At 68.2% G+C, this 56,281-nt stretch carries 53 protein-coding genes and 8 pseudogenes (2 of these 61 only partly in view); 23 read left to right on the top strand and 38 right to left on the bottom strand.

Going from position 1 to position 56,281, the window contains the following annotated elements; all coding sequences use genetic code 11:
- Positions 1–649 carry the 3' portion of an IS5 family transposase gene (locus tag OG758_RS48370; RefSeq protein ID WP_326716287.1) on the top strand. 128 nt of this gene lie to the left of the window's left edge, so 649 of the gene's 777 nt are visible here — the last part of the coding sequence; its start codon lies off the left edge, out of view; its stop codon occupies positions 647–649.
- 212 nt (positions 650–861) lie between these two features.
- Here the strand turns inward: OG758_RS48370 and OG758_RS48365 are convergent, their stop codons facing one another.
- Positions 862–1,665, bottom strand: coding sequence for an SDR family NAD(P)-dependent oxidoreductase (locus OG758_RS48365; protein ID WP_326715728.1), 804 nt, complete (start codon positions 1,663–1,665; stop codon positions 862–864).
- Between the two features lie 125 nt (positions 1,666–1,790).
- Here OG758_RS48365 and OG758_RS48360 point away from each other — a divergent pair, with 125 nt between their 5' ends.
- Positions 1,791–2,699: a LysR family transcriptional regulator gene (locus OG758_RS48360; protein ID WP_326715727.1), complete on the top strand. Its 909-nt coding sequence runs from the start codon at positions 1,791–1,793 to the stop codon at positions 2,697–2,699.
- A gap of 293 nt (positions 2,700–2,992) precedes the next feature.
- Here OG758_RS48360 and OG758_RS48355 read toward each other — a convergent pair.
- The 3 genes and pseudogenes from OG758_RS48355 to OG758_RS48345 form a co-directional block, all read right to left on the bottom strand.
- Positions 2,993–3,286: pseudogene (locus OG758_RS48355) on the bottom strand (hypothetical protein); the annotation flags it as partial.
- A 63-nt stretch (positions 3,287–3,349) separates the two neighbouring features.
- On the bottom strand, positions 3,350–3,718 hold the full coding sequence (locus OG758_RS48350; protein WP_326716286.1) for an NUDIX domain-containing protein: 369 nt from the start codon (positions 3,716–3,718) through the stop codon (positions 3,350–3,352).
- 91 nt (positions 3,719–3,809) lie between these two features.
- Positions 3,810–3,878 (bottom strand): annotated as a pseudogene (locus OG758_RS48345) (HU family DNA-binding protein); the annotation flags it as partial.
- 87 nt (positions 3,879–3,965) lie between these two features.
- Between OG758_RS48345 and OG758_RS48340 the strand changes: the two are divergent.
- Positions 3,966–4,382: a phosphotransferase gene (locus tag OG758_RS48340; protein WP_442810404.1), complete on the top strand. Its 417-nt coding sequence runs from the start codon at positions 3,966–3,968 to the stop codon at positions 4,380–4,382.
- Between the two features lie 290 nt (positions 4,383–4,672).
- A complete protein-coding gene (locus OG758_RS48335; protein ID WP_326715726.1) occupies positions 4,673–5,260 on the top strand; it encodes a hypothetical protein in 588 nt (195 codons plus the stop codon).
- 307 nt (positions 5,261–5,567) lie between these two features.
- Here the strand turns inward: OG758_RS48335 and OG758_RS48330 are convergent, their stop codons facing one another.
- The 5 genes and pseudogenes from OG758_RS48330 to OG758_RS48310 form a co-directional block, all read right to left on the bottom strand.
- Entirely contained in the window at positions 5,568–5,924 is a 357-nt protein-coding gene (locus OG758_RS48330) for a hypothetical protein (RefSeq protein WP_326715725.1), read from the bottom strand.
- 742 nt (positions 5,925–6,666) lie between these two features.
- Positions 6,667–7,023: a carboxymuconolactone decarboxylase gene (locus OG758_RS48325; protein WP_326715724.1), complete on the bottom strand. Its 357-nt coding sequence runs from the start codon at positions 7,021–7,023 to the stop codon at positions 6,667–6,669.
- Between the two features lie 151 nt (positions 7,024–7,174).
- Positions 7,175–7,528: a hypothetical protein gene (locus OG758_RS48320; RefSeq protein ID WP_326715723.1), complete on the bottom strand. Its 354-nt coding sequence runs from the start codon at positions 7,526–7,528 to the stop codon at positions 7,175–7,177.
- A gap of 585 nt (positions 7,529–8,113) precedes the next feature.
- Positions 8,114–8,209, bottom strand: a pseudogene (locus tag OG758_RS48315) (polyphosphate kinase 2 family protein); the annotation flags it as partial.
- Positions 8,210–8,423: 214 nt separating this feature from the next.
- The gene (locus OG758_RS48310; protein WP_326715722.1) at positions 8,424–8,750 is read right to left on the bottom strand and encodes a three-helix bundle dimerization domain-containing protein; all 327 of its coding nucleotides are present in this window, start codon (positions 8,748–8,750) and stop codon (positions 8,424–8,426) included.
- A gap of 38 nt (positions 8,751–8,788) precedes the next feature.
- Here OG758_RS48310 and OG758_RS48305 point away from each other — a divergent pair, with 38 nt between their 5' ends.
- Both OG758_RS48305 and OG758_RS48300 read left to right on the top strand, forming a co-directional pair.
- Positions 8,789–9,361 (top strand): hypothetical protein, encoded by a 573-nt coding sequence (locus OG758_RS48305; protein WP_442810403.1) that lies wholly within the window; start codon positions 8,789–8,791, stop codon positions 9,359–9,361.
- A 64-nt stretch (positions 9,362–9,425) separates the two neighbouring features.
- A pseudogene (locus OG758_RS48300) lies at positions 9,426–12,145 on the top strand (cation-translocating P-type ATPase).
- Positions 12,146–12,371: 226 nt separating this feature from the next.
- Here the strand turns inward: OG758_RS48300 and OG758_RS48295 are convergent.
- From OG758_RS48295 to OG758_RS48285, 3 genes are all read right to left on the bottom strand, one after another.
- Entirely contained in the window at positions 12,372–12,575 is a 204-nt protein-coding gene (locus OG758_RS48295; RefSeq protein ID WP_326715721.1) for a hypothetical protein, read from the bottom strand.
- Between the two features lie 322 nt (positions 12,576–12,897).
- A complete protein-coding gene (locus tag OG758_RS48290; protein ID WP_326715720.1) occupies positions 12,898–13,257 on the bottom strand; it encodes a hypothetical protein in 360 nt (119 codons plus the stop codon).
- A 34-nt stretch (positions 13,258–13,291) separates the two neighbouring features.
- The gene (locus OG758_RS48285; protein ID WP_326715719.1) at positions 13,292–13,654 is read right to left on the bottom strand and encodes a hypothetical protein; all 363 of its coding nucleotides are present in this window, start codon (positions 13,652–13,654) and stop codon (positions 13,292–13,294) included.
- On the opposite strand from OG758_RS48285, the gene OG758_RS48280 reads away from it, so the two are divergent.
- Positions 13,653–13,775, top strand: a complete 123-nt coding sequence (locus tag OG758_RS48280; RefSeq protein WP_326715718.1) for a hypothetical protein — start codon at positions 13,653–13,655, stop codon at positions 13,773–13,775. The genes OG758_RS48285 and OG758_RS48280 overlap by 2 nt on opposite strands.
- A gap of 20 nt (positions 13,776–13,795) precedes the next feature.
- Here OG758_RS48280 and OG758_RS48275 read toward each other — a convergent pair.
- Positions 13,796–14,362, bottom strand: a pseudogene (locus OG758_RS48275) (IS630 family transposase); the annotation flags it as partial.
- 611 nt (positions 14,363–14,973) lie between these two features.
- On the opposite strand from OG758_RS48275, the gene ltrA reads away from it, so the two are divergent.
- Positions 14,974–16,410 (top strand): group II intron reverse transcriptase/maturase, encoded by a 1,437-nt coding sequence (gene ltrA, locus OG758_RS48270; protein ID WP_326715717.1) that lies wholly within the window; start codon positions 14,974–14,976, stop codon positions 16,408–16,410.
- A gap of 93 nt (positions 16,411–16,503) precedes the next feature.
- On the opposite strand, the gene OG758_RS48265 is transcribed toward ltrA, so the two are convergent.
- Both OG758_RS48265 and OG758_RS48260 read right to left on the bottom strand, forming a co-directional pair.
- A complete protein-coding gene (locus OG758_RS48265) occupies positions 16,504–17,304 on the bottom strand; it encodes an IS630 family transposase (protein ID WP_326715716.1) in 801 nt (266 codons plus the stop codon).
- A 95-nt stretch (positions 17,305–17,399) separates the two neighbouring features.
- Positions 17,400–18,551 (bottom strand): MFS transporter, encoded by a 1,152-nt coding sequence (locus OG758_RS48260; RefSeq protein ID WP_326715715.1) that lies wholly within the window; start codon positions 18,549–18,551, stop codon positions 17,400–17,402.
- A gap of 62 nt (positions 18,552–18,613) precedes the next feature.
- Between OG758_RS48260 and OG758_RS48255 the strand changes: the two genes are divergently transcribed.
- A complete protein-coding gene (locus OG758_RS48255; protein WP_326715714.1) occupies positions 18,614–19,615 on the top strand; it encodes an ArsR family transcriptional regulator in 1,002 nt (333 codons plus the stop codon).
- Here OG758_RS48255 and OG758_RS48250 read toward each other — a convergent pair.
- The 6 genes from OG758_RS48250 to OG758_RS48225 all read right to left on the bottom strand — a co-directional run bounded on the left by OG758_RS48250 (position 19,574) and on the right by OG758_RS48225 (position 23,425).
- Positions 19,574–20,245 carry a hypothetical protein gene (locus tag OG758_RS48250; protein ID WP_326715713.1) on the bottom strand — a complete coding sequence of 224 codons (672 nt, stop codon included), beginning with the start codon at positions 20,243–20,245 and terminating at the stop codon, positions 19,574–19,576. The genes OG758_RS48255 and OG758_RS48250 overlap by 42 nt on opposite strands.
- A gap of 145 nt (positions 20,246–20,390) precedes the next feature.
- Positions 20,391–20,762, bottom strand: a complete 372-nt coding sequence (locus OG758_RS48245) for a toxin Doc (protein ID WP_398378810.1) — start codon at positions 20,760–20,762, stop codon at positions 20,391–20,393.
- Positions 20,763–20,764: 2 nt separating this feature from the next.
- A complete protein-coding gene (locus OG758_RS48240; protein ID WP_326715712.1) occupies positions 20,765–21,016 on the bottom strand; it encodes a YlcI/YnfO family protein in 252 nt (83 codons plus the stop codon).
- A 126-nt stretch (positions 21,017–21,142) separates the two neighbouring features.
- Positions 21,143–21,274: a hypothetical protein gene (locus OG758_RS48235; protein WP_326715711.1), complete on the bottom strand. Its 132-nt coding sequence runs from the start codon at positions 21,272–21,274 to the stop codon at positions 21,143–21,145.
- A 471-nt stretch (positions 21,275–21,745) separates the two neighbouring features.
- Entirely contained in the window at positions 21,746–22,195 is a 450-nt protein-coding gene (locus OG758_RS48230) for a hypothetical protein (protein ID WP_326715710.1), read from the bottom strand.
- A 792-nt stretch (positions 22,196–22,987) separates the two neighbouring features.
- On the bottom strand, positions 22,988–23,425 hold the full coding sequence (locus tag OG758_RS48225; RefSeq protein ID WP_326715709.1) for a hypothetical protein: 438 nt from the start codon (positions 23,423–23,425) through the stop codon (positions 22,988–22,990).
- A 376-nt stretch (positions 23,426–23,801) separates the two neighbouring features.
- On the opposite strand from OG758_RS48225, the gene OG758_RS48220 reads away from it, so the two are divergent.
- The 3 genes from OG758_RS48220 (at position 23,802) to OG758_RS48210 (ending at position 26,382) form a co-directional block, all read left to right on the top strand.
- Positions 23,802–24,488 (top strand): hypothetical protein, encoded by a 687-nt coding sequence (locus tag OG758_RS48220; RefSeq protein ID WP_326715708.1) that lies wholly within the window; start codon positions 23,802–23,804, stop codon positions 24,486–24,488.
- A gap of 44 nt (positions 24,489–24,532) precedes the next feature.
- A protein-coding gene (locus OG758_RS48215) for an IS5 family transposase (RefSeq protein ID WP_326715707.1) occupies positions 24,533–25,406 on the top strand; the annotation gives its coding sequence in 2 pieces (ribosomal slippage) (positions 24,533–24,921 and positions 24,920–25,406; 876 coding nt in all).
- Positions 25,407–25,488: 82 nt separating this feature from the next.
- The gene (locus OG758_RS48210; protein ID WP_326715706.1) at positions 25,489–26,382 is read left to right on the top strand and encodes an IS982 family transposase; all 894 of its coding nucleotides are present in this window, start codon (positions 25,489–25,491) and stop codon (positions 26,380–26,382) included.
- 20 nt (positions 26,383–26,402) lie between these two features.
- Here OG758_RS48210 and OG758_RS48205 read toward each other — a convergent pair whose 3' ends face one another.
- The 4 genes from OG758_RS48205 to OG758_RS48190 are packed head-to-tail and all read right to left on the bottom strand — an operon-like array spanning position 26,403 to position 30,086.
- A complete protein-coding gene (locus tag OG758_RS48205) occupies positions 26,403–26,864 on the bottom strand; it encodes an Imm32 family immunity protein (protein WP_326715705.1) in 462 nt (153 codons plus the stop codon).
- A gap of 13 nt (positions 26,865–26,877) precedes the next feature.
- Entirely contained in the window at positions 26,878–27,435 is a 558-nt protein-coding gene (gene tpg / locus OG758_RS48200) for a telomere-protecting terminal protein Tpg (RefSeq protein WP_326715704.1), read from the bottom strand.
- A 15-nt stretch (positions 27,436–27,450) separates the two neighbouring features.
- Entirely contained in the window at positions 27,451–29,685 is a 2,235-nt protein-coding gene (gene tap / locus OG758_RS48195) for a telomere-associated protein Tap (protein ID WP_326715703.1), read from the bottom strand.
- Between the two features lie 17 nt (positions 29,686–29,702).
- On the bottom strand, positions 29,703–30,086 hold the full coding sequence (locus tag OG758_RS48190) for a hypothetical protein (protein WP_326715702.1): 384 nt from the start codon (positions 30,084–30,086) through the stop codon (positions 29,703–29,705).
- Positions 30,087–30,389: 303 nt separating this feature from the next.
- Here OG758_RS48190 and OG758_RS48185 point away from each other — a divergent pair, with 303 nt between their 5' ends.
- Positions 30,390–30,968: a protein kinase domain-containing protein gene (locus tag OG758_RS48185; RefSeq protein WP_326716284.1), complete on the top strand. Its 579-nt coding sequence runs from the start codon at positions 30,390–30,392 to the stop codon at positions 30,966–30,968.
- Here OG758_RS48185 and OG758_RS48180 read toward each other — a convergent pair.
- Positions 30,952–31,826, bottom strand: a protein-coding gene (locus OG758_RS48180) for an IS5 family transposase (RefSeq protein ID WP_326715701.1) whose coding sequence is annotated in 2 segments (ribosomal slippage) — positions 30,952–31,436 and positions 31,436–31,826 — 876 coding nt in all. Because the reading frame shifts where the segments join, the coding sequence is not laid out codon by codon here. The genes OG758_RS48185 and OG758_RS48180 overlap by 17 nt on opposite strands.
- A gap of 319 nt (positions 31,827–32,145) precedes the next feature.
- A complete protein-coding gene (locus OG758_RS48175) occupies positions 32,146–32,694 on the bottom strand; it encodes a hypothetical protein (protein ID WP_326715700.1) in 549 nt (182 codons plus the stop codon).
- A gap of 116 nt (positions 32,695–32,810) precedes the next feature.
- Between OG758_RS48175 and OG758_RS48170 the strand changes: the two are divergent.
- The 6 genes and pseudogenes from OG758_RS48170 to OG758_RS48145 form a co-directional block, all read left to right on the top strand.
- Positions 32,811–32,912 (top strand): annotated as a pseudogene (locus OG758_RS48170) (IS21-like element helper ATPase IstB); the annotation flags it as partial.
- 323 nt (positions 32,913–33,235) lie between these two features.
- On the top strand, positions 33,236–34,033 hold the full coding sequence (locus tag OG758_RS48165) for a hypothetical protein (RefSeq protein WP_326715699.1): 798 nt from the start codon (positions 33,236–33,238) through the stop codon (positions 34,031–34,033).
- Between the two features lie 548 nt (positions 34,034–34,581).
- Positions 34,582–35,508: pseudogene (locus OG758_RS48160) on the top strand (ABC transporter ATP-binding protein); the annotation flags it as partial.
- Between the two features lie 242 nt (positions 35,509–35,750).
- Entirely contained in the window at positions 35,751–37,136 is a 1,386-nt protein-coding gene (locus OG758_RS48155; RefSeq protein WP_326715698.1) for an ABC transporter permease, read from the top strand.
- A gap of 6 nt (positions 37,137–37,142) precedes the next feature.
- Entirely contained in the window at positions 37,143–39,893 is a 2,751-nt protein-coding gene (locus tag OG758_RS48150) for a phosphoesterase (RefSeq protein WP_326715697.1), read from the top strand.
- Positions 39,894–40,644: 751 nt separating this feature from the next.
- Positions 40,645–41,034 carry a VOC family protein gene (locus OG758_RS48145; RefSeq protein WP_326715696.1) on the top strand — a complete coding sequence of 130 codons (390 nt, stop codon included), beginning with the start codon at positions 40,645–40,647 and terminating at the stop codon, positions 41,032–41,034.
- Positions 41,035–41,080: 46 nt separating this feature from the next.
- On the opposite strand, the gene OG758_RS48140 is transcribed toward OG758_RS48145, so the two are convergent.
- Entirely contained in the window at positions 41,081–41,368 is a 288-nt protein-coding gene (locus OG758_RS48140) for a hypothetical protein (RefSeq protein ID WP_326715695.1), read from the bottom strand.
- 591 nt (positions 41,369–41,959) lie between these two features.
- Here OG758_RS48140 and OG758_RS48135 point away from each other — a divergent pair.
- Positions 41,960–43,516 carry an oxidoreductase gene (locus OG758_RS48135; protein ID WP_326715694.1) on the top strand — a complete coding sequence of 519 codons (1,557 nt, stop codon included), beginning with the start codon at positions 41,960–41,962 and terminating at the stop codon, positions 43,514–43,516.
- Here the strand turns inward: OG758_RS48135 and OG758_RS48130 are convergent.
- From OG758_RS48130 to OG758_RS48120, 3 genes and pseudogenes are all read right to left on the bottom strand, one after another.
- Positions 43,513–43,872: pseudogene (locus OG758_RS48130) on the bottom strand (transposase); the annotation flags it as partial. The gene OG758_RS48135 and the pseudogene OG758_RS48130 sit on opposite strands and share 4 nt — an antisense overlap.
- A 1,700-nt stretch (positions 43,873–45,572) precedes the next feature.
- Positions 45,573–45,782: a hypothetical protein gene (locus OG758_RS48125; protein ID WP_326716283.1), complete on the bottom strand. Its 210-nt coding sequence runs from the start codon at positions 45,780–45,782 to the stop codon at positions 45,573–45,575.
- Positions 45,704–47,155, bottom strand: a complete 1,452-nt coding sequence (locus OG758_RS48120) for an ISL3 family transposase (RefSeq protein WP_326715692.1) — start codon at positions 47,153–47,155, stop codon at positions 45,704–45,706. Before OG758_RS48120 ends, OG758_RS48125 begins: the two co-directional genes overlap by 79 nt.
- Positions 47,156–47,496: 341 nt before the next feature.
- Here OG758_RS48120 and OG758_RS48115 point away from each other — a divergent pair, with 341 nt between their 5' ends.
- Positions 47,497–48,114: a hypothetical protein gene (locus OG758_RS48115; protein WP_326715691.1), complete on the top strand. Its 618-nt coding sequence runs from the start codon at positions 47,497–47,499 to the stop codon at positions 48,112–48,114.
- A gap of 540 nt (positions 48,115–48,654) precedes the next feature.
- Here the strand turns inward: OG758_RS48115 and OG758_RS48110 are convergent.
- Entirely contained in the window at positions 48,655–48,993 is a 339-nt protein-coding gene (locus OG758_RS48110) for a hypothetical protein (protein WP_326715690.1), read from the bottom strand.
- A gap of 544 nt (positions 48,994–49,537) precedes the next feature.
- Between OG758_RS48110 and OG758_RS48105 the strand changes: the two genes are divergently transcribed.
- Positions 49,538–50,503: an SDR family NAD(P)-dependent oxidoreductase gene (locus tag OG758_RS48105; protein WP_326715689.1), complete on the top strand. Its 966-nt coding sequence runs from the start codon at positions 49,538–49,540 to the stop codon at positions 50,501–50,503.
- A gap of 124 nt (positions 50,504–50,627) precedes the next feature.
- Here the strand turns inward: OG758_RS48105 and OG758_RS48100 are convergent, their stop codons facing one another.
- The 5 genes from OG758_RS48100 to OG758_RS48080 all read right to left on the bottom strand — a co-directional run bounded on the left by OG758_RS48100 (position 50,628) and on the right by OG758_RS48080 (position 54,399).
- A complete protein-coding gene (locus OG758_RS48100) occupies positions 50,628–50,870 on the bottom strand; it encodes a hypothetical protein (RefSeq protein WP_326715688.1) in 243 nt (80 codons plus the stop codon).
- A 231-nt stretch (positions 50,871–51,101) separates the two neighbouring features.
- Positions 51,102–51,239: a hypothetical protein gene (locus OG758_RS48095; protein ID WP_326715687.1), complete on the bottom strand. Its 138-nt coding sequence runs from the start codon at positions 51,237–51,239 to the stop codon at positions 51,102–51,104.
- An 850-nt stretch (positions 51,240–52,089) separates the two neighbouring features.
- Positions 52,090–52,614, bottom strand: a complete 525-nt coding sequence (locus OG758_RS48090; protein WP_326715686.1) for a hypothetical protein — start codon at positions 52,612–52,614, stop codon at positions 52,090–52,092.
- A gap of 347 nt (positions 52,615–52,961) precedes the next feature.
- Complete coding sequence (locus tag OG758_RS49325; RefSeq protein ID WP_442810402.1) at positions 52,962–53,135, bottom strand: hypothetical protein; 174 nt, start codon at positions 53,133–53,135, stop codon at positions 52,962–52,964.
- A gap of 811 nt (positions 53,136–53,946) precedes the next feature.
- A complete protein-coding gene (locus OG758_RS48080) occupies positions 53,947–54,399 on the bottom strand; it encodes an FAD-dependent oxidoreductase (protein WP_326715685.1) in 453 nt (150 codons plus the stop codon).
- A 71-nt stretch (positions 54,400–54,470) separates the two neighbouring features.
- Here OG758_RS48080 and OG758_RS48075 point away from each other — a divergent pair, with 71 nt between their 5' ends.
- Complete coding sequence (locus OG758_RS48075) at positions 54,471–55,031, top strand: hypothetical protein (RefSeq protein WP_326715684.1); 561 nt, start codon at positions 54,471–54,473, stop codon at positions 55,029–55,031.
- A 128-nt stretch (positions 55,032–55,159) separates the two neighbouring features.
- Here OG758_RS48075 and OG758_RS48070 read toward each other — a convergent pair whose 3' ends face one another.
- On the bottom strand, positions 55,160–56,281 hold the 3' portion of the coding sequence (locus tag OG758_RS48070; protein ID WP_326715683.1) for an MFS transporter. 126 nt of this gene lie beyond the right edge of the window; 1,122 of the gene's 1,248 nt are visible here — the last part of the coding sequence; the start codon falls outside the window, past its right edge; the stop codon is at positions 55,160–55,162.

Below are 56,281 nucleotides of genomic sequence, written 5' to 3'. Positions count from 1 at the left end.
CAACGGCATCAAGTGGCGGGCGATGCCGGCCGACTTCCCGTCGTGGGACCGGGTATACGCGTTCTTCCGCCGCTGGCGCGACCATGGCCTGGTCACGGAGTTCCACGACCGGCTACGTGCGCAGGCCCGCGAGAAGGCGGGCCGCGACGCGGAGCCGACGGCCGGGGTGATCGACTCGCAGTCGGTGAAGGCGGACGCTGTTGTCGGTGCGGACAGTCGCGGGTTCGACGGCGGCAAGCTGGTCAACGGGCGCAAGCGGCACGTCGTGGTCGACACTCTCGGCCTGCTGCTCGGGGTGATGGTCACCGCCGCGGATGTCGGCGACCGCGCCGCCGCCCGGGTGCTGCTTGGACGGGTGGCCGACGCGCATCACCGCCTCGCCCTGGTCTGGGCCGACGGCGGCTACACCGGCAGCCTCGTCGAGCACTGCCTGGCCGCGTTCGCGCTCGTCCTGGCCATCGTCAAACGCAGCGACGACCTTCGCGGCTTCGTGGTGCTGCCCCGGCGGTGGATCGTCGAGCGCCTCTTCGCCCACCTGATGCGCACCCGCCGCCTGGCACGCGACTACGAACGCCGCACCACCAGCGCCGAGGCGATGATCTACTGGTCGATGACCCTGCTCATGACCCGCCGCCTTGCCCGCTCATGACCGAAGCCAGCGTGAACCGGCCCGGCGCGGGCTCGGCCAGCCAGCCACGCGCGACCAGTCGTTTCGCCTTCGACGGCAATGCCTCCACCCGCGAGCCAGGCCAGCCCCTCATGCCAGCACCTGCGACTTCGGCTTCGCCGCATCCCGGGGAGCCGACTGGGCGTCCACATCCCGCGGACCCGGGGTGACCTCCATGCCGGCGGTGTTGCCCCTCAACCGAAGGCGGCCAGGGAGACCGGCTGCCACTGGCGCCAGGTGTGCAGACGCTCCTCGTAGAGACCGGCGACGTCGGTGAGGGACTTGCCGAGGAAGATCCGCAGCGGGGGCTGGTCCGCGTCGACGATCCGAAGGATCGCGTCGCGGGTGGCGCGCGGGTCGCCGACCTCGAAATCCTGTGCAGTGGCCGCGTGGACTTCGGTGTAGTCCGGATGCCGCTTACTGTGCCGTGCCCCGCGGGCCAGCCAGTCGGTCGCGTAGGGGCCGGGCTCGATGTTGGTGATGTGGATGCCGAAGGCTGCCACTTCTTGCGCCAGGGACTCCGACAACCCCTCGAGAGCCCATTTGGAGGCGTGGTACGCACCGATGCCGGGGAAGGCACGTACGCCGCCCTCGCTGGTCACCTGCAGGATCCTTCCGGATCGTTGGGCCCGCATGAGGGGCAGGACGGCCTGCGTGACCCATACCGCGCCGAAGAAGTTGGTCTCCATCTGAGCCCGGAGTTCGTCCTCGTCAATCTCCTCGACCATGCCGAAATGCCCGTAGCCGGCATTGTTGACTGCGATGTCCAGCGAACCGAAATGCGAGTGGGCGCGCTGTACGGCCGCATGCACCGCGGCACGGTCGGTGACGTCGAGCCGGACCGGCAATACCGCATCCCCGTATCGCTCGACCAAAGGGGTTAGCTGGCCGACGTCCCGAGCCGTCGCCACGACGTGATCGCCGCGTTCGAGCGCGGCGTCCGCCCACTCGCGGCCGAACCCCCTCGAACTGCCCGTGATGAACCACGTCTTCGCCATGGTTGGTGCTCCCTATGGGTGGATCGCTTGCTGTTGCTACTCCATCGTGTTGCCGACCGAGACATTCCACCAGCGAGGGTCTTGCATAGGAGACATGCGGTCCCGGAATGTGTCAGGATGACGGCATGGCCGACTTCACCCTCACCGGCCTGCGCGTCATTCAGGCCGTAGTCGACACCGGATCGTTTACCGCCGCGGCCGACGCGCTCGGATACACGCAGTCAGCGGTGTCCCGTCAGGTGGCGGCGATGGAAGCCGCCGCGGGCGCACCGCTGTTCGTCCGGGGCGCCCGCGGGGTTGCTCCCTCCCCCGCGGGCATGATGCTCGCCCGCCGAGCTGCGACAGCCCTCAACGAGATCGATGCCGTCAGCACAGACCTCGCCGGGCTGCAGGACCACCTCACCGGACGAGTCGTCATCGCCGCGTTCCCCTCGGCCGCCGCCGTGCTCGTCCCCAGAGCATTGGCCCGCCTCCGAAACGACCACCCGGGTCTGATCGTCGAGTTCAGCGAGGCATCCTCGCCCACGCAGCTTCGCCAACTCCGCGCTCACCGCATCGACGTCGCAGTGATCGGTGTGGGGCCGGACCTGCCCGCCTACGATTTCGAGGGACTGCCCCGCGACCTGCTTCTGGACGGCAGCCTCCTGCTCGCCGTGCCCGCGAACCACCGGTTCGCCGGCCGCGGAACCATCCCGGTGACCGAGCTGCGGGACGAAGCCTGGATCGTCGGCAAGGGCCTCCGCGATGACCCCCAGTTCGGCGCCTGGCCAACCCTCGACCACCCGCAGATCGCCTACGCCGCCCGCGAATGGCCCACTCGCCTGGGTCTTGTCGCCGCCGGTCTCGGCATTGCCGTACTGCCCGAACTCGCCGCCGCGGCGGTCCCCAGCGGCGTCCGCACCGTCCACGTCGACGACCCCGCCTGGCTCGGCCGAGCCACTGTCGCCGTCACGGTCCGCAACCGCTCTCCCGAGGTGACGGCCACCGTGAAGGCGCTCCGCCACGAGGCCGCACAGCTTCGTGCGGTGCCATAACGCCGCACCCGGCAAGGAAATCCACTCTGCGACATGACCGCACCGTCAACTGACACGCTCGACGCATAGCCCAGCCGGCCAGCAGAATCATGGCCTCGATCACTGCGCTGGCCGACGCGCCGCAGGGCCGGCTGCGCCGCGTTGAGAACGGGCGCCAGCCGGACTGGGCACCGTACCCAGCCGCGCACACCTGCGGTTCGCCGTGACAGCAGGGCGCAGGAGTCGGCTCAGGCACGCCGCCTGGCACGCGACTATGAGCGGCGCACCACCGGTCTGCTGGTCGATGACGCTGTTCATGACGCGCCGCCTGGCCCGGGCACACCCTGCGCGAGCGTGAACCGGCCCGGCGCGGGCTCGGCCAGCCAGCCACGCGCGACCAGTCGTTTCGCCTTCGACCGCAGTGCCTCCACCCGCGCCGGCACCACGTCCATGCCGAACCCTGCGGCCATCTCCTGGCAGGTCAGCGGCCCTTGATGGAGCCGGAGGCGGTCCGGGAGGGTCTGCAGGATGCGCTGGTAGTCCACCGACAGCACCGACCAGTCCTGCCCCTCACGCCACACCGGCACCTGCGACTTCGGCTTCACCGCACTCCGGGGCGCCGACGGCGCGTCCGGGTCCTGCGGATCCCCGGCTGGTCAACCACGCCATGACTAGAGTGGCTGACGCGCTCGCGGACGATCTGGAGCGATACAGCTCTGCCGCGCAAAGGGTTCGCCCTTTCGGTAGTGCGAGATCCTGTATGCGTTGTACGGGACCGTGTTCGCTGGAAGCTGGTCGGCGCCGTGCCACGAGATGCCCGCACACTTGTGGGGCTCCGCGTTGAACGGTTCTCCCTCCCAGCCAGTTGTGGCGAAGAACCAGCCCACGCGGCTGTGCCCCTCGCGATTTCGGAAGTGCATCACCTGAACTGGGCGCAGGGAGGCGGGGGTGATGTGGAGTCCGACCTCTTCCCGGGTTTCGCGGATGGCGGCGTCGAGAACGCCTTCGCCGGGGTCGACCTTGCCGTAGGGGAGGCACAGGAGGCCGTCGTCGTAGCCGGTGCCGGCGCGTTCTATAGCGTCAGGGGCGGCTACCCGGTGTCCGGGTAACCGCCCCTGTAGTGCTCTGGATCTACTTTCCCTTGGCGGCTTCCTTAAGCTTGGAGCCCGCGGCCACCTTCACGCTGTAGCCGGCGGGGATCAGGCGCCCGCTGACGCGCCGATCAAAGAGGGCTGCAGCGACCACCCCAAGAAGTGCACGGACGGCTTCGACCACTTCTTCCATGCCGTGGTCCCCGACAACCTCGCCGACGATGTCCGGGCCGTGTGGGACGACGCCGTCGCGGCGCCCGAGTGGGAGGGCCCGCCGGCGTGGGGGCATGGCGACCTCCATCCCGCGAACGTCGTCGTCTCGGACGGAACGCTCTCGGGCATCGTCGATTTCGGCGGCCTGTTTGCTGGCGATCCGGCGTGGGACCTCGCCGCGGCCTGGGTGCTGCTGCCCGCGGGCACAGCCTCGCGGTTCTTCGACACGTACGCGCATGCAGACGACGCGGCGATCCGGCGCGCCCGTGGACTGGCCACGATGAAGAGCCTCTTTTTGCTGCTCATGGGGCAGAACGGAGACCGGGGCCTTCCCGGCGGCAAACCGAACTGGGGACCTGCAGGCCGGGCGGCACTTGATCGTGTTCTGAAGGGCGTTTGATGTCTGCCTCTTCGAACTTGTTCTCGATCTTGGTTGAGTGGCCGTTTGGCAGTCCACCTTCGTGGGTTCATCGACCAGTGAGGCTGATCCTTTGGAGTGGACACCCTGGCAATGGATCTTGATGGTCCAGGGAGGGATGTCCAGGTGGGACGCAAGTCTCCGTCGGAGCAACCTCAATCGGAGAATTTACCCTCCCCGCGGTCACGTGACTGGTCAGCTGCCGCCGGGCTGGTCTGACCCGAGCGGACGTCGCTCGCGGAGCATCGTGGCCATCGCGCACACTATCTGTCGTGGACACGAAAATGACCAAGAGCGCCGGCGAGCACTGGGTCTGCTCTGTGCTCGCAAGCGCCGGATGGGGTGCTGCGCTCACCCGCGACGGGCTGGAGCGCACCGATATCCTCGCCGTCCGCGCCGATGGCACCCGGCGCATGATCGAGGTACAGGTCAAGGCGGCAAGCCCTATGCCGCGGCCGAACTGGCGCTGCGGGACCAAGACGCAGCTGCCGTCCCTGAGCGACCGCGAGTGGTTCGTGTTCGTCGCTCTGGACCCGACGCCTGGGCAGGCCCCGACGTCGTACGTTGTCCCGCGCGACCATGTGTGGGCTGCGGCGTGGATGGAGCACCAGGCATGGCTGACCGAGCCGGGTGTCCCGCCCGGCAAGAGGAACACCGGCTTCGACCAGGCCCGCGTGTACGCGCCGACATGGGAGGGCTACCGCGACGCGTGGGACCTGCTGGAACAGCCGACGTCGCAGTGCCCGGTTCGGCTGCCGCAAGCCTGGAGAGCGTGGGTGGACGACCCGCGCGTCGGCTTGCCACCGGGGCACCCGTGGGGGGATGCCTTGCCCGACTGGCAGGCAGTGGAAGGCTCGTAGCTCTCACGGCGAGCCAAGCCATGGGCAGGACCCGAACTCCAGGCTGTATTGCGGTCGATGAGGACCTGCGGCAGCTCGTGAAACAAGAGTCCAGACCCTCAAACCACTGCGTGAAGGCCACCCAGAGCTGCCAGCCAAGGCGATCGGCCACCGTCCGTGGCGGGATGCACACTGCGTTCGTGAGTCATGCCTACAGGCCCGGTGACGTGCTGTTGCTGAAGTGCCCTGTTCACTGAGACCGGGTCACCCGACGAAGGGGCGCTCGCCGCCCGGACGGGTATGGAGCCCCGCATGATCGTCCGATGTGTCAGATCATCAGCCCGACAAGCGGAGAGCTGGTGAGCGGCCCTGACACGAGCCGCAGTCCCAGCGCCGCTGCTTCGCTGCCAACATCACCATCGATGAAGAGATTCCGCCCGACGACGTGTCGCTGTCGGACCTTGCGCAGTAGGGGCTGCAGCAGTTGGCGAAGCGGCGGGCCCCGGTTACCACGCCGACAATGAGCGAGGACGCCCCCAAGGACGCCAGCAGAGGACGGTACCGAGCGGGCTCCCTCGTAGACGAAGTCGGCCAGCAGGCTGACCGTCCCGAACCACAGGACGAACTGCCAGGGCCTCATGCCCGTGTTGGTCTGTATCGATCCACTGATGTCTGCGGCGCTCATGGCCGTGGGTCTCCTACTCGCCGGCGCCCACGATTCCGGGCACGCTTCGACAGCAGCCAGCCCATCCCCCACCACGGACCGCATTCCCCGGGGCGACCTCCCCCAACGACCACCTGAGCCGGCGGCACTCACTCATCAGCTGCCCGCGGAGTCCTGAGCCCAAAGGGACCGGCAACTGGAGTAGCCCGGCGGCACTTGTGATCGGGCGGCCATACGGTCGGCGCGGACGGCGTGCCGTCGGTGGCCCCGCGTCCCGTGCGCAACGCGGGGCTATCACCTGCCGGGCCACCGCCCGGGCTCGGTGGACAGGGCGACCCGGCTGCCTGCTCCGGCCGCGGAGTCTTCCTGAGCAACGGCAAGAGCCGCCGCGCCAACTTGAGTCGCGACCAACTCACCGCACTCGCCGACCTCGGACTCCACTGGGCAGCAGCTTGACGCGAGCGCGGGGCCGCCAGACGGCTTCGCCTGGCGGAGCCGAAGCCGCCAGACGGCCCCGCGGCGATTAGTGAGGGGCGGTCAGGAGGCGGACATGGCCATAGCCCTCAGCGCGATGATGTGGTTCTTGAGGCGGCAGCTGTTGCCGTTGGTCGGGACGATGTTGCAGTGGTGCAGGAGCCGGCCGGGGATCACACCGGCCCCAGGGGCTGTTGACGCGCCCTGGCTGGGGCACATACTCAGCCTGGGCAACTCTTCTTTCCCCTCGCGCTTCTGGCGTGAGCCGGCGTGTGCGCACGACTATCTCTCAGGAAGCGCCGCGGCTCCGGGTTCCTGCCTGGGCTATGGCTTCGGCTTCGCTCTCGGCCAGCGCGATCGCGACACCGAATGCTTGGGTGATATGAGTTGCCGCCGCCATGACGCGCGCAGTGCCCACGACAGGGGCAATCGCAACGAGAAGATCCTGCAGCTGCTCGACCGTGAAGTCGGCCTTCATCGCGGGGTCGATGTGGGCCATGTAGGAGATCGCTGGTGCGTCCATGGCCACGAGCGCGGCTATGCGCGTGAGGATGAGCGTCCGCTCATCCATGTGGCAGCGCTCGACGGAGTCGATGGTCATGGCGGCGAGGGTGTCGAGCACGGGAGTGTCAGATGCAGTGGCCATATCCGGAAGTCCTTCCGGTGCTGTGGGGAGCCGAACGCGCCACCCGCTGTACGCGGGAATCCCCCTGCGTGCCGACGGTTTGCCCCTCAAGCATAGGCACCTTCAGTTGACGGTGCGCATTGAGCCGGACAGGCGAAACGAGACGCTCAGGCTACGCCGATGTCAGGCACACACCCCCGTCTTCCCAGCCGGTCGTGGCCGCGTTCATGGAAGAGAACAGGAGCGTCACGGTGACGTCTGGCGCGCCAGGGGCGCCGTCGGCGTGCCAGGTAAGCAAGCCCACTTCGGAGAGGCGCTGCAGGGCCGAGCGGAGGCGTGCCGGTCCCACACCCAGCGCGCGGGCTGCAGGGTTCAGCGGGAAGCAGACGGTGTCGGCCAGATATACCTGGCGGGCGTCGACCACGAGATCCACCAGAAACCCGGCGAGCAGGCTCCCCTGAGGCACGCCCCGAGCACATATCGCCCAGCGCAGCGCCCAGCTCTCAAACGGAGGTGTCGGCTGCATGCCGGTTTTCCTTCCCATCGGACGCCCGGGACAGGAACGCGTCACTTCGCACGCACAGGATTCCGAACAGCACTCATCTCAACAAAGAGAATTCTTCACCTGTATTCGGACATGTGCACCAGATGGCTGCCTTGGGGTCGCCCGCTCCAGCGGGGCGGGAGATCGGACAGCAGGCCGGACGACGCGGCCAGGCCCTCCCTCCACGGCTTCCGCCCGGGCCTCAGGGGGGCGATCTTGTCCAGGCGAGCAGACAATGAGTGCGGGGAACCCTCTCGCGGCTGCCGCGAGATGTGCGGCTCTGCGGTCTGGAGGTCGTGGGACATGGGATCTTCGGCTCTCTCGTCCGACATCACCTATCAGTCCTTCGCTGTTCCGGCGTAGCACGGCGCGTCTCGCGGCCAGGACGGAGTCTGCTCTTCGATCGTCATGGCGGCACTGGGTGCCGCCTGCGGCATCGCTCCCGGTCAGGCCTACCGACGGTCCAGCGCTGCGGCCGCCCCAGCGCTGGACGCAGCCGTCCGCGCGGGTGGTGGAGGCCCCTGGACGCTCCGGCGGCTCTGGAAGCGGTGCCGAGCGAGCCGTGACGTCGAGTTCCTCGGTGGAGGGCACCTTGAAGCTGCTGACCCGTACGCCCTGGGGATTGACGCCGCTCATCACGTGACGGATCGTCCCGTCCTTGCCCGCATCGCGGATTTCATCGGGCCACTACGGGTGAAACCGGGGGCTAAGGTGCGCCTGGAGCGGGAGTTCGATCCTCGCTACAAGGCCGGTCTGAAGAAGCGGGACGGGATCGAGCTGTTGCGGACCGGGGTGTCGTTGCTGGCCTCCCACAGGCCCTGCCCACCTGCATTCTCCGGCAGCTTCTGCCGGACAAGGTCCACGACTACCTGTGGCGCTACGTCCAGCGGCTGCCCAGGCGCGGCGAGATCGCCATCTCGGGGTGAACTCGCACGACAAGAACCTCCTCGTAGTGCGAGCGATTGAAGAAGTACCAGGAGCGGCTGGCGGCCCAGGACACGTACGGGGTACTGCTCTGTCTCCAGGCACTCGATGCCGGCAAGAACAAGTCGTACGCGGTCCTGACCGTCGCCTCGACGGTGACCGCGTCGACCGAGGGGAAGGCAGCCCTCAGCCGCGCCACCATGTTCCCGATGGACACCAGTTCGTCGTGCGAGCCGGATGCCGGGAGGTTCGGCGGCCGTGCGGGATCGGCGTGCTCCACCGGCCCGGGGCAGCGACTCAAACCCTCGACGGGATGGCATGCGCCGACTTGAGGCGAAGCCAGGGTCAGAGCGTACGTCCCGATCCTGGTCGAACGCCGGTCCCGAAAGGTGCTCCCGGCGCTACCGGGAGATCAACCACTGGGAGCGCTACCTCACGGACAACGGGTTCAAGGTGGTGAAGATCTTCCTGAACCTTTCCAAGGAGGAGCAGCGCACCCGCTTCCTGAAGCGGATCGACCGGCCGGAGAAGAACTGGAAGTTCTCTGCGGCCGACGTCCGGGAGCGACGGCGGTGGGACGACTACCAGCACGCGTTCTCCGAAATGCTGTCGGCCACGAGTACGAAATGGGCGCCGTGGTACGTGGTGCCGGCGGACCGGAAGTGGTTCGCGCGGCTCTGCGCCGGGGCGGTCCTCGCACACACCCTGATGGACATCGATCCTCAGTACCCCGACGTGGGGGAAGAGGCGCGGAAGGGCCTGCTCGCCACCAAACGGGACCTGGAGCGGGAGGCCCCTGCCGGGGCGCCGGCCGATCCGTACGCCGACCGGCATCCGTCGGCCGCGCGGGCCACCGGGCGGAGAGAGCAGCCGAAGAAGAAGCGCGGCTAGGACCTGCCGCAGCGGCGCGCGACTGGCCCGGACACATCCGCCGCCAGGGATCGGAGGCAGAACGATGACGGCACGGTCGGATTCCGCGGGAGGACAGCCTCAGGCTTCGGGGGACGACTGGTACGCGCAAGCTCCCGAGGAGGTCGTAGCGGCGTTCGGCGTCGATCCGGCGGTGGGTCTCTCCGCGGCACGAGCTGCAGGACTCCTGGCCGCGCAGGGCCCGAACTCGCTGCCCGAGGAGAAGCGAACTCCGGCCTGGCGCCGGTTCCTCAAGCAGTACCGCAGTTACATGCAGATCGTCCTCGTGGCCGCTGCGGTCGTCTCAATTCTCATCAAGGAATGGACCACCGCGATCCTGCTGATCGTCCTGACCCTGCTGAACGCGGTCGTGGGCCTGCGCCAGGAGGGCAAGGCCGAGAGCGCGATGAACGCGCTGCAGTCGATGATGAAGGCGACGGCGCGAGTGCGCAGGGATGGGACGGAAGCCGAGATCCCCGCCGAACAGCTTGTCGTCGGCGACATCGTGCTCATCGCCGCCGGGGACCAGGTGGCGGCCGACGGACGCATCATCGAGGCCAGTGCCCTGCAGATCGACGAGTCGGCGCTCACCGGCGAGAGTGTGCCCGCCGCGAAGGACACCGGCACGCTGCCGGGCCCCCGACCGGCACCCGGCGACCGTACGAATATGGCCTTCATGAACACCCCGGTCACCCACGGCAGCGGCGTACTCGTCGTCACCGCGACCGGCGTCGGAACCGAAGTCGGCAAGATCTCCGGACTGCTGTCGGCCACCGAGAAGGAGGTACCGCCGCTCACCAAAGAGCTCGACACCCTGACCCTGTGGATCACGGGGCGGCGGGCCTGACCATGATCGTGATGTTCATCATGGGGCGGCAACGGGACCAGGCTTGGGACGTCCTGTTCGTCAGTGCTGTCTCGCTGGCCATCGCCGCCATTCCCGAGGCCCTGCCGACCGTGACCCAGGCGATCCTGTCCGTCGGCAGCCTCAACCTGGCGAAGCGGAACGCCATCGTCAAAGAACTGCCGTCGGTCGAGACCCTGGCGTTCACGTCGGCGATCAACTCGGACAAGACCGGCACCCTGACGATGAACCAGATGACCGCCGTCGAAGTGGTGAGTCCCACCGACCGGTACACCGTCTCGGGCACGGGCTACGGGCTCGACGGGAAGATCCACCATGCCGCAGGTTCCTCCGCGGGCGTCGAGGACGCGATCCTGCCGTACGTGGTGGCCGGCGACGCGAAGCTGGTGGACGGCGAGGTGGTGGGCGATCCTACCGAGGGCGCGCTGCTGGTGCTGGCGCACAAGGCCGGGCTGGACATCGATGCCACCAGGGAGGGCCTGCCCCGGCTCGCCACGCTGCCGTTCGACCCGGGCTACAAGCTGATGGCCACCTTCAATTCAGCGGTCGACGCCTCCGGGCGGCAGGTCGTGCGGTGCTTCGTCAAAGGCGCGGTACCGGCGGTAGTGGCGCGCGCCGCCACTGCGCTCGCGGCAGGCGAGACCATCCCGTGGGACGCCGTCTTGGTCGCGCGTGCCGAGGCGCAGACCGAGCGGATGGGCGGCGAGGGGCGCCGGGTGATGGCCGCGGCCACCCGTGATCTGGACCCGGCTGGCTTCGATCCGGACGGCGACCTGCTCGCCTACGTCGCCGATCTGCGGATGACCAGTCTCGTCGGCATGGTCGATCCGCCCCGCGAGGAGGCCAAGGCCGCCGTGGCTGAAGCCCAGGCGGGACACATCCGGGTCCGCATGGTGACCGGTGACGACGTCACCACCGGTGCGGCCATCGCACGGCAGCTCGGCATCCCCGGCGAGGCAATCCTCGGCGCCGATTTCGCCGCCATGAGCGAGGACGAACAACTCGCCCGTATCGACGGCATCGGCGTGGTGGGCCGGGTCTCACCCGAGCACAAGGTGCTGCTCGCGAACACGCTCAAAAAGAAGGGCGATGTCGTCGCGATGACCGGGGACGGCGTCAACGACGCACCAGCCATCAAGGCCGCCGACATCGGCATCGCCATGGGCAGCGGCACGGACGTGGCGAAGAACGCCGGACGCATGGTCCTCTCCGACGACAACTTCGCCACCATCGTCTACGCCGTGGAACAGGGCCGGCGAATCTACGACAACCTCACCAAGTACATCCGATTCGTACTACTCCTGCTGGTCACCTTCGTGCTGACCTTCCTCGGAGCCACCGTCTTCAACATCGCCGCCGGTGAGCCCTTCACCCCGCCGCAGGTCCTGTGGATCCACTTCGTGGTCAACGCCTCCTTTGGCTTCGCGCTCGGCTTCGACCAGGAGAGCCCCGGACTCATGCGACGCAGGCCGCGTCCGCGAGGGGAATCGGTACTCACCCGGCCCGTACTGGTCACGGTCGGAATCGGCGGGCTGGCGATCACCGTCATCCTGCTCGCGCTGATCAAGCTCGGCCAGGCCTACTTCAACAGTGTCGGGACCGGTCAGTCGATCGCGTTCACCGCCTTCGCCCTCTGTCTGATCGTGGCCGCGTTCGAATGCCGCAGCGAGACGGATTCGGTGCTGACGACGTCCACCTTCGACAGCAGGCAGATGAACTGGGTGGCACTGGCCCAATTCGTACTCGCGGTGCTGGTGACCCAGATGGACGGCTTCCGCCACATCCTGGGGACGACCCAGATCAACGCGCGGCAGTTCGGCTGGGCGCTGCTGGCCGCCCTCGCGTTCCTTCTCCTGTGGGAACTGGGCAAGCTCCTGGCCCGCCGGTCGAGAGGTGCCTGACGCCTCGACACTGGGCGGAGAGGACCGGGAGCAGCGTGGCAGAACGGAAGGACGGTCTGTGACCACCACCCAGCACAGCAGGCACGGGCTCCTCTCCTGGTTGAAGACTGTTCCCGGGATCCGCGCGGCGAAGAACAACGCCCGAATCCTGGCGTCTCTGCCGTGGTCGGCCGCCCCCACTGCTCGCCATCGAGCGGCCGACCCGCCCAAGCATCCGGCGGAGGTCTCAGTCGGCCTGCGTCTCGCCGGGCCGACGCGGCCAGGTCGTGCCGATGCGGAAGCCGTTGCGGAGTTCGCCGCTGTAGAAGTGCCGATGGTCCCCGTGGTGGCCGGCTGAGAGGGTGCAGCGCCGTACGCCTTCGGGCTGCCGGATGAAGCAGATACCGGGAATCTCCACATGCCGCTCTGCTGTCGTGCGCTGCTGGCTCATCGCCGCGCCTCCCTCACTGCACGATGCCGGGAACGCGCCCCCGACAGGTGTGTGGCTTTGGCCGACCCGGCCTCTCTCAGATCGCTGACCGCCCAGTGTCGCGGTGACTGGACGGGATCGGGCGATGGTCTGGCCGGCGCTGGGACCCCGGCCGGGCCCAACGTGACCGTGATCGACGCCCAACACCCTGCATCCCACCCGCAGACGGCCCAACGCATTCACCCCAACGTGGGCCCGTCACCCGCCGGTTGCCGCCCTGGCCCCAATCGACGGAGCCCTCGACCACCAAAACGATGGCCGAGGGCTTTGTTGTCCGGGGTGATTACGGTCCGGAGGTCGGCAGTGCCGGAGGAGCCGTCGGGCCCGGAGTGGGCGTCGTATCGTGCCGCTCCTCCGCTGCGGGACGGAACGCCCACCACAGCACGGCCAGCAGCCCAACGCCGCACGCACCAGCAACGAGCAGCCCGACCGCAGGACGCCGAGGGGAGCGAGCCAGGCGCAGCCCCAGCCAGCCGGCGCACGCCACGGCGAAGACCGCGATCGTCGAGGAGAGGTCGCCGTTCCTGTAGGTGACCAGCAGGGCGTCGTAGTTGGTGGACAACACCAAGAGCGCCGCGAAGAGCACCATAACGACCGCGCACACGCCTTCCAGCAGGCGCAACACACGTCGACCTCTGTTCATGTCGAACTCCTCTCCTCCGCCGACCGCAGGGCCCTCAGTTGGCTGGCGGCACCGACGGCTGAGCCTGAACGTTCTCCGTCACCCGTCCGTCCGCGTCCGTTTCCGTGGTGCGAGTCTCCCCTGCCTTCGGTGCGGGGGCGGACTTGGGTGCGACGGGAGCTCCGGACGGCTTGAGCAGCCCACGCGTCTTGACCTCAAGCGTCTTGCCGTTGGCGTCCTTGACCACCTTGCCGTCAGCGCCGATGAGCGGCATGGACTCCGGCATCTTGCTCTCGTCGACCGTGCCGTCGGCATTGACCCACGCAGGGGTGGGCGGCGGCGGAGGCGTCTCGGACTGCGCCCCGGAGGCGGTCGCAGCAGCGGCGCCGATCAGCAGCGCAGCGACTGCCGTACCCATGGCTATGCGTACCTTCTTCACGTGCGGCCAGGTGCTCAAGGCGCGCCATACGCTGCACCTGTCCGACGAAGGACCGGGTGAACAGCCGCTGCGCCGACGCCTCGCCGTATCGCTAGTGTGATGCGCCAGAAATCCTGAGGGTTATTTCTGCTCTGTTTTCTCGCCGACCGTTCCGACCTTGGTGAGGTAGTCGGCGAGGGAGTTGAGGATCTCGTCGGCGGTCTTGGTCCAAGTGAAGGGCCGTGGGCTCTCGTTCCACGTGTCGATCCACTCGGTGATGTCGTCCTCCAGGGCCTTCACGGACCTGTGGACGCCGCGGCGGATGAGCTTGTCGGTCAGCAGGCCGAACCATCGCTCGACCTGGTTCATCCAGGAGGAGCCTGTCGGGGTGAAGTGGACGTGGAAGCGCGGGTGTTTGCCCAGCCACGACTTGATCTCGGCGGTGTTGTGGGTGGCGTAGTTGTCACAGACGAGGTGGACGTCGAGCCCGGCGGGCACCGCCTTGTCGATCCGGACCAGGAACTTCTTGAACTCAATCGCCCGGTGGCGACGGTGGAGTTGAGATATCACGGTGCCGTCAGTGATGTTGAAGGCGGCGAACAGGCTGGTGATGCCGTGCCGGTAGTAGTCGTGGGTCCGGCGTTCGGGCATGCCCGGCATCATCGGCAAGACTGGCTGCGAGCGGTCCAGTGCCTGGATCTGGGACTTCGTGCGCCACGAGGCGCTGTGGGATCGAGCGGAGGTGAAAGGACTCCGCCGCCGTGCTGTCGCAGCAGCACGACGAAGCTGGGGGCAGTTCGAACCGGGAGGTGCCGGTAAGGGCGGAAAGCAGCCCCGACAACGACGGGACGCGCTGGCACTGCCAGACGGCGCGGGTCCGGCAAGCGAGACGGAAAGGTGCACGTGAGGAACCGGCGTGTAAAGCCCCTTAAGAGATCCACCAGCTCGAATCTGGCGGATGTGGGCTGGATTGCGGTGCACATTTCGCTCCCCGAGGTGGGGAGTGGGGTGACTCCTGGGCCGGTTAAAGTCGTCGGTCGGGAGGCCACGTTGAATGCCTGCGGCGTAGGCGTGGCGAGGCCGCAGGGGCAAAGTCGGGCACCTCATTCGTCGATCGATCCGGCAGTGAACGTGGGAACCGTCCGGGTGCCTCCCTTTCCGTCGGTCGTCCAGGCCGATGGCGGGCAGGTGCATCGTCCACCGGCAGCATCCGGTCGGGGCGGAGCCGCTGTAGTAGTCCGAGGACGGGAAAGCCGTCCGCATGGCGAAGAGCGGCAGCGTGTTCGCAGTGACGGTTCTGGAAGGCCAGGAGTCCGTTGATGAATATTGACGATCCGTCGGACGCCCTGTTCTGGGCCGAGCGGCGGGTACTGGGGATCCAGACCAAGCTGCACCAATGGGCGACCGATGACACCGGTCGCCGGTTCAACGATCTGTTCAACCTCGTATGTGACCCCGCATTCCTTCTGGTTGCATGGGAGCGGGTGCGGACCAATCGGGGTGCCCGAACCGCAGGTGTGGATGGAATTTCCGCCCATGCCGTGCGGCTGTCGGGACGGGAAGATCTCTTCCTGGACCGTCTCCGTCGAGATCTCAAGACGCAGACGTTCATCCCTCTCCCGGTGCGGGAGGTGATGATTCCCAAGGGCGGAAGTGGAAAGCTCCGTCGGCTGGGCATCCCTCCTGTGGGCGACAGAGTTGTGCAAGCGGCTCTGAAACTGGTGCTGGAACCGATCTTTGAGGCGGATTTCCTCCCGTGCAGCTACGGGTTCCGTCCCAAACGGCGGGCTCAGGATGCGATCGCCGAGATCCACTTCTTCGGCTCCCGCTCTTACGAATGGGTCCTGGAAGCGGACATCCAGGCGTGTTTTGACGAGATCGCGCACCCGGCCCTGATGGACCGAGTGCGCGCGCGAATCGGAGACAAACGGGTCCTGGCCCTGGTCAAGGCGTTTCTCAAAGCCGGAATCATGCATACGGACGGCACTGAGGGCGCTTCGATCACCGGCACTCCCCAGGGAGGAATCCTGTCCCCACTGCTGGCCAACATCGCTCTGTCCGAGCTCGACGAGCACTTCGCCGAGACGTGGCAGAGCTATGGATCGGACTATCAGCGCACCGCGCGTCGCAGACGCGGCCTGCCCATGTGCCGCCTCATCCGCTATGCGGATGACTGGGTGGTCATGGTTTCAGGGACGCGTCAACACGCCGAAGCGCTGCGGGCCGAGGCCGCAGCAGTCCTGGCGCCGATGGGCTTGCGCCTGTCGGAGGCCAAGACACAGGTGGTTCACATCGACGAGGGCTTCGATTTTCTGGGCTGGCACATCCAGCGCCGGCGGAAACGGGGCACCGACCGGAACGTCGTTTATACCTACCCCTCGAAGAAGGCCCTGGCCTCCATCGTGGACAAGGTCCGGGCGATTACCGGCAGATCGAAGCACCGGCATCTGTCCGACCTGCTGCGTCAGTTGAATGCCGTGCTGCGGGGCTGGTGTGCCTACTTCCGACATGGCGTGTCGGCGGCCACCTTCGGCTATCTCGATGAGTATTCCTGGCATCGGGTGACCCGCTGGCTGCGTAAACGACATCCTCGTGTCCCGTGGGCATCCTTGTTCCGGCGTTTCCTCCCCGGGAAACGACCGACCGAGGACAGGATATCGCTGTTCCAACCCCAGAAGGTTCCGGTGGTCCGCTACCGATACCGGGGCCGGAACATACCCACACCATGGACGCCAATACCGCCAGCCGTCGGCTGACCAGAGGCAAGAACACGTGGAGAGCCGGATGCTCGGAGACGGGCACGTCCGGTTCGGCGGGCGGGTCGGGGAAACGGAACACCAGAAACGGTGTCACCGCGCCCCGGTCCGACCCGACTCGTCCACGCAGAGCACGACCGCCTTCTCGGGCGGGTGGTGGTACAGACCGACGACGTCGACGACCTTGTCGACGAACTGCGGATCAGTGGACAGCTTGAAGGAGTCCTGCAGGTGGGGCTTGAGGTCGAACTTCTTCCAGATCCGGCCGATCGTCGACTTCGACAGACCGGTGTGCTGAGCCATCGAGGCTCGTGACCAGTGTGTGTCCCTGCCTGCGGGCGACTCCAGGGTGGCCACGATGACCTCCTCGACCTGGTCGAGGAGGATCGAGGGCGGCCGGCCCGAGCGGGGCTCGTCATGCAGACCGTCGAGACGTTTGGCGATGAACCGGGCCCGCCAGCGGTCCACGGTCGATCTATCGATGCCGAGGTCGGCCGCAGCCTGCTGATTCGTCCCGCCCTCCGCGCAACGCAGCACGATCTTGGCCCGCAACGCGAGGAACTGAGCGGTCTTCGCCCGCCGCGCCCACTGCGTCAGCTGCTCCCGCTCAGCCTCGTCCAGGACCAGATCGGCCTTCGGCCGCCCAATCCAGCCGGCGTCCTCAAGCCCAGCCATCCGCTCCGCGGCGAAAGCCCGACGCCACTTGCCAACTGTCCTGGCCTGGACGCCGACGATCCGTGCGACACCGGCGTTCGACATGCCGTCAGCGCACGCCAGGATGATGCGGGCCTTCTCAGCCGAGCGCCGGTCCGGCATTCTCGTCCGGCGCACCAACTCGGCGCGCTCGGCCTCGGACAGCGTGATCTCCACAGCAGAAGGACCCGGATGCGACATAGCAACAGGGTAGTAACTAACCCTCAGGATTTCTGGCGCATCACACTAGTGCCGTGGCCGGATAGGTTCACCGTGTTGTGACGCCTGGTATGGCATCAGCCGAGCCTTCGCGCCAACATCAGCGTCACCGTCAGCGATGCCGCCGCAGTCATTACCATCCCGATGGCGGGCGAGGTGAGTTGGGCGACGGCTCCGGCCGCTGCTGCGCCCAGGCCCTGCACCGCCAGCATGCCGGAGCTGTGCAGGCCGAGCGCCTGGCCGCTCAACTCCTCCGGAGTGAGAGCCAGCAGGTGGTCCTGGAGCAGCAGGCCGGACGCGTAGCCGACCGTGGCGAGCGCGACTAGGCCTGCTGCCAGAGTTGGTCCCGGGTGCAGCGCGAACAGCAGGTAGGGCGCGGCGAGCAGTGCGCACAAAGGGACGGCGAGCGGGGGCTGCCAGCGGGTGGGCAGCACCCGTCCGACCAGCAGGTCCCCGGCCAGCATGCCGAGCGCGCCGACGGCGAAGAGCAGTCCCGCACTGCCGGGCGCGTAGGGGACGTAGAGCGATTCCACTCCGACCACCAGCCCATTGGGGACCCAGAGTGCGAGGAAGACCGCGCGGCGGGGTGCCGAGGACCAGAGGCGGGCGTTGGTGCGCCAGGTCTCGGTGACCGATGGGCGGCCTTCGGCTCGCGACAGGCGCGGGCGCAGCCCGAAGCGTGTCGCCGCGGCTGTGGGCAGGTGCAGTGCGGCAGCGGCGAGCAGGGCGCCGCGCGCAGAGAGCGTGGCCACGAGTATGCCGCCGACCGCGAAGCCGCAGATCTGGACGATCCCGGCGGACATGCTGACGACCGACCGTCCGAGCAGGTAGCCGTCCCGGGGAAGGATCTCGTGGAGCAGGCCGTAGCGGACCCCGCCGCCGACCGATCCGGCCAGGCCGAGCCCGAGCAGCACCGCGAAGAGCGCCCAGACCGGGAGCCCGGGGAGTGCTTGGAGGGCGGTGCCCAGGCCGGAGAATAGCGCGAGGCCGGTCAGCGCGGCGCGCGGCGGCAGCCGGTCCGCGCCGGACAGCACCGTCGCCGCACCGACCAATTGGGCGAGTGCGGGGCCGAACATGGCGAGGGACGAGAGCAGCGCGGAGCCGGTCGATTCGAAAACAAGGAGGCCGAGGGCCAGGCCGGCGACCGTCTGTGCGGCGGTCAGCCCCGCCGAGGCGAGCAGCAGCGGGGTGAACTCCGGGGTGCGGAAGAGGTCGCGGTAGGTGCGCATGGCCGGGGAGTCTGTCCGGCGTGATCGGCGGGGTGGGAGACTTTCGCAGGGAGGCGAAACCGATGAGCTGGTGGCAGGTGACCGCGGACACGCTCGCCGCGAGCTGCTTCGTCGCCTCGCCTCTGGCCGAGACGGTCGCGGCACTGAAGACGCTGCACGACGGCGCTCCGGCCCACCCCGGCGAGCGCCGCTGGCTGGATGCCCATCAGCCGGACTATCGCGCGCGGTTGGCCGCCGATCCGGTCACCGCGGCGCTCGTCCCCGCCGCGCTGGGACCGCGCTGGAACGCGACCTTCCTCACGCCGACGCCCACGGGAGAGGAGGCCGCCTTCGATGAGGAGCTGGCCCGGATCCGGCATACACCTTCGGATACCGCCCTCGCCGACCTGGCGGAGTCGTCGAACGGCTCACTGCCCGCCCCGCTGCTGGACCGCGAGGACCTGGCGAGGCGTGCCGCAGACCTGCTGGAGTGGGTGTGGTGGGAGACCGTCCGGCCGACGTGGCCGCGTCGCCGACGGATCGTCGATGCGGATGTCGTCGCCCGCACCGCGCGCCTCGCGGCCGGCGGCTGGGCCGCCGCGCTGGACGATATGCGCCCGGGGATGCGCTGGCTGGGCTGCAACCGCCTGCAGATCACCGCGTACGAGAGCCCCCCGCTGGAACTTGCCGACGTTCGGCTGCTGTTCGTCCCGGTGACCTTCGCCCGGACCTGGGTCTGCTGGGACCTGCCGCCCGAAGGCGACGCAGGCTGGACCGCGCGCCGATTCGCGGTGGTGTACCCGTGCGCGGGCGTCCTGGCCGCCGAGGCAGACAGGAAGCGCGCACCGCAGGCACTCTCGGCGCTGCTCGGCTCAGCCAGGGCCGAGCTGCTCGCGCTGCTGGAGAGCCCGAAGAGCACCACGCAGCTGGTCGCCCTCACCGGGCTACCCCTGGGCTCGGTCGGCCGCCACCTGCGCATCCTGCGCGAGGCCCGCCTTGCGGAACGCCGCCGAGCGGGCCGGTCCGTCCTCTACTACCGCACGTCAGCCGGCCAGGCCCTCATGGACGCGCAGCTGGCGCCGTGACCGGGACGTCCACCGGGCGTGTACTCGGCCGGGGACATGAAGCGTCAGCTCCTGGGCCATACCAAAGTCCCCCTGGCGCACGAGTCTCGCAGCTTGATCAGGCCGCCGCGGCGAGTGGGCGCTGCAGAGCGCGTCGAACAGGTGTCGCCGGGTGACGTCAGTGATCTCCGCCGAGGACCCAGCGGATATTTCGCTGCCCCTGAACCGGGCAACGACGGAATCGGCGTCAACGGACCGGAGCAGGGACGTACCCATCACGCTCTCGGTGCGTGCGCGGGAGAGGAGGTCCAAGTTGAAGGCGACGTCGTTCAAGGCCCGCAGGACTGCGTGCTGCACGCCGGCGCCGAGCTCGCAAAGTCTCACGTAGTAGGCGTCGCTCTGTCCGAGCGAGAAGAAGGCCCCGTCGAGGGCCTCGAAGTCCTCTGGCGGCGACGTCCTGGCAGGCGCGGCCATACCGAACCGGCCGATCTTGACCAGTCCGATCTCCACGAGGTAACCGCCTGCCTCGGCATACACCAATCTGAAGGTCGTCTTGAAGTGGTGGTCGTCCCAGTCGTCCCGGACCAGGAACGCTTGTCCCGGGCGCGGGGAAGCCGGCCGCGTGCCGACGGGCAGGACGGTGAACTGCACGGATCCTCCGGAGAGCGCCTCGGTGTGCGACCGGGCACGTCAGTGACAGGTCCGGGGCCACCCTGCGCGAACGGTGCTGCTCTGGGCGAAGTGGCGCCGGGGGCGTCAGGTGGCGGTGGGCCCGGTAGGCCCTAGGCCAGGTCGGTCAGATGCGCCAGGAGCGGATGCGGTCAGCCGCGTCGTACCCGTCACTGCGCCCGGCGTCGATGTCGCGGGCGAGGTCGATCAGCGCGCCGTACGGCGCATCGAGGCCTTCGCCGGCGGCGTTCATGTACGCCACGGCGATGCCCGCGCCGAACAGTGCGTTGCGGGCCGGGAGCGGGCGTAGCCGGATGATGGCGTGCATCAGGGCAGCCGCGCGCCAGGCGTTGTCGACGGTGGCGCCGACCTTCGGCGTGTTCACGCGGTGCCGGCCGACGGCTGCCACAAGGTTGGAGAAGTCGTGGACCGTGGGGTGCTTGGGCAGTACCTCCGCCTGGCGCTCCAGGAGCCAGCGGATGTCGATGTAGAGCTCCATGGTCAGGCAGCGCGTCCGGGAGCATCCAGCTGGCTGGGGGCGTCGTCCGGGAAGGCCGCGTCGAACGCGTCGACGTTGTCAGCGATGAACTGCCGGAAGACCTCCGCGGCGCCTTCGAGGCGGGGGTCGCGGACCGCGTTGGTCGCGGCCTCGGTGATCAGCGCGGTCACCGTGGTGCCCTCGGTCTCGGCACGCTCCTGAAGCTGGGCGTGGAGTTCCTCGGGGACCCGGATTGTCACAGGTTTCGATGCCATGTTCCGAACGTACAGCAGGCCGTACAGCACGGGTACGGGATTCAAGGGATCCACTGGAATCTCTCTACCGTGACTCATACCGGACTCCCTCCCGCGTCCGCGGCGTGGGTTAGGAAGGCCGTGAGGTCACCCGACAGCCTGGGCGTCGTCGGCGGGCAGAGCCGCACCGAGAGCGCGCTCGGCTTGCGCCCAGTCCCCCGCGGGTGGCGGATTGACGGGCGGAGGGCCACGGCGGACGAGCGCATCGAGGGCGATCATGAAAGGGGCGCTACCGGGACACCAGCCCAGTACTCGTGGGTGAGTCGGAAGGCCAGGCGAAGATCCGCAACGGAGCCCGGCACAGGTACCCGCTCGCCTTGGCGCAGCCCTCGGCATGCCGAGGGCTGCGTCTGCCGGGTGTCCGATGTGCGCGCACATGGCCGGTGGCGCCACCTACGGTGTCCGGTCTCAGACATCTCCGGGTATGGCGTCGCTCCGACCTGCGGTACCCGGACCTGGGTGAGACGCGCAGCGCGTCCTGCGTCTCGAAGAAGCCCGGGCATGCGCCGGCGTAACGGGCGGGAGCCATGACGGCCGCACGGCTCGTGACCGGCACTGTCCTGTTCCAGAAAACTGTGGGCGCATCAAGCCTGCGACCTGCAGTGCCCACAGTTCCGCGGGACGTCGGGCGGAGCGACGCCTCGAAGAACTGTGGGCAAGTCACTGTGCACAGGCCGGGCGGGCCCAGGGTCAGGAGAACCAGACGATGAGCCGTACGTTGGATGCGCCGTGCAGGTCACTCAGCGCGCGCATCACGCTCCACACGGGCCCCCAGTGCGAGGCATCGCCGGCCGCCTGCTCCCGGCTCCGCTTGCCGGAGACATCGGTCTCCTGCCAGTCGGCGGCAAGCAACTCGGCCCAGGTGATCCACGTAGTGCCGTGGACACTGTCGAGCCCCCAGGCAGCGTGCTCGCCAGCCACGGTCTCGGAGGCATCCATAGGGAGCCCACGGTCCGCGGCGAGGGGCTGAAAGCCGTAGGTGTTGCGAATGCCGAAGAGGCAGGCCAGCGCGTCGTAGGCGTTGCCGATGTTCAGCAGCCACAGCTCCATGGCGGCGTGCCAGACGGAGTCCTCGTCGTCAGGCCCCCACAAACGAGCGCCCGGACGGCACTCGATCACTCCGTCGATCTCGGTAGCCATGCCGAGATCCTGACTCCTCGCTGGCCGTGAAGCATCCGCCTTTTCCGACGCGCCGTGATCCAAGAACCTGCCTGAAATCACTTGGCGTCATTGGTTGCCCCGCAGGCCGAACTCGTCTGAGTCGCGGCCCGCCGGGATGCCCACAGGTAGCCGGGACACCACGGCCCTTGCCCAGACCTTCGCGAGACGGACGCCCTGTCGCCCAGAGAACCCTGAGACCGCCTACACATAGCTGAGACACGACACGTACCCGCACTTGCGTGAGACGCCGGGGCGGTGCCCGGACTTCGCGGAGACCGGACAGTCGCGAGCGTTGCCGATGTTGAGCTGCGACCGAGACTCATAGTTGGCGAATCATGGTCCGAGATGCGCAGGTCAGACGCGTGTGGAGAAGTTTTGTTGGCGAATCTTGAGAGGGTTAGTTGGCGGATCATGCCCTCTTCGGCCTCTGCGGAGACGCTGTCGTGGCAGGTGAGCGCGTTGCACGTCGCCCGGGCATCAAGATCCGCTGTCCTGTCTCAGATGGGTGTGGTCATGTCGAGCCTGTGACCTGCTGCACCCACACTTCTGCGGGACACCGGACCAACCGGTGTCTCAGATAAATGTGGGCAGGTGACGCAATCTCGGCGCCCGCCTCCCAGCCGTTGCTGGCCCGTGGCGCAGGGAGGCTGGCTACCGAGTGAGGTCGCGTTGCGGAATCCGGCGAGCCGATAGCGGTGAGGGCCCGCGATCAGCGCGGTGACGGCGTCTTCGACACACCGGTCACGGTGCGGATTTGAGAGTGTCCGCGCATCAGCGCGGCCGCTGAGGCTGACGGCCCTGCGCCGAGGCCTGGCTGCTGCCGTCTCGCTGGGACTCGTGCCAGCGAAGTCGCTCCCGCCGAAGACTGCGCCGTTGTCGCTCACTCCTGATCCGCTTGCTGCACTCGGCTCCCACACCCAGGATCAGCAGCAGCACGAGAAGAAGGGCCATGACCACCTGGGACACACAGGCCACCGGCAAGGCGGCCAGAGAGCAGCCGTACCCGATGGAGGCCGAGGAAGCCGCCGCCACACTCAGCACCAGCACGTCCCGGCCCGTCCGATCGGGAAGCGGTGCTCCCCTGGCAGCCCACCTCTCCATGGCTCCGACGAACCAGACAGCAAGCAGCGCCGCCACTTCGAGCCCTGCCAGCAGGACGGCCAGGCCGACATCGAAAACCCACTTAGCCATGCCTTCCATGTTGAGCAACGGGCGGACCGCACGACTGAGTACAGCTACTCAAGTACGGTGGCCGGCAAGCGAAATCAGGCAGCGCTCTCCGTCGGCCGCCATGGCGCTGTCCTGGTCGACGAGGCCGGCGATCTCGGGGTGCGTAGGAAGTACTGCGCCGGGCTGCCCAGAGAAGACAGAGACACCACCACCTTGCCCAGACTTTCGCGAGACGCGAGCCCTGTTGCCCAGAGAACTCCGCGACTGCCCACTCTTCGCCGAGACAGGACATCCGCCAACCAGCGTGCTCCGTTCGCCAGCTATGTGTAACTGAGCATCTCAGTCGGCCAATCTGAAATCCGTAGTTGGCCACCGCAGGTACGGGCCCGCAGATGGCTATGCGACATTGGTCCACATGTCAGATGCCGTGTACGGACTGGTCGGGGCGCTTGGCGGGTCCCTGTTCACCGCTGCGGTCGCATACTGGGGCCCGCTTCATCAGCAACGCGAAGTGGCCAGGCAGGCAGAGTTGCAGCGAAGCGCGGATATGAGGCGCGCGGAGACGGAGATCGAGGCCGCCCGCGCCCAGGCGGAGGAGGCGCGTCGGCACGCGGCGATTCAGGCAGAGATAGGGCGGCTGGTTGACGTCCGTTCGACGCTGCGCGCGTGGCAGTTCGTCCTCGATGGGGCATCTGCGGAAATCCAGCTGGGCATCTTCGACGTAGATCGCTTCCGGGAGGAAGAGCGGGAGGCGACAGCGAAAAGCATGCGTGCCCTAGACGAGGTCATGCATGACAGCTGGTATGTGTCACTCTCGCACTACGGAGATGCCTATGAGCCTCCGCCGACGCACAGTTCCTCTGCGCACGGTCTTCTAACAGAGATATTGAAGGCGTACGGGGCGCGCATCAGAACGCTCGGGCTGGCCGGTCGCCCGGCATCGGTTGAAGAGAAAGAGCAGCTCAACGAGCTGAAGGCTCGGGCTAGCCATGAGCGCGGCAGGATGAGTGAGATCATCGAAGACCGCCTGGAGGGCATCGTTGGCGATTCGCCTCGCACCTCGGCACCGCGCCGGAGTCCGGAAACGCGTCCACAGCCCTAGGGCGTGTTTCAGATGTGGATCTTGAGGTGAGATGATCTTGTTCTGTGGCACGTGGAGACATGACGGATGCACAGTGGGCTCGGCTGGAGCCGTTGTTGCCGGTGGGCGTGAAGCCGGGGCGGCCGCCGGTGCATCCCAAACGGCAGTTGATCGACGGCATACGGTGGCGGACCCGGGCCGGTACGCCGTGGCGCGATGTTCCGGAACGGTACGGGTCTTGGCAGACCGTATACGGGCTGTTCCGGCGCTGGCAGCGCGACGGAACCTGGAAGCACATCCTGGAGCAGCTCCAGGCCCGGGCGGACGCCGACGGGCTGATCGCCTGGGATGTGTCGGTCGACTCCACGATCGCCCGTGCCCACCAGCACGCTGCGGGCGCGCGGAAAAGGGGGTCTGCAAAAGGAGCCCCCGGGCGGCGTCGGAATCGAGCCCGAAGACCACGGGCTCGGCCGGTCGCGCGGCGGCCTGACCACCAAGGTCCACCTCGCAGTCGAGCAGGGGCAGAAACCTCTGTCGCTGATCATCACGGCCGGGCAGCGGGGCGATTCCCCGCAGTTCCAGGCGGTGTTGAAGCAGATCCGGGTCCCCCGGCTCGGGCCCGGGCGGCCTCGTAACCGCCCGGACAAGGTCCGCGCCGATAAGGCGTATGGCTCGCGGGCGAACCGGGCCTACCTGCGACGACGCGGGATCGGCTGCACGATCCCGGAGAAACGTGACCAGGTCGCCAACCGCCTCAAACGCGGGATCCACGGCGGTCGGCCGCCGAAGTTTGACAAGGCCGACTACCGCGAGCGGCACGCGGTCGAGTGCGGGATCGGTCGGTTGAAACGCCACCGCGCGGTCGCGACGAGATACGACAAACTCGCCGTTCGCTACGAAGCGACCCTGACCATCGCGGCCATCAACGAGTGGCTGTGACCAGCACATCTGAAACACGCCCTAGACGAGTAGATCCAAAGTTCGGGCCCGTCGAAGGGGCGAGGGTGTCCAAGATCCGTGTGTGACGACAGACCTGAACACCCTCTTGACTGCACTGTACGTAAAGGTTGACGACGAGATCGAAGGAACTCGATGCCTCGGCAGGCCGCCGTTGCTCAGCGACTCCGAGCTCGTCTGCCTGGCCGTGGCCCAGGCCCTGTTGGGCTTCCACTCCGAGTCCCGCTGGTTGCGCTACGCGAACAAGCACCTGTCCGGCATGTTCCCGTATCTGCCACAACGCGCGGGCTACAACAAGCGGCTCCGCTCGGCCCTCGGCCTGGTCAAACGCATGATCCGGGAGCTGGCAATGGACAGCGACTTCTGGTTCGACAACCACTGGATCACCGACTCCACCCCGGTGCCGTGCGGCATGTCGCGCCCGACCGTGCAGCGGTCCAACCTGGCCGGCTGGGCCGGCTACGGTTACTGCGCCTCACACTCCCGGTTCTTCTGGGGGCTGCGGTTGTACCTGGTCTGCACTCCGATCGGAATGCCGATTATGTGGGCGCTGGCCGACCCGAAGATCGGCGAGCGCGAAGTCCTCGCCGCGATGCTGGAGGTCGACGCCAACCTGGTCGCCCGGCGCGAGGGCATCGTGCTGATCTCGGACAAGGGCTTCGCGTCCAAACCGTTCGAGAAGGCCCTCGCCGAGCAAGGCATAGAGCTACTGCGGCCCTCTCGCAAGCGGGAGAAGCAGCGATACAGGGAGCCGATCCTCAAGAAGGTCCGCCAGCTCATCGAGTCGGTCAACGACACCCTCAAAGGCCAGCTTGACCTGGAACAACACGGCGGCCGGACCATCGAGGGGGTCGCCATACGCGTCGCTCAACGCATTCTGGCGATGGCCGCTGCGATCTGGCACAACAACAACACAGGCGCACCAGTCACCCGCTCGCTGATCGCCTACGACCACTGATCTTCGGCCGCAGACCTGGTTCATCGCGTGGGCATGCCTCCATGCGGACTATTGACTACCAAGGGCAGTGATCCCTCCACCAGGTAGGGGTGCTCGGGGTAGTAGTCGATGTGGAGGTGGCTTCCGTCTTCGGCCGTGGCCATAGCATGCAGATTTTCGGCCAGGATGGCCCTGGCGTCGGCATCGCCGCTGATCACAAGAGTTTGCCGCTGGGCATCGAGGTCGATGCGGAGACCGGAACCGAGTGCCTTCCCGACCTTGATTCCCGCCAGCGTATTGCTGTCGTGCGAAGACGCGGACGCAGCACTGATGAACCCAGCACCCTCGGCGACCGCGCTTGCCAAGCAGACCAGTTCTCTCGCCGTCGCGGTGAGATCTACCTCGCCATAAACGGGATCGGACAAAAGTCTCACAGGCGTCGCTCCTTCAAAGCCAGCCTCCATGATGCCCGCGAAGATCGCCGCCCACTCACCCAGGTACATCGGAACAACTCGTCTAGAGGTCGAACTCGAGGTGCTCGATGTCCGTGAACCGGACCTCTTCCAGGGACCCGGCGCGGCGACCGCCGTCCTGGAAGTAGACCTCCTTGAGCGCTTCGGCCGCGATCTCCTGGAGCCGGGCGTCGCCGGCACCGGCCTCTTGGGCCTCGAAGAGGCGGGCTGCGTAGACGGGTGGCAGGGCGACGGTCAGGTGCCGGATGCGGTCCTGGTCGGTGGACCCGATCGGAGCGGTGTAGCCGAGGCGGGCGCGGGTGTCGATGACGATACCGTCCGTGGCTACCGCCTTGGCCTTGGCCCTGGCCCGGATCTGCGGCTGCCACCGCTTGTTCACCTCGCGTTCCAAGCGTGCGGCGAGGTGAGGGCGGGGCTTTTTGATCTGGTCCTTCACATACCGCTCCACGGTGCGCTGAGAGATCCGCAGCATCCGGGCGACCGCCATGGTGCCCCCCAACTGCTTGACCAGGTAGCGCATCTGCGCGGGCGCGCTCTTGGGCGCCGGGCGAGTGAACGCCTTGTGCACCGCAGCGTCCAGGCCGTCCCCGAACATGCTCATCGCCTGCCCACTCCCCTATTCGCCGTTGTCGGCGTCGGTGACGGTGCCGTCCTTGATGTACCGGGCCAAGTTGAGCTCCGGGGCGTTGAACTGCTCCCGTACGCCCTCGCCCCACAACACGGACTGGGTGCCCTCGTGCTTGACCAGGCCGGGGTTCACCCCGAGCTTGAAGCCGCCCGGCAGGGGCTTGCCCTCTCGGTAGGGCAGGAAGTCCAGCGGGCTGGCGCCGTCGGCCGCGTACACGGCGCAGTCGGAGAGGATCGCGACCGGGTACTGCCCGGTGAAGGCGGCGTGCTTGACGATCTTGCGGTGCATGTTGATGCGTGTGCGGGAGATGATCGCGGCGCGGATGTCCGGGCGCCAGGTGGGCCGGGCCAGGGCGCGCCACGGCTCGCCGGGCTTCCAGCCCTCGCCGCGCGGGCGTTCACGCAGCTTGCCGAGCCCGCCCTTGACGGTTGCCTTGATCGCGGACACAACGATCGCCAGCTCGGGGTCGTGCTGCCGGTATCCGTCCATCGCGGCCAGGAACTGTTGGGGCGGCAGGTCGGCGCTCACGCCGAGGTCGGCCATCGTCGCGATGTAGGCGTCGCGCAGCCGGTTGTACCAGCCGTCCAGGTAGCGGCCGTTGTCGTAGCGCACCCATGCCTCGGTCGGCGTCACGTCGTAGCCCAGTTCCTGGGCGTAGGCGACGGTCGGCGTCGCATACCAGGCCGGGCCTTTGGGCCGCTCGCCGTTCGGCGTGAACGGGCTGGGCAGCAGTTCCCCGTCGAGCTTCATCCACTCCTTGCCCGACTTCACCCGCGACAGGTCGACGTGGGACAGGTCGACCAGCCAGGAGCCGGGCAGCTTCGGGTCGAACACCGGCGCTTTGACGTGTGTTGGTGCTTGGGCGAGGCCGACCAGCAGGCCGTTCGCGCCGGCGGCGAAGGCCATGTTGACGTCGATGCCGACCAGGTTGCGGCGCATGCATTCGTCGTCGGTGAGCGGCCGCGCCCAGTCATACGCCTCCTCAAACAGCCTCTCGCCGGGGCCCCGGACATGGAAGCGCGGCAGGGCCCCCAGCACCGGGTGACCGTCGGGAACCTCGCACGGCGGCCAGTCCATCAAGTCGACGGGGTCCTTCCCCAGCGAGCCGGGGTTGTGCTCCGAGGTGCGCTTGCCGTTGTTGTCCGGCGCGCTGGCGCGGGTCGGCGGGTGCAGCGCGGTCATCAGCTCCAGGCCAGTGACCGCGGTGGAACCGCGCGGCGTCATCACCCGGGACGCGTACGTACCCAGGAGCCGTGCAAGTTCGGCGGGCGGAAGCTGGGCGGCATGGGCCCAGTGCCGGGTATCGAGCGCATCCCACGACAAGATGCACAACTGCACGCAGGCCCGCTCCGAACCCTGAGCGGGGCGATAGATCCGAGCCCACGGCCCGAACCCGCGCTTCGTCAACTTCCATTCCTGACGCGCCAGCTGCTTGACAACCTTGTGCCCCTCGGGCAGCCGCCCGGCCAGGCGCTCCTCCTCGGCGAGGCGGGCCGGGAGGCCGTAGCGCTCGCACGCGGCCTCGGTGAGCACGATCAGCGGGTCGGCGTCCTTGCCCGGCCCGGACAGCTTCGGCTGACCGAGCCTCGCCTCCTTCAGCGTCCACTCGACCAGGGACGCAAAGGACTTCGCGGGCACGTCCAGGACCAGGCCACCGACGCAGTACGCGAAAACCTGCCCGTCCTCGACATCGACGACCGCGAGCGGCCCGTTCTCGAACCGCGAATCGGTACCGCCCGCCGAGGTGCCAGCCGCAGCGGCCTTCTTCACACCCGGGCGACGCGCCATCAACGCCGGCCTGGCGGTACGCGCCGGACGCGACGCGGCCACCGCAGCAGCAGCAACGAGAGCAGGGGCGGCCGGGGTGTTCTCGGACGCAGTCAGGGCCTCAACCGCGGGTGCCGGGCCTGCTTGTGGCAGGACCGGCTCCTCCACCGCGGCAACAGAACCCGTGGACAGTGGCGCGGGATAGCGGTGAGCGAGGCCCTCGAGCAGCCTGCGGTAGGCATCCAGGCGCTCCCCCTTCGGCTCGGCACGGCCCGCCTCCCAGGCCTGGATGCTCGGCACCCGGACCCCCAGTGCCTGGGCAACAGCAGCCTCGGTCAGCCCCGCAGCCTCGCGCAACCGAACCCGTTCGGCGGGCACGGGCAGCACGGTGCCGTCATCGACGGCAGCGAGCAGCGAGTCGACGGCGGCGAGCAGTTCAGCGGACTGATCCGTCATCTGTATGTCCCCTTCTCCTACCTGACACCCTGACGGATCTCTTCGAGCCGGGTCATCAGCCGCTGATAACGCTGAGAGGCCGCCTGCGAGGAATTCAGGCCCTGATGGGCGGCGATCTCCCGCCACTCCATGCCCCGGCGCCTCGCCTCGATGACCACCTGGGTCTCCAGCCGGTCCAGCTGCTCGCGTATGTCTTCGAACAGGCCCAGAGCGGCGCCCACGTCGTCCGGGATCACTCCCGGCTCCCGCCCGTGATGGTTCTGCTCGCCGGCGGCCGCCAGCAGCCGCCCCACGAGCGAGGCATCCTGTTCCACGCGACGCGCGGCCGTGGCGCCGTCCCCGGATGTGGGGGCCAGTACGGACAGGCGGTCACGGGCCTGCTGACGGGAATCACGTGGCATACGGTCACCGTACCGCGCCCAGGCAATGAAACAACGATTCATTGTTTGCTTGATGTCGCGGAGGAAACCGTCGCGTCGACTCCGCACACGCTGATACCTCCTGCCGTGCTGCAACGCCACGCAACGACAAGCTCACGTCGGCGCGTCGGTCTACACAGCTTGGTCGACGGCCCCAGGGCTCGTGCACTGTTGGCCCGCGCTTCACACTGGCCGGATTCCGGGCGGGTGGCTTTCTCCCTCACGTACGTGGGCGGGTATCTACTGTTGACCCCGATACGATCCATCGGCCGCTCCGAGCAGCCGATGGTAATCGTCCAAGACGAGGGGGCCTCCGTCGTGTCCAGCCGTGTCCAACCGCTACAGCAAGGCGATCCGCGCTCTCTGGGGCGTTACCGTGTTCTAGGGCGGCTCGGGTCCGGCAGGATGGGAACCGTGTACGCCGCACTGGGCCCGAGCGGTGAGCGGCTGGCCATCAAGGTCGTGCATCCCGCATACGCCGAGAACACGGAATTCCGGGCTCGGTTTCGGCGGGAGGTCCAGCTCTCACGGCGGGTTGCGGGCCCCTGTCTGGCAGCGGTGCACGACGCCGAAGTCGACGCGCCCGCACCGTGGTTCGCGACTGCCTTCATTCCCGGCCCCACCCTCGATCAGCACGTGGCCGACTCAGGCCCCGTGGCAGGAGCCCGCTTGTACGCTCTGACAGCTGGCACCGCTGCCGCGCTCTCGGCCATCCACGAAGCAGGCGTCGCCCACCGGGACATCAAGCCTCAGAACATCATTTTGGCGCCCGCCCGCCGGCGCGCTCACCCCGCCCGCTTGACCCGCACTGGGGCCGGGCCCCTAGGGCGTGTATCGAATGTGCTGGTCACAGCCACTCGTTGATGGCCGCGACGAGGACGGTCGCTTCGTAGCGGACCGCGAGTTTGTCGTAGCGCGTCGCCACGGCGCGGTGCCTCTTGAGGCGATTGATCCCGCACTCGACCGCGTGCCGCGCCTTGTAGTCCTCGGCGTCGAACTTGGGCGGCCGGCCGCCGCGAGAGCCGCGCTTCTTGCGGTGGGCCGCCTGGTCGGCCTTGTCCGGAATCGTGCAGCGGATTCCGCGTCGCCGCAGATAGGCGCGGTTCTTGCGGGAGGCGTACGCCTTGTCGGCGCGGACGCGGTCCGGTCGGGTTCGCGGCCGTCCAACTCCCCGGCGGGCGACACGGACCTTGTTCAGGACCGGCTCGAACTGCGGGGAGTCGCCGCGCTGCCCGGCGGTGATCACGATGGACATCGGCTTCTGGCCCTGCTCAACAGCCAAGTGCAGCTTGGTGGTCAGGCCACCGCGCGACCGGCCGAGGCCGTGATCGTCCGGCTCGACGCCGATCCCGCCGGGCGGCTCCTTCTGGAGGTCCCCCTTTTCCGCGCCCCGGCGGCGTGCTGGTGGGCCCGGCTGACGGTGGAGTCGACGTTGAGGTCCCAGGTGATGAGCTCCTTCGCGTCGGCCTCGGCCTGTAGTTCCGCGAAGATCCGCTGCCAGGTACCGTCCCGCTGCCAGCGGCGGAACAGGTCGTACGACCTGGCCCAGGGCCCGTACCGCTCCGCAACGTCCCGCCACGGCACACCAGTGCGGGTGCGAAACCGTATGCCGTCGATCAGCTGCCGCCTGGTCCATATCGGCGGACGCCCCGGCTTCTTGCCCCGGGGCAACAGCGGTTCCAGGCGGGCCCACTGTGCATCCGTCAGATCTCCACGTGCCACGAAGCAAGATCATCTCACCTCAAGATCCACTTTCGATACACGCCCTAGGAGTCATGAACCAAGGGCCACCGGCACGCTCCGACAGCCAAGGGCCCCTGCGGCGCAGTGACTTGCTGCTCCTGATCTCGGCAGCGGTAAGAACCAGCCGGTCCAGCCAGCGGCCCGGAAAGTTCGTCATCTCAGAGACCGGCAGCGGTACGCCGTTCAACTGATCTGCAGCATGCCGAGGAACGTATCCTGCTTGAGCTCCAGTTCGTCGAGTCCCACTGCCGGAACCTCCTGTTTTCAGCCGGTCGCCACCGGCGCGGTGCACAGCGCGTCAGGCCGTACCCGTGACCGGCTCGCCCAGGGTGACCTCGGCCCACGTAGCAAAGACGAGCCCAGCACCGAGGGGACCCGCACCGAATCCCGACCCTTCGATGCAGAGCCACAGGGAGCAGGGGCCCTGTTCGCCCCTGACGACCTTGAGTTCGCCGGCTTTGGCAAACGTCGGCAGCCGGGGAACTGGCTCTCCTGCATCACCCCCGTCGAATTCGGCGAGCGTCGGCACGAGACGGATCTGTCCTGCCTTCTCGGCAGTGAACGAGCCGCCGACACCGCTGCCAGACAGAGCCGCAACGCCCGGTCCGCGCGCGGACCGGAAATCACCGCCCGGGCCTTTGCCCGTCGCCTCTTCACTCCATTCACCGCTGTCGCCATGGACCCCCGGCCCGTAGTAGCTGAACCCGCTGACGCCGACGGCTCCGACGACCGCGCCGCTCACGTCCCGCTCCCAACCACTTCCCATCCCGGAGACACCGACGCCGAGTTGTGATTCGCCGTATACGCCGGCACCGTCAACGGATTTGCCGACGACTTGCTCCACCATGGCGGGTGCCTCCTGACCAGGCGTGTGGAATCGAGTCTGGCAGCCACGCTACGGCCGGGAACGCCCCGACGACACCCGGAGTACTCCAGCCGCCTGATCATCAAGGGCTCAGCGGGAGGGAAGGCCTGCCTCTCTGCCTGACCGGAGACTCCAGCACCGGCAAGTCCCACCTTCTGATCGCGCTCGGCACCGAACCAGCGGTGGCCGGCCACCGGCTGAGCCAGGGTCACGCACACCCCGCCTGAGCGGATCCATCAGGACTTCCGGGACACCGCTCCGGAGACGAACCACTGCATGGCCGTCGTCCGTGTCGGCGGCCCCGCCGACGACTTCCTGCGGGCGCGGGCGGTCTCGTGACCTTCCAGGGACTTGTCGCGGATGTACTCGCGTCCCGTTCCGGAGATCGCGGCTCCGGTTGGACCGACTCGATGACGAATCAGCGCGTCCCAATCACCCTTGCCGGTCACTTGCTCACCAATGCGTCAAGCTCCCCTCGGATTCGGACCTGAGATCACGAACCACCGAAACGAGGAGCCTGTACATGAAGACTGAGTTCAGTGCGTCCCGGCTGGGATCGCTGCCCCGGCGAGGCACGTGGCTGACCGGCGGCACGATTGCCTCGCTGACCCTGGTACTGGCAGGCATCGCGAGCCCCACCATCGCGGCAGCGCCGGGCGCCCAGGGACCTTCCGGCGTGCATGCGGGCCACGCAAGCGAGGCCGGGTGTCAGCCCACGACACCTGACCACAGACGACCCGCCGCCCCTTCCGCCGGTTGCAACCAGGCCGGAAAAGGCGCGGCCGGACCCAAGGGTGACCCCGGTGACATCGGCCCGAAGATCGGCGGCGTCGCGCACGCCGACATTCCCGGCGCTGGCGGGGTCTACACCGGTTGCTACAACCGGAGCACCGGAGCACTACGGGTCATCGATTTCGAGGCCGGACAGCGGTGCCGGTCCGGTGAGCTCACGGTGCGGTGGAACCAAACCGGACCCACTGGCCCCACCGGTCCGAAGGGCGACACCGGTCCGCAGGGGCTGCAGGGCATTGAGGGCCCGAAGGGCGACACGGGCGCTACCGGTCCCTCCGGTACCGCGGACATCGTCCAAGGAGGGGGACCAACCGTCTCAGTGTCTCCGGGCGCGTTCGTTACGAGCAGGGCCGTCTGTCCGGCCGATCACCCGAAGGCGATCGCCAGCGGCTTCTTCGGGGGCGGCAGCGGGACTTTCGTGACTGAGTCCTTTCGGGAGACCACTACCCCCAACAGCTGGGTTATGTCCTTCGGCAACGCTGGTCCCGAGTCCACAAGGCCTGGGCCCGTCGTCTATTGCTCGGCGTGATGGCGTAGCGATACGCCTCGTGCGGGCCTCTGGTGCGCGTCAAGCCCGCCACCGCAAGGTAGACGGGAATCTCCTTCCTGAGCTTGCGAAGGGAGGAGAGCACTTCAAGCAGCGCCGTCACTCCAGTGGCCTGCGGCGGTCTCGGCGGCGGCGTGTCGGCATGCGGTGTCGCGGTCGTCGACGGCCGCCGCGGCCCGGCTCGGCGAAGGCGAGGGAACCGGCACGGTCTGCGTTTCGTCCGCGGGCAATATTTCGCAGTAGGCACACAAGCGCGGCTGAACGTCAGGAGTGTTGCCCAACCTGCCGCCTTCGGGGCTGCCGTTGCAGCGCCCGCACGGCGCGTCCGAGCGTTGCCCAAGTCTGGCTCGATGCCGCCTGCTTCGTGCATACGAACTGGCTACGCATTGTCGTGTTCACGGCAAGATGTCGGCGGGGCTTCGGTGCGGCGAACGCCGACCCTCTCCCATTTCGCAAACGTTCAACAGGCAGTCGTGGAGAACGATGCGTGTCACACCTAAGTTTCTCGTGGCTTTCGGAAGAAGGGGCTCATGGACACACTCCTCGCAGTTCGGGCTCGCGGGATCACCAAGTGCTTCGGTGACGTCGTCGCACTCGACGGCGTCGACCTGGATGTGACGCATGGTCAGATTCATGGCTTGGTCGGACCGAACGGCGCCGGCAAAACGACACTCCTCGGGCTTCTGCTCGGTCTGGCCGTTGCCGACAGTGGCCGTCTGGAGATCCAGGGTGAGCCGGTCGGGCGGGCGTTCGCCGTCCCCGACGGTGTCGCCGGCTTCGTGGACGGGCCCGGTCTCTACCCCTCGCTCACCGCCAGGCAGAATCTGGCCGCGCTGGCCGCGCTGCGCGGCCAGGACGCGCGGACGGCGGGCGTCGACGACGTGCTCGACCAGGTCGGGCTCACCGATGTCGCCGACGACCGCGCCCGCGGCTTCTCCCTCGGCATGCGTCAACGGCTCGGGCTCGCCGCCGCCCTGCTCACCAAGCCCCGACTGCTGGTGCTCGACGAACCGTCCAACGGCCTCGACCCGGCGGGAAAGAAGCAGGTGCACGGCGTCCTCACCCGGCTCGCGGCGGAGGGGACCGCAGTCGTGCTGTCGAGCCATCGCATGGACGACCTCGAGGCGCTGTGTTCCGAGGTCACCATCCTCGCCATCGGACGGGTCGTCTTCTCCGGTCCACTGAGCAAGCTGGCCGCCGACAACCGTGAACTCGACTACCGGCTGGTCACCTCCGACCCACAGTCAGCCCGTCGGCTGGCCGCCGGCACGCCAGGGGTCGGTGTGGCCGACGACGAGGCAGGACGTCACGGCGCCGAGGCGCTTGTCGTACGGGCATTGGTACCCGCCCTCGACGAACTGGTGGTGCGGCTGGTGCGGTCGGGTATCGCAGTGCGGGAACTCACTCCCGTGGTGTCCCCGCTCGAGGCGGCGTTCCTGGCCCTCGCCGAGCAACAGGGGCCGGACATCGAAGGGTTGACGTCCGGCGCCGGGCAGGACGAGCCCGGCAAGGACCAGTCGGCATCCGACGGCGAGGGGCAATCGGCCCATGCCGAGCGGCAGAAGGCAGGTCCCGAGCCGCAGTCGGCCGACAGTGAGTCGCCGTCGGCCCACGTCGAGCGGCCTGCGTCGGCCGGTGCCGAGCAGCAGGAGACCACCGCCCAGCAACAGGGCACCACCGCGCAGCAGAAGGCCGGCCGATGACCGCATCCCCCGCCCCGATCGTCGTCGCCCCCAAGCCCGAACCCGCGCCCACCTCGGCCCCCGCACGTGTCACGGTTGCCCGCGGCTACCGCTTCGAGTTGGTCAAGCTCGTCTCGCAATGGCGGATACGACTGCTCGTCCTCGGCTGCTGGATCGTCCCCGCGGTCTTCGTCGCCGGGGTCTCCCAGCAGTCCACCCTGCCCGTCGACACCCTCTTCGGCCGATGGATGCACGCCACCGGGTGGGCCGCGCCGCTGGTGATGCTCGGGTTCGCGGGCACCTGGGCTCTGCCGCTGCTGACCTCCGTGGTCGCCGGTGACATCTTCGCCTCCGAGGACCGGCTCGGGACCTGGCGGCTTCTGCTGGTGGCGGTGCGCTCGCCCCGCCGGATCTTCGTGGCCAAGGCACTCGCCGGCCTCACCGTCATTGTGCTGCTGGTTGCCGGCCTCGCCGTCTCCAGCACGGTCGGTGGGCTCCTGGCCGTCGGCAACCATCCCCTCGTCGGCCTCGACGGGCACTTGCTGTCGCCGGGCGACGCGGCCTGGCGGGTCCTGCTCGCCTGGGTTGCGGCCCTCGCCCCGACCCTGGCCCTCGCCGCGATCGGTCTGCTCGGCTCGATCGCGCTGGGCCGCTCCCCGATGGGGCTGCTCCTGCCGGCGCTGGTCGCCATCGTCATGCAGGTCGCGCAGATGCTGCCACTGCCGGTGGCGGTCCGGCTCGCCCTGCCGGGTTACGCCTTCATCTCCTGGAACGGCCTGTTCACCAGCCCGACCCAGCTCACCTCGCTGCTGATCGCCGTCGCGGTCAGCCTGGCGTGGGCGGTGCTCGCGACCGTGCTGGCGTATGTGCTGTTCCAGCGGCGGGACTTCACCAATCTCGCCTACGACGGTTCCGGGCGCCGCGCGCTCACCGTCGGGCTGCTGCCGCTGGTGGGGCTGACCGCCCTCAGCGTCGCGGCAGTAGCCGCATCCACATCTTCCATGGGTTCCGGTATCGAGCAGGGCCAGGTACAGCGCTCCGTCGCCACGGCCTTCGCCCACCTCTATCGCATGCAGACCGACCAACTGCATCGCCCCGGCGTCACGGAGGCGCAACTGCGCGCCACCGCGACATGCGCCAAAAGCGCAGGCAAGGGAGCCCAGGAAGGCGCGGGCAACGACTGGCGGTGCACCGTCAGTTGGCATCTGCCCGGCGTCGCAGTCACGGGGACGGCGATCTACCAGATCGACATCACCTCAGACGGGCGGTTCGTGGCCGACGGCGACGGTCCCAAGGAAGTGAACGGCTACTTCCTGCTGCGGACTTCGACCGGAGACGCCCCGAATCCGCTCTGGCAGTTCGACGGCAACGTCGAGCTGCTCGACACCTCCTCGAAGGGATAAAGTTTCATGCAGGTTGCACGACAGCGCCGGGTTCAGCAGAGGGAGCAGGTCAACCTCTTCGGCAGGCTCGTCGGCCGTCGGACCATGATGGTGACCGCCGGTATCGCGGTCGCCCTCGGTGTCACCGGCACGGCAGTCGCCTCGACGCACCAGTTCGGCACCCAGCAGGTTGGTCAGGTCACCGACCACGGCCAGGTCGTCTCCGACGACCAGTACATCAACCCCTACGGTGACCGCACGGTCATCAACTCCGGCAAGATCATGTCGTCGGTGGCCAGCCCGGACGGCAAGCACCTGGCCGCCTCGGTCACCGACGGCGACGCCGCCCTGGTGATCATGGACCTGTCCACCGGCAAGATCGCGCAGAAGATCGGCACCAACGCGGCCGACAGCCTGCGCATCAGCAGCAGCGCCGTGGGCCAGGAAGGCCCGACGTACTCGCCCGACGGCAAGTCGCTGTGGCTGGGCCAGGCCACCGGTTACACCAAGTTCACCGTCAATGCCGACGGCACCCTGGCCAACCCGGTCGCCGTGAACATCCCGACCGTGAGCGGCCACCAGGCCCTGGTGGGTGCCGCGGTGTTCTCCGCCGACGGCTCCACCGTGTACGGCGCGGTCAACGGCCAGAACAAGGTCGTCGCCATCGACGCCGCCACCGGCACCGTCAAGACGACCTGGACCACTGGCACCGCCTCGCGCGGCCTGGCCCTGGTCGGCGGCAAGCTGTACGTCTCCAACGAGGGCGGCCGTCCCGCGAAGGACGGCGAGACCACCATCAACTCCTACGGCACCCAGGTCCCGGCCGACCGGGAGACCGGCGCCTCCACCACCGGCACCGTCAGCGTCATCAACACCGCCGACGCGTCCGCCGCCGTGGGCACCATCGACGTCGGTCTGCACCCGACCGCGGTGTACGCGAAGAACGGCGTGCTGTTCGTCACCAACACCTTCGACAACAGCGTCTCCGTCATCGACTCCAAGAGCGACAAGGTCGTCCAGACCATCTCCACTAAGCCGTGGGCGGAGGCCTCGGTCGGCTACGAGCCCAACGCTGTCACCCTCACCGAAGACGGCCATCTGCTGGTGACCCTGGGCCGCGCCAACGCCGTCGCGGTGTACCGCTACTCGGGTGCGGCGATGCCTGCCCGCTACGTCGGCCTGCTCCCGACGGACTACTTCCCCTCGGAGATCGCCCAGGTCGGTGGGAAGATCGTCGTCTCCAACACCCGTGGTATAGACGCCCGCCGTAACCCCTCCAATCACGGCACCCACGACACCACGTCCAGCCTGACCACGTTCAGCCTGCCGAGCGACGACGAGATCAAGTCGTACACGCCCAAGGTGTTCCAGATGAACGGCTGGAGCGGCGACTCGCTCAAGCTGTCCGAGAACAACGGCAACGTGCCCGCGGTGCCGGTCCCGGCGCGCCTCGGCGACCCGTCGACGATCAAGCACGTCTTCTACCTGGTCAAGGAGAACCGCACCTACGACCAGGTCTACGGCGACATCCCGGAGGGCAACGGCGACAAGTCGCTCACCACCTTCGGCGAGAACGTGACGCCCAACCAGCACGCGCTGGCCAAGCAGTTCGGCCTGTACGACAACTTCTACGACATGGGCACGAACTCCGCCGAAGGCCACAACTGGCTGAACCAGGCGGACAACCCGGAGTACACCGAGTCCTCCGCCGGTGAGTACACCCGCTCCTACGACACCGAGGACGACGTTCTCGGCCACCAGAAGACCGGCTTCATCTGGACCGGTGCCAAGGCAGCCGGCAAGTCCGTCAAGGACTTCGGCGAGTTCCAGACGCTGGAGAAGAAGCCGGCGGGTGCGAACTGGCAGAACCTGTACTGCGACACCAAGGACATGGCCGCGACCGGCGCGGCGACCAAGTACCCGATCCAGACGGGTTCGGCGATCCCCTCGCTGAACGACGCGACGGTGCAGGGCTTCCCGAAGTTCGACACCAGCGTGCCGGACATCTACAAGGAGCAGATCTGGGAGCAGGACTTCAAGAAGAACGGTCCTGCTGACCTGAACATGTTCTGGTACTCCAACGACCACACCGGTGGCCCGGCGAACTCCGCCGCCCAGGTCGCGGACAACGACCTCGCGGTCGGCCGCATGGTCGACACGATCACGCACAGCAAGTACTGGAAGGATTCGGCGATCTTCATCGTCGAGGACGACTCCCAGGCGGGCAAGGACCACGTCGACGGCCACCGCGCACCGGTCCAGATCATCAGCCCGTACGCCAACCACGGCACGGTCGACAGCCACTACTACTCGCAGGTCACGATGGTCCGCACCATCGAGCAGATCCTCGGCATCCACCCGATGAACCAGCTCGACACCGCGGCCACCCCGATGGCCGACGCGTTCACGAACAAGCCCGACTTCACGCCGTTCAACTCCGTGGCCAACCGGACCTCGCTGACCCTCGGCGTGAACCCGGCCCCGTCCTGTGGTGTGGACACCCCCGCCCCGCAGAACCCGGCGGCGGCCGCCGCGCCCACCTCGGTGGCGATCCCGGCGTCGCAGCAGCCGCTGGCCACCGAGTGGAAGAGCTGGCTCTCCAAGCAGCGTATGACCGGCGACAAGGCCGTGCCGGACTACGCCAACAACGAGCAGATGGACCGCTTCACCTGGTACGACACCCACAACTTCAACAAGCCCTACCCGGGGGACAAGAGGGTATACGCGCCGCAGGACGTCCCCGGCGCCAACCTTCCGTCCGCGGAGAACGACGGCTGACATAGCCTGATCGCGGCAGGGCCCCTGGCCGGCGTCACCGCCGGCCAGGGGCCCTGCGGTCCCCCCGTCGGCCGCTTCTGGGTGGTGGCGCGCGGTGCCGCCTTCGCCGCGCACATTCAGCAGCAGTTCACCTCGGACGATCGAGGCCCTGCTGCGGAGCGATTCGGCGCGCAGCTCGCTCCCGCCAGGATGCCTCGATCGGGCAACCCCATCCCTGCGACCTCGTGCCAGCAAAGCGCGTCGGGCTCTCGCAGATACACGTCTCCCGCCTCATCCACACCAGCTGCCAGCGCGTACGCGACGAAGCCACCCGCAGTGAGCAGCCGGGCGAGGACGCACAGGCCCGCCTGAACGCTGTGCCCCGAATCTTGCGTTGCGCCCGCGCGACGTCGTCAGGTTGCGTCCCCCGACGGCGGAGGGCCCGGCCCGGCTTTCGCCGAACCGGGCCGCGACTGCGGGCCTGCCGCACCAGGGCGCGCTGGATGTCGTCGACGACAACGATGAGGCCACGGTAGGCAGCGAGCGCGGAGAGCACCGGATCGTCGCCGGTCTCCCGGCTACCCAGGAGCACACCGGCGAGCAGCTCTGCGTTGGCCTTCAAGGTCAGCATGCCGACGCCTGCACCGCCACTGCGAACGCAAGGCTGACTCACTTCGTAGACAACAGCGACTAAGATCGATGGCGACATCGCGTGTCGGTCACCGGCTGGGTGAGGCATGGAGGTGTCAGGAGATGCCCTCGGAGGCATTCCTTGTCAGTTGAGTTGAACCACACGATCGTCCACGCCCGGGACAACCGGGAGTCCGCAGAGTTCTTCGCGTCCCTGCTGGGCCTTGAGATCACCGCCGAGTGGGGCCCGTTCGTCGCGGTCGCCCTGAGTAACGGCGTCACGCTGGACTTCGCCACGATCCCCGCGGACAAGATCACTCCCCAGCACTACGCTTTCTTGATCTCTGAAGAGGAGTTCGACGCGGCGTACGCGCGGATCACACAGCGCGGCATCGAGCACTACGCCGACCCGCGCCAGCAACAGCCCAGCACGATCAACCACAACGACGGCGGCCGCGGCGTGTACTTCATGGACCCGGCGGGCCACGCGATGGAACTCATCACGGTGCCGTACGGCGGCTGGGCCTCGTAAGCACATAGGTCGAGGGCCACACCCGAGTACCGGGTGCGGCCCTCCATCACTGCTTGTGCCCGATGTGCTCGCGGCCGGCGCACTGCGGCGGCGTCTCCCGGACGCGGATCAGGCGGGCGACGGCCGCGCGCACCGCGTCGTACACCGCGCTGTCGACGGTGAGCTCCAAGGCGGTGAGCGCCTCGGCCTTCACCGTCCACAAAGGGCCCTGGCGCTCCACCGCGATGAACACGACACGCTGCTCCTTGGCCGCCTTGCCCGCAGCCTCGAACGCCCCCAGACCCGTCGCGCCAGGAATCCGGTCCGCGGGACAGGGCGTCGGCAGCGGCACCATGACAAACATCCCCCCAGCAGACAGACAAAGGCGCGCCGCGTAGACGCGCAGCACGTCCCCGCGAACGCGGAGGGCGACCACTTGACGGTGAAGAGGGTCTGGCAGTCCTTCGGACCATCCCCGCAGGCGCGGGGGCAACGCCAAGATCCATGACCGGATGGTCGACTCCCTGGGACCATCCCCGCAGACGCGGGGACGACGGTGTACCGGCCGTCGTTGTTGTCGAGGGTGAAGGACCATCCCCGCGGGCGCGGAGGCGACGTGAGCGGCACGCCCTTGACCATCCCCGCGGGCACGGGGACGACACCAACTGGCCCTGCTGACCTGCCGGCTGAAAGGACCCTCCCCGCAGACGCGGAGGCGACTTCTACCGGCTCCCCGGAGCCGAGGGCAACGAAAGCCGAAGGTCTGGGATGACCTGACGGACGAGCAGCGCGAACGCCTGGAACAACTCGGCATCACCCCACTGGCACCGGCTCCGGAGCCGGAGACGCTGTCCAAGGCCCCTAAAGCCCATAACAAAATGGGCCGTCGCCGGTCCTCGCGCGGCAGGGCGAGGCGAGCGCGAAGGAAGATCACTACTCTGCATGAGTGCTCTCATACGACGAGTTGACTTCACCAGAGCGTGAGTTGTGGGATGCGTTCCCTGAGGGACGCCGCGTGGATCTGCGCACGGGTGTGCTTGAGAACGACCGTGTCGCCGAGGGTGGGCAGTGGGGCCCGGGGCGGACGGTTCGGGCCGCCGTGATCGTGGCGCTCCTCCAGGGAGCGAACACCGCGCTGTCGGGCGCGGTCCCGTGCCTAAGGCTCGCGGGGGCGCGGATATCCGGGCACCTTAACCTGGCCGGCGCGCACATCGCTCACGTCTTCTGGCTTGAGGACTGCTGGTTCGAGGAAGGTGTGGACCTCTCCGGAGCGTCGACCCAGTCGATTGTGATCGTGGGCAGCCGAGTGCCGGGCGTGGAAGCCGGCGTGATCCGCGTCGAGGGGCGCCTCGACCTGCGGCGCTCACGCCTGGAAAGCGGCTCTGCCTCTCCCTTCCACCGCCAGGTCACCGCCTTGTCGCTCATCAACGCCCACGTGAGCGGCGCCGTGAACCTCAACGGCGCCGAGATCACCGCACCCGCGGCATGGGCAGTGTCCGCTGGCGGACTGGTCACGGAGGGTGGCGTCTACTGCGGGGACGGATTCGTCGCGGACGGTGAAGTCCGTCTCATGGGGGCACAGCTGCCAGGCGGACTGCACATGCGGGGCGCACTGCTGGAACGCCCCAGCCGGCGCGGGGTGGCGCTCGCCCTGGACAATGCCGTGGCCTCGACGCTCGACTTCTCCGACGGGTTCACCGCGAACGGGACCGTACGGCTGCGGGGTGCCCGGATCTCGGACAACCTGACCTTTGAAGGAGCCGTCCTGAACGGGCCGCCCGTCGGCCACGGCCCGTCACTGGTCGCCCTGTTGATGCAGGCTGTCGACTTCGACTTCACCCTCGCCCGGCCAGCGTCCGGCGCCGTGGACCTGCGGGGCGCGCAGGTGTCCTACCTCCACGACAGCGGGCACAGCTGGCCGGATGTCGTGGAGTTGGACGGCTTCGTCTACGGCTCCATCAAGGTGGACGAGGCAGGCGAGCGGCGGGAGGCTGTGGGGCGGCGGGACTCCGTGGCCCGCCGCGTGGCGTGGATACGACGCAGCCCGGGCTACAGCCCCCAGCCCTATGAGCAGTTGGCGAGCTGGTACCGGAAGGTCGGCCACGACGACGACGCCCGCCGCGTACTCCTGGCCAGACAGCGCCATCGGCGTCAAACTCTGCCCCCGGTCGCGCGTGTGTGGGGGCACTTGCTCGACGTGACCGTCGGCTATGGTTACCGCCCCTGGCTGGCCGGTGTCTGGCTCCTCGCGCTGGCCTTGCTGGGCACGCTGTCCTTCAGCACGCACGCCCCCACTCCGGTCCAACGAGGCGAAGGGGCCGCGTTCCAGCCCCTCGTCTATACGCTCGACCTCTTGATCCCCATCGGTGGTCTGGGCCAGCGCACAGCCTGGTACTGGCCGAACGACAGCCTCCAGTGGTTGGCCTACCTGCTGATCGCCTTTGGCTGGGTGCTGACGACCGCGGTCATCGCGGGTGTCACCCGCACCCTGCAAAAAAACTAGCGGACGACAGCTGAGTTCAGGCGGCGCCAGCAGAGCACTGCGCATCCGAGAGTGAGGAACGCTTCGTGGATGTCATCGCGAATCTCCCAGCGGCGCGAACACACGCTCCGCTACCCAGCGTTGTGTGCAAGTCCGGAGCCGTGCTCGGTGCCCCGGCGGGCGATCAACGGCTTCACACCGAGATCCCAGACCAGACGGCGGTACCTGTCGTGGTCGTAGCCGTGGTCGCCCAGCACCACGTCCGGGCGGCGCCGGGGCCGGCCGCGCTTGTCCCGCACCGGCGGGATCTCTTCCAGCAGTCGGACCAGCTGGGTGACGTCGTTGCGGTTGCCGCCGGTCAGGGTGGCGGCCAGCGGGGTGTTGACCATACGGTCGCCATGAACGCTCCTGACAGGAACAGCGCTCCTTGCACAGCCCCGCGCTCCGACGCAGTGCGCGGGGCCATGCAGCATGTGGGCGCGCCTTCATCCGCTCTGACGCCCGGAGACAACACCGCCACCACCGTTACTGTCCGGCGACTACACGATCTGCTTCAGCGACTGGATCGCCACGAGGCAGTGCCAGCACAAACCGCCGCAACTCACCGTGACTTCGACGCCATGACTGCCAGACCCCGCACCCGCACGAGCACCCGACCAGGCCATACAGAAGCCCTGCACCTTCTTCCCGTACCGAGCCCCAGACACTCGGGACAAGACAAGGCACAGGGCCACTGCCGAACCCAACCTAGACAGCCCAACTACTCCACCTGCCACCGGGTCACGCCCCCACACCACACCCAACGCCCAACGCCCAACGCCCAACGCCCAACGCGAGCATCACACCGCCTTCGTGAAAACGCCCGCTGTCGCGGCTACCGCGGGGCCAGGCGGTCAAGCTGACCCTCGGCTGGCCGCACCCCCAGCCACGAGCACCGCTACTCCAGACCATCCCCGCAGCCGCAGGGCGACTTCTTGTGGAGGGTGCAGCCGACGCGGCGCAGCGGACCATCCCCACAGGCGCAGGGACGACGAGGTCTCACCGGGTGCGTAGCGCTTCCCGTTCGGACCACCCCCGCAGACGCGGAGACGACGCGCCGAGCTGGGCGGTGAACTGCCCCAGCCGCGGACCATCCCCGCAGGCACAGGGGCGACACGGCCACGACCGTCGACAACAACCGGCAGTCCTTCCCTGCGGGCGCAGGGACGACCGGGCCCGGGACTGGGACACCGGACCATCCCCGCAGGCACGGGGGCGACCTCTGCTGCTGGTGGTGCATCGCCAGTTCGCCCGGACTATCCCCGCAGGCGCAGGGGCAATCTCGTGCTCCTCCTCGCGGAGGCGTACTACGGGGGACCATCCCCGCAGACACGAGGGCAAACACCGCCTCGAGGGGCTACATCCGCGTCGCGTCCGGACCGCCCCCGCAGGCACAGGGACGACAGCGTGATCCCGGCGAACTCGTACTGCCCGAACGGACCATCTCCACATGCGCGGGGACGACAGCGTGGCTTTGTACGCGAGTAGCGGGTTCTGGCACAGATCTTGGGGAGCCGTTGCGGAAGGTGACGGTGTCGTTCGATTGAGGGCGCGGGTCCGGGGGCCCGTTAGCGTTCTCGCATTCTGGTCCACCACCAGCCGAACACCGCCAACTCAATATTGTTGGGGTCGGGCAGGGTGCGGCGCTCGAGTTCCTCATCAATGCGTGTGATCAGTCGGCCCAAGTCCCGTTGCGCTCCGGGAGGAAGGTGCCGCATCGCCCACTCGAGGTCATCACGGGCATCTCCCACCCCGGGCGATTCGAACTCGGAGGCGTCCAGGTAGCGTCCCGGCTGGTTAAAAGCTCGCTCGAAACACGAGAGAGCATTGGCGACCGCGTTGGGCCACATCTCCTGGTCTTCGACCCGGCGGATCGCTGCACGAGTCCGAGCAGAGACACTGCGGACTCTCAGGACCGAAAACTGCCATCGTGGCCGCCACCGCTCTGTGCGGACGGCCTTGGGACGCCTACGCGGCATCGCCCTTTCGGATCAACATGAGGCCATCCTGCCACGGGTGGGCGGCTGCTCGCGCAGTGTTACTGGAGCAGGATCACCTTGCGCAGGAGTTCAAATCCGGCTCGGCCGTATAGCTGCCTTTTGATCTTCTTGATTCGGTTAACGGCGCCCTCGATGCTGCCGGAACTCCAGTCGAGAGTGAGCCCAGCTATCACGGCGTCAAGGTCCCGCAGAAGGTGGAGCGCGAAGCCGGTGAGACCGGGGAGCTGGCTGTCATCGACTGCGTCGATCCAGGTGGGGAGTGTGGAGCCGAGGCGGTCGGTGAGTATCTCGCCGAAGTCGCGGACGTGTTGTCGAGTTCAGGGCAGCGTGCAAGGACATCCTTCAGGCTGGCCCGGTCTTCCTCGCTCAGCGCAGTGGGGTGTCGGGTGAGCCAGCCGGTCACCTGACGCACCGTCGGAGTTCGGGGTGGCGCGCCGACGGGAGTCCCGCGGAGGGTGGCGATATGGGCGCGGACCATCTGGTAGGTGACGGGCGCGTTGTCGGCGACGAGTTCGCTGTGGAGTTGGGTGACGCTGGTGCATCCCGCGGCGAAGCGTCGCTCCAGGTAGAGCTTATAGGGGTCCAGTCTGCTGGGGCGGGGCCGGTTTTCGCGGATGGTGTCCTGCCAGTTCGCGGCGTTCGCGTATCTGAGTACGGTGTTGAGGCCCCAGCCCAGGTGCCGTGCAATCGCCCGGCGTGAGTGACCTTGAGCAAGGAGCTCGTGGACCAGGCCATGTGCTGCCTTCTTCCGCTCGGCCCGCCGGCCGACGGGCACCGAGTCGTCCTGCGGCAGAGCGGAAGCCAGCGGGGTGGCCTCCGGCAGGGTGCCACTGGGCGAAGGAGTGCTCAGGCAGTCGCGATGGGCGGCGACGCAGGTCTCCACGGCGCGGCCGAGGCCCTGCCATAGATGGAACCGGTCAGCAACCTGCAGAGCATCAGGGGCACCGCGGCGGGCACCCTCGGCATAGGCGCCCGCCCGGTCCCGGCAGATGATCTCCACGCCGGGGTGACGGACCAGCCACGCGGCCAGCGGTCCGGCTTCACGCGTCGGGAGCACATCGACCACGCGATGGTCTTCGACGCTGGTCAAGACCGTGGAGTACGCCTGGCCGCGACGGATCGCGAAGTCGTCCACGCCCAGCACACGCGGCGTGCTGAACGCGGGATCGGGCAATGCAATGACCCTGCGCAATAAGGTCATCCGGCCAGCTCCGAAGCCCAGCTGGGCAGCCAGCCGGGCGCCGGCCCGTCCGGCCAGCGCGAGCCCCACCCGTTCCAGGGCACGGTTGAGCCGTCTGGTGAACCGTGCGTGCGGGGCGGCCAGCCGGGAGAACGGCTCGGCGAACGTCCGGCGCGGGCAGTCCGCCGCTCCGCAGATGAAGCGCCGGACCGTCAGTCGGATCACGAAGCCCTGCTCAGCGAGTGGAAGGTCCCTCAGCCTGCGCTCGTATCGGTCGTGGACCCGTCCCGAGAACCGGCCACAGTCCGGACACGCAGCCCTGGCCGCGCGGCCTATCGCCACCACCTCGACGGTGCCGAACGCAGCCGTAACCGCCTCGACATCCACATCATCGATCCCCTCGAACACCAGCGAGCCCCAGAACGATACGTCGGTCTGCATGACCAGCACCATCACCGTCCGCAACCGACCGCAGAAGCAATCGGCAGACACCTGATGGAGCGTCAATTCCTTCCGTGGGATGACAAGGCGTACGCCGCCTCACACGAACCCGTCTCCTCGCAATCGAACGTCGAGGTAACGCTCCGCGACGGCTCCCCAAGATCTGTGCCAGAACCGAGTAGCGACGTCGTTTTGACACGGCGTTGGGAGTCGCATGCTCTCGCGAATAGGCGGTGTTCACGAGAACGGGAGGCCCCGGCATCTGCCTTGGCGGCGCTCGTTGGGGTGATCAACATCCCCGCCCCGTGACGGACAACCCCTGACACCTCGTTGAAACGATCATGCGAACCTTCACGACAGCGGCCCTGGCCGCCGCAGGGGCCGTCCTCGCCCTGGCCTCCGTCTCGCCCGTTCCCGCCACCGCGCTCGCCGCCCCGGCGGTCATCAGTGTTGAGGGCACCTGCCACGACGCGCAGGGCAGCTGGCCCTGCACCGTCGACATCGACATCCAGACGAGCAAGAAGCAGTACGGGCGCGCCACGATGGAAGGCGAGGCGTACCTCAACTGCACGCGCAACCGCCTCGACCACAACCGACCGGTGCACATCGCGACCCCTGGCCGAGCCGACTTCGCCACCGGTGACGGTGGCGGCGCCGTGCGCCGGCCTGCGTCCTTCACTTGGACCAAAGACACGTACGAGGACTTCCCCGAGCGCATCGAGCCAGGGGAGGTGTCCTGGGTCGAGGCGCAGCGTGCCACCGAGTCGGGCAACGCCAAGTTCACCGTCCGCGACGAGAAGGGCCACGAGCAGACCCTCGCCGGAACCTTCGACGGTCCCGCAACCGGACTGTCCGACCGCCTGTTCCAGCGCACCGGCCCGATGACCGCTGGCGAGCAGCAGCGCTGCAGGTCTGACCGGCCCACGGCCCAGGCCCCGCGGGGAGCGGACGCCCGATAGGGCAGGCTCGACGGATCCCTGTAGCCCCTCCACCAGCGTGGTGGAGGGGCTACCATCCCGAGCTGAAAGGGCGGCCAGGGCCGGCTTGCCCGCCTCTGCCCCGGAAGGGCCAGGGCAGGCTGGCAGGCGCAGGCACGCTGTCGAAACTCGTGCACATTCCGCCCCGGACCCTGCAGCCCAGTCCCTCCCGAACCGGTGCCAAAGTGCTGCTCCTTCCAGTGGGCAGAGCCAGGTGCGGGCTAGCCCTGAGACCACCGGGGCTGCACGTCCAGTCCACGGCGCCCGCGCAGGTTGCACAGCAGACACCGCCCCCACCTGAGCGGCCGCCCCTTCGGGATGCGTGCTGCACCCAGTGCTCGATGCGTGCTCCATACCCGTCAGGGGCGTCAGCGTCTCCGCCGCCGCCCGCAACGCGCTCTGCACCTCCACCACCGTCCCCGGCGTATCTGGGCTCATCTCGAAGGCCACGTCGTTGATGTAGGCGAGCTGAGCCTGGAACCGCCCCCAGCACCGTGTCAGGTCGTCGGATGCCTTCCGTCATCAATCGTCCGCTCCGCCGTTACCGCTGCCGAGGTCGAGCTCTTCCAGAGCCATGCTGATCCGGTACAGGCCCCCAACGACGCTGGGACGCTCCCCGTGCGGACCAAGCCCGTCAGGCGCGGCCAGTTGCCGGGCCGGATACCGTCGGGCATCCAGCAGGGTGGTGACCAGGCGATAGTCGTCGATCTCACCGCCAGCACTCCGGCCTTCGAGTCGGTAGGCCAGGACACGAACCACAACCGGCCCATCGCGGGCCGGGCCGCTGCTTGCCCAGATGTGTGAGAGCCACGAGCCGTCGCGCAACTGCTTGGTGACGGGCAGGACGCGGTTGGCGGGCATAGCCGGGCAACGCGGCCAGGAACATGCTCTCCAGCACCCGGTTCAGGCCCTCCACCGTGCCCTTGAGATGGGGGTTGCAGGCGGGCAGGTCCTCCACCGTCATGTCCAGGAGATCGAACGCTGAGGTCACCGTCCGGGACAGGAAGTCCTTACCTCGGTCGACCCGCAACAGGCCGCCGATTGGGCCGCAGGGGTCCTCGCGCAGGACCGCGGAGCGCAGCGCCGCGAGCACCGACTCCCGCGACGGATCCCCCGGCGTGAGCGCCACACCGGTGATCGCGTTCGTCGCGCATTCGGTGTGTCCGGTGAACCAGGTGATCCACGGCCTGCGAGCCTGGCCGTCAACGTCGACCAGCACCGCCGCTTGGACGTGGTCGGTCTCCCACACCTGATTACGCCAGCACCACGTCGGCAGGATGTCGGCCGTCCGGCGAGGCCGTCGGTGATCCGTAGGCGATGTGTCGAGGGCAGCTGGAACCGTGGGTGTCGAGCTGTCCTGCAGGGCAGTCGCAGTCGCCCTCAACAGAAAGGGAGCCTCGCCGCCATGTCGTCCACCTCCTCCACCCCGCCCTGGGATGTTCAACAACTGCCGCGTGCCCATGACAGCGTCTTCCTGGTCACCGGAGGCAACGCCGGCATCGGGTACTTCGTCGCGGAGCAGTTGTCCGCAACCGGAGCCACTGTCGTACTGGGCAGCCGGAATCCCGCAAAGGCTGAAGTCGCCACGGCCTCGATCCGCTCGCGTGTCCCTGACGCGCGAGTGCGGGCCGTACGGCTGGACCTCGCCGACCTCTCATCGCTCAGCACAGCGGTGGAATCACTGGATACGCAATACCTCGACGCGGTGGTCCACAACGCCGGCGTCGCGCTCGACGCCCCGCCACGCCGGGTGACTGGGGACGGTCACGAGCTCATGTTCGGCACGAACCACCTCGGGCACTTCGCGCTGACCCACTGGCTGATGCCGCTCCTCTCGGCCGCACCGGCGGCCCGCATCGTGACCATGGGCAGCATCGCGGCGAAGTCCGAGCGGCTCGACCTCGGCGACCTGCAGTCCCGGAAGAACTACCGCCCCAAACGCACCTACGGACGCTCCAAGCTGGCACAGATGTACTTCGGCCTCGAACTCGACCGCCGCCTGCGCGCCGTCAACAGCACGGTGGCAAGCGTGGTGGTCCATCCCGGTGGCGCGCTGGACTCCCTGACCCCGTCACGGCCGCCCGTCCATGTGCGGACCGCTGGTGCGCGGCTCTGCGGTGCACCAGCGGCCCTTCTTGTCCAGGGCAAGCACGCCGGCGCATGGCCCGCGGTCCGAGCGGTGCTGGACCCCACTGTGCGCGGAGGGCAGTTGTGGGGACCGCGTGCCTTCAGCCTGCGCGGCAAGCCTCAACGTCAACGAGCGTGGAACCACCTCACCGACACCTCCATAGCGGCGCGGTTGTGGGAAGCCAGCCGTGACCTGACCGGCATCGACCTCGTCACCATCCCCGGACAACCTCAGACGCGCTAGGGTGCCTTACCCCTGGCCATTTCGCTCTTCGAACAGGCCCCCGCCGACGTGGTGATGCGCCGAGGACCTCCTCCCCGGTCCTCAAGTATCCCGGCTGATCGTGATCTTCGAATGGGGTCGGCTGCTACCAAGTCGACCTACCATGGCCGCCGTTCACCAGCAGAGAGGGAAATGTCGCAGCATGGCATCCCTCAGACCGGAGAGCACAGCCCACGATCTCGGTGGCGTAGGAGGTGATGCTGCCGATCCCCTTGGATACCTCGGCGGCGGCCTGCGCGGCGGCGACCGCTGCGGCCGGCTCCCCCGCAACCAGGTCGAGGTCGGGCTTCGGGCGGATCAGCGCGATGACCGTCTCGTTCACCGTCATGGGGTGAGAGGCACCGGAGCGGGCCCGCGCTCTTGGGCATGCCGCCCATTTCCTCCGGCTCGCGGTCCAGGTCGATCGCGGCGGCGGCCAGTCCGTCCTTGGTGAACAGCCGGACCTCTTCACCGCCCCGGGTCCGGCCGCCGTCGACGGCCAGGCCATGCCTGCGCAGGTCGTTCGCCGCACCACGGTGGGAGGCGGTGCGTGCTTCCTTCCGCAGGGCCGCCGCCTTCTTCAGGGTGTGCCGGTAGAAAGGTGTGGAGAGGCCAGCCCCTGTATCTGGTCGGCGGTCGCGACCTTGAGCACCCCCAGCACGTCGCCGCGCAGGCCGTTCGACGATCCCGCCTCGTTCGCCTTGCGCTTGCCCGCCATCAGACCCGCCCTCCCATCGATCGCGTCCGGCCCCCGGCCGCGGAGGGATCCGGCCCACCGAACCCGATGATCTCCTCCACCACCGACAACCAACTCAAGTACAAGGGGAGAGAAGAGGGTTGCGACAATCCGGTACGGCCCCTGGAAAGCAGTGGTGACCAGCGGAAACGCACTGTCCACGGGCGTCGGGCAGGGAAGTGGCTTCGCCAGTGAGAACGGAAGCGCCAGCGGCAGGAGCTCACCGAGGCTTGCCCACCGCTGCGCGCAGTACGCGAGCGACACGGGCCGGGCGGCGGGGTCGGTGCGGGTGCGGGCACGGGGTCCTCGTTCCTCCCGGCCGGGCCGGGATAGGGCGGCTGTTCGTCCGTCCCGCGCGCACCTAACGCGCGCGGGACGGGCGCCACCCTGCGCGATCACCCCTTGACCGCGGTCTGCTCAACCCGGCCCGTGGTGCCCATTTTTGCCCCTTGACCACCCCTTGAACGCAGGGTTCGTCCGTGGCCGATGCCACACCGCCCAGGGCCTGTTCAGCGGGCGGGGCGGGTGCTGGACGGCGATGGCCGCGCACCACGCGCACCACGCCACAGTCGGGCGACGCACCGGTGCGCATCAGAAGCTGCGTCAGATCCTCTTTTCGCAGGTCACGGGGGCGTGAAGGGTGGTAGTGATCCCGCTTGCCGTTCGGTTGGGCGTCGATGGGCGCCGTTCCGAACGGCGGCCACCGACCTAAGTGCGGTGGCGAGGGAGCCCATCTCTGTCTTGAGACAACGATGTTGGGCTCCCTCGTCGGATGCGCGCAGCCGATCCCTTGGGGTCGGTCACCGGGCGGGGTCTACGACCTCACTGGAGATCAGCCGATGCCGGTGACCTGGAGTGCGGTGGTCCAGTTGTTTTTGATGGCGCTGCGGGCAGCGGAGAGGGTGATGGTGCCGTTGCAGACGGCGTTCTTCAGCTTGGTCTCGGTGCCGTCCTTGGTGTAGGCGGTCTTCGTGCCGTAGTGCGGCTCGGGCCACAGGTTGCCGGGGTCGCGGGGCGCACCGCCGAGCTCCAGCGGCACGAGGTGGTCTTCCTCGTAGTCCGACATGTTGGTGTCGGAGTACCCGTAGTCGATGATGCCCTGCGCCTTGAGGGGGTTGGTGTAGGACGTGGACGGCCGGACGGTGGCAGTCCAGCCGGACACGCAGATGGTGCTGTGGATGTTCGACTGGGTGACGTCGGGGTTGTACGAGCCGGGCGTACAGGACGAGTCGGGCAGCGGCAGGTACGACTGGGAACAGGTGGATGCGTGCGCGGTGCCGCTCACCGCGATGATGAGGCCGGCGGCGGCCATGCCGAGAGCAGTGGTGGTCGCGGTGAAGCGGCGCAGAGGTCGCATATGGGGTCTCCCGAATTTGGCCCGGAGGCGAGGTTCCGGGCGGCTGACGGAATGACAGCACCGCCCGGGTCTATGCGGGTAGACGTGGACGGTGAACTTCTCGTGACCTGCACCTTTTCCATACCAGGCCATGGGCGAGCCTTGCCCAAATACCAAGTTTCGCTTGGGAGTTGCGTCGAGGAATGTGTAGCGGGCGAAGGGCTTTCCGAGCACCTCGCCGGCACTCTGCCCCGGATCGGGGCAGCGACGAAACTCCCGTGCGGCGCCCACGAGTTCGCTGTGAGGCGGCGCAGCTCTGCGCCGTCAACTGCCGCCTGGGTGTACAAGGACTGTTGCCGGTGTGCGGTTCAGTCGAGGCCGAGGGCGCTGAGTGCCGTGGTCCAGTCGGTGACTATGGCCTTCTGCGCGGCCTCGAGCGAGACCTTCCCGGCGCAGACCGCGGTGCGCAGCTTCGTCTCCACCGGGTCCTTGCGGTTGTTGACCCCGCTACCCGACTTGTGGCCAGGGTCCGGCGGCTCCACCCACAGATTGCGGGCGCCGTTCGGATCGCCCCCGAGCTGCAGGCTGATCAGGTGGTCGTACTCGGCCCTTGTAGCCGTAGGAGGCGGCGTTGAGCACCTTCTCCTTGCCGGTGACGGAGGTGGACGGCCGGATGTCGGAGGTGTAACCGCCCTTGCGGCAAATCGTGGACCTCAGGTTCGCCTGGAGGACGGCCAGGGAGATTGCGCCGGGCGTGCATTCCGGATCTTCCAGCGGCTCGCCCTTCTCGTACCGGTAGTGGCAGCTGCCCGCAGGCGGCTGCTGCTGGACGGTGTACGACTTCTGCGGGCCGGTCCCCACGCCGACGAGGCGTGGCTGGTGGGCTTCCGCTTCCGGGCGGCCACAGGCGCACTCGTCCGGCACTACTACCTCATTTCCCAGGCCGCTGATGGCGAACATGCCAGGAAGCAGGCAGCCCGGCGCGCGCGCAGCATGACCGAGTTTCGGGATCGGTCCTTTACTCGAGTTGACCGGAGTTGGGCAGAGGTCCGCCGCCTTCAGTCCAGCAGCATCGGGGAGTGGTACCTCTCCGAGCGGGACTGAGGCAGGCGGTGGGCGTCGTGGAAGCTTCGGATGCCATTGCGAGTGATACCTCTTCCAGAGGATTTCGGAGTGTCCGGCTGGGCGACCGTGCCCATGGCGACGGCGCACGAGGCCCTTGGCGTGGCCGTCGACGACTACATCGATGTGTTCGCCTCGCTGCGGCAGGCCGGGGTGGAAGTCGTGGGCCAGAATCTGGGCGGCCTGCTGGGCCTGTACGTGGACGCGTCGGTGGGCGGCGGCATCGGACGTCTACCGGCTGGCACGCTGGCTGGGCACTCCGTACGCCCGGCAGCCCGCACTCCTGCGCGAGTTGTACATGGGTTCGGCTCCCGCGCAGATGACGAGGGGATCCGCATTTACCACCGTGCCGTCGTCCAGTTCCACCGAGGCGGGATTGCTGACCGGTGCATCGACGTCGGCTATACGGGCGTTGACATGGAACCGCACGCCTTGGTCCTCGTGGAACGAGCGGAGCGCCGTGGCAGTCGTCGAGGTCACCGACCTGGCGACGGCGGACTGGAACATGCCGGTCGCCTTGCCGCGGTCGGCGGCCGGGAACCAGTACGTGATGGAGAGGATCACGCCGGGGAAGAAGCCGGCCTCGGCGGCGCTGAGCAGGAAGCGCAGCGCGTAGAAGCTGGTGGGGCTGTTGACGAGGCCGACCTGCTGCGACTGCCGGCAGCCGACCTGCGCACGCTTCACCCAGGGCAGCGCGGAGACGAACCCGATGCGCTAGCCCGGGACGGGGCCGAGGACCCGGCGTACGGATCCTCGTGCGCAACATGCTTTCCTATCTCGCCGCAGCCCTCCCCTCCCCCACCAGCTCGCAAGCGAGACTGCTCGCCTTGCAGTGCGCACTGCGCGCCGACGACCTCGGCCGCGCCGAACTCTCGTCCGGCTTCCTGCGAGGCATGTGTCTGCTCGGCGAGGGCATGTGGTGGCGCGAGCTGGAAGAGGCCCACTGGTTGTACCGCCCGGCCCCCACATCAGTGCACGGGGCCACAGCGCAACTGCTGGATGCAACCCTGCTCAGTGCCAGACAGGGACGCCGAAGCCGCGCCCGCGCCGCTGACTGGGCCCTGCGCACGGCAAGCGCACCCGCCCTACACAACCGGGACTTCGACCTGCAGCTGACTGTGATAGTGCTGGCCGCGCACGCCTCCCCCGGCGCAGCCCGCGCTGCTGCGGACGCCGGGCAGGTAGCCCGCAGCTGCGGGCTGACGGGCCACCAGCTGATCACAGCACTCACGCAACTCGCCACGGTCGGCGTACTCACTGCCTGGACACTCGACACCACGATGGACGACCTGGCCCGGCAGACGGTCAGACGATGAACCGCGGGGCCGCACACCAAAACACTCAGCAGGATCCGCGGACGCGGATGCGCTGCTTCGGTGGCAGCACCGCAGAAGGAGGTACACACCAGGTGCGCCACGCGGGCCTGGCCGGCCCGGCCCCGCGCCTACCGTGAACGGGTGCGCAGCGGCACAGAAGGGACCGGGACGTGTGTATCCCGGCCCGTTCTGTACGTTGCCTCGTCCCGCCCGCGTGTCTCACCCATGTCGCGGCGCAGCGCGAGAAATCCGGAGAGCAGCAGCGCCCCGAGTACCGCGCCGGACGCGGCGGGCCAGCCGCCCACCGTGATCAGGGGTGCTGCGAGCGCGGAGCCGGCCACACCTGCAAGGAAGTAGAGAAGCAGGTAGACGCCGCTGAGGCTGCCGCCTCGGTGTGGGTCGATGGCGAGGATGCGGGCCTGGTTGGCGGCCTGTGCGGTGAAGCAGCCTGCGTCGACGAGGGCCAGGCCCGCCGCGGTGACGGCAGGGTGGTCAAGGCCGGTGCAGAGCAGGGCGGCGCCGGCGGCGGCCGTGCTCATGCTGGTGCAGATCACGGCACGTGCCCCGAAGCGGTCGCCGAGGCGTCCGGCGACCGGTAGCGCGGCGAAGCCCAGGGCGCCGGCCAGGCTGTAGAGGCCGATGGCGGCGGCGTCGAGACCGTATGGCGGCTGGGCGAGCCGCACGGTGAGGGCGACCCAGACGAGGCTGAAGGCGAAGTACCAGAGGCTGCCGGCCGCCACGGCGTGGCGCAGGGCACGGTAGCGGCGCAGGAGGCCGGGTAGTGCGGTGAGAGTGGCGAGATAGCTGTGCGTGGGGGCGGGCCGGTGGTCCGGCAGGCGCAGCCACGCGCCGGCGGCGCACACGAGCACGAGCCCGGCGAAGGCGAGCAGCATGCCGCGCCAGCCGAGCGCATGCGCGAGCGCCCCGCCGACGAGTCGGCTCAGCAGGATCCCGGCGGACATCCCTGCGGCGACCAGCGCGACGGCTGTCCCGCGCCGCTCCTGCGGCACTGTTCGCCCGGCGATCGTCGAGGACTGTGCGCTGACGCTCGCGCCCGCCCCGATGATCACGTACGCGGCGAGCAGCAGCCACAGCCCCCGAGCGGCCGCGGCCAGGAGCAGGCCGCTCGCGAGCATCGCGAGCTGGCCCGTGACGAGGCGTCGGGGCGCCGCGCGGTCGGCGAGCGGAAGCAGAAACGCGAAGCCCGCGATGCATCCCACCAGCGCAGCCGTCGTGACGAGGCCGATGGC

Source organism: Streptomyces sp. NBC_01474 (assembly GCF_035918215.1).
In the GTDB taxonomy this organism is placed as follows: Bacteria; Actinomycetota; Actinomycetes; order Streptomycetales; family Streptomycetaceae; genus Streptomyces; species Streptomyces aureus.
Note: the sequence above shows the minus strand (reverse complement) of the source record. Positions and strands in the feature narration are given on the sequence as shown.

Bases quoted from the DNA above. Each gene is read 5' to 3' on its own strand.
- OG758_RS48365 (WP_326715728.1), bottom strand. From the start codon at position 1,665: ATGGCGAAGACGTGGTTCATCACGGGCAGTTCGAGGGGGTTCGGCCGC.
- OG758_RS48360 (WP_326715727.1), top strand. From the start codon at position 1,791: ATGGCCGACTTCACCCTCACCGGCCTGCGCGTCATTCAGGCCGTAGTC.
- OG758_RS48330 (WP_326715725.1), bottom strand. From the start codon at position 5,924: ATGAGCGCCGCAGACATCAGTGGATCGATACAGACCAACACGGGCATG.
- OG758_RS48325 (WP_326715724.1), bottom strand. From the start codon at position 7,023: ATGGCCACTGCATCTGACACTCCCGTGCTCGACACCCTCGCCGCCATG.
- OG758_RS48320 (WP_326715723.1), bottom strand. From the start codon at position 7,528: ATGCAGCCGACACCTCCGTTTGAGAGCTGGGCGCTGCGCTGGGCGATA.
- OG758_RS48305 (WP_442810403.1), top strand. From the start codon at position 8,789: ATGCGCCGACTTGAGGCGAAGCCAGGGTCAGAGCGTACGTCCCGATCC.
- OG758_RS48295 (WP_326715721.1), bottom strand. From the start codon at position 12,575: ATGAGCCAGCAGCGCACGACAGCAGAGCGGCATGTGGAGATTCCCGGT.
- OG758_RS48290 (WP_326715720.1), bottom strand. From the start codon at position 13,257: ATGAACAGAGGTCGACGTGTGTTGCGCCTGCTGGAAGGCGTGTGCGCG.
- OG758_RS48280 (WP_326715718.1), top strand. From the start codon at position 13,653: ATGGCTATGCGTACCTTCTTCACGTGCGGCCAGGTGCTCAAGGCGCGC.
- OG758_RS48285 (WP_326715719.1), bottom strand. From the start codon at position 13,654: ATGGGTACGGCAGTCGCTGCGCTGCTGATCGGCGCCGCTGCTGCGACC.
- ltrA (WP_326715717.1), top strand. From the start codon at position 14,974: ATGAATATTGACGATCCGTCGGACGCCCTGTTCTGGGCCGAGCGGCGG.
- OG758_RS48265 (WP_326715716.1), bottom strand. From the start codon at position 17,304: ATGTCGCATCCGGGTCCTTCTGCTGTGGAGATCACGCTGTCCGAGGCC.
- OG758_RS48260 (WP_326715715.1), bottom strand. From the start codon at position 18,551: ATGCGCACCTACCGCGACCTCTTCCGCACCCCGGAGTTCACCCCGCTG.
- OG758_RS48255 (WP_326715714.1), top strand. From the start codon at position 18,614: ATGAGCTGGTGGCAGGTGACCGCGGACACGCTCGCCGCGAGCTGCTTC.
- OG758_RS48245 (WP_398378810.1), bottom strand. From the start codon at position 20,762: ATGGAGCTCTACATCGACATCCGCTGGCTCCTGGAGCGCCAGGCGGAG.
- OG758_RS48240 (WP_326715712.1), bottom strand. From the start codon at position 21,016: ATGGCATCGAAACCTGTGACAATCCGGGTCCCCGAGGAACTCCACGCC.
- OG758_RS48235 (WP_326715711.1), bottom strand. From the start codon at position 21,274: ATGATCGCCCTCGATGCGCTCGTCCGCCGTGGCCCTCCGCCCGTCAAT.
- OG758_RS48230 (WP_326715710.1), bottom strand. From the start codon at position 22,195: ATGGCTACCGAGATCGACGGAGTGATCGAGTGCCGTCCGGGCGCTCGT.
- OG758_RS48220 (WP_326715708.1), top strand. From the start codon at position 23,802: ATGTCAGATGCCGTGTACGGACTGGTCGGGGCGCTTGGCGGGTCCCTG.
- OG758_RS48205 (WP_326715705.1), bottom strand. From the start codon at position 26,864: ATGTACCTGGGTGAGTGGGCGGCGATCTTCGCGGGCATCATGGAGGCT.
- tpg (WP_326715704.1), bottom strand. From the start codon at position 27,435: ATGAGCATGTTCGGGGACGGCCTGGACGCTGCGGTGCACAAGGCGTTC.
- tap (WP_326715703.1), bottom strand. From the start codon at position 29,685: ATGACGGATCAGTCCGCTGAACTGCTCGCCGCCGTCGACTCGCTGCTC.
- OG758_RS48190 (WP_326715702.1), bottom strand. From the start codon at position 30,086: ATGCCACGTGATTCCCGTCAGCAGGCCCGTGACCGCCTGTCCGTACTG.
- OG758_RS48185 (WP_326716284.1), top strand. From the start codon at position 30,390: ATGGTAATCGTCCAAGACGAGGGGGCCTCCGTCGTGTCCAGCCGTGTC.
- OG758_RS48175 (WP_326715700.1), bottom strand. From the start codon at position 32,694: ATGGTGGAGCAAGTCGTCGGCAAATCCGTTGACGGTGCCGGCGTATAC.
- OG758_RS48165 (WP_326715699.1), top strand. From the start codon at position 33,236: ATGAAGACTGAGTTCAGTGCGTCCCGGCTGGGATCGCTGCCCCGGCGA.
- OG758_RS48155 (WP_326715698.1), top strand. From the start codon at position 35,751: ATGACCGCATCCCCCGCCCCGATCGTCGTCGCCCCCAAGCCCGAACCC.
- OG758_RS48150 (WP_326715697.1), top strand. From the start codon at position 37,143: ATGCAGGTTGCACGACAGCGCCGGGTTCAGCAGAGGGAGCAGGTCAAC.
- OG758_RS48140 (WP_326715695.1), bottom strand. From the start codon at position 41,368: ATGGTGCCGCTGCCGACGCCCTGTCCCGCGGACCGGATTCCTGGCGCG.
- OG758_RS48120 (WP_326715692.1), bottom strand. From the start codon at position 47,155: ATGCAGACCGACGTATCGTTCTGGGGCTCGCTGGTGTTCGAGGGGATC.
- OG758_RS48115 (WP_326715691.1), top strand. From the start codon at position 47,497: ATGCGAACCTTCACGACAGCGGCCCTGGCCGCCGCAGGGGCCGTCCTC.
- OG758_RS48110 (WP_326715690.1), bottom strand. From the start codon at position 48,993: ATGCCCGCCAACCGCGTCCTGCCCGTCACCAAGCAGTTGCGCGACGGC.
- OG758_RS48105 (WP_326715689.1), top strand. From the start codon at position 49,538: ATGTCGTCCACCTCCTCCACCCCGCCCTGGGATGTTCAACAACTGCCG.
- OG758_RS48100 (WP_326715688.1), bottom strand. From the start codon at position 50,870: ATGACGGTGAACGAGACGGTCATCGCGCTGATCCGCCCGAAGCCCGAC.
- OG758_RS48095 (WP_326715687.1), bottom strand. From the start codon at position 51,239: ATGGCGGGCAAGCGCAAGGCGAACGAGGCGGGATCGTCGAACGGCCTG.
- OG758_RS48090 (WP_326715686.1), bottom strand. From the start codon at position 52,614: ATGCGACCTCTGCGCCGCTTCACCGCGACCACCACTGCTCTCGGCATG.